Annotated in this window: 50 protein-coding genes, 1 tRNA gene and 2 pseudogenes (1 of these 53 only partly in view); 32 read left to right on the forward strand and 21 right to left on the reverse strand. The window is 69.8% G+C overall.

Annotation, left to right across the window (positions count from 1 at the left end; genetic code table 11):
* The 8 genes and pseudogenes from KDK95_RS07280 to KDK95_RS07315 form a co-directional block, all read left to right on the forward strand.
* Positions 1 to 249, forward strand: a pseudogene (locus tag KDK95_RS07280) (DNA polymerase III subunit gamma and tau); the annotation flags it as partial.
* Positions 250 to 360: 111 nt separating this feature from the next.
* Positions 361 to 714: a YbaB/EbfC family nucleoid-associated protein gene (locus KDK95_RS07285; RefSeq protein ID WP_212517331.1), complete on the forward strand. Its 354-nt coding sequence runs from the start codon at positions 361 to 363 to the stop codon at positions 712 to 714.
* A 17-nt stretch (positions 715 to 731) separates the two neighbouring features.
* Positions 732 to 1,343, forward strand: coding sequence for a recombination mediator RecR (gene recR / locus KDK95_RS07290; RefSeq protein WP_212517255.1), 612 nt, complete (start codon positions 732 to 734; stop codon positions 1,341 to 1,343).
* Complete coding sequence (locus tag KDK95_RS07295) at positions 1,336 to 1,866, forward strand: DUF5063 domain-containing protein (RefSeq protein ID WP_212517256.1); 531 nt, start codon at positions 1,336 to 1,338, stop codon at positions 1,864 to 1,866. The genes recR and KDK95_RS07295 overlap by 8 nt, the downstream gene beginning before the upstream one ends.
* Positions 1,867 to 2,034: 168 nt before the next feature.
* Complete coding sequence (locus KDK95_RS07300; protein WP_212517257.1) at positions 2,035 to 3,300, forward strand: aspartate kinase; 1,266 nt, start codon at positions 2,035 to 2,037, stop codon at positions 3,298 to 3,300.
* A 5-nt stretch (positions 3,301 to 3,305) separates the two neighbouring features.
* Entirely contained in the window at positions 3,306 to 4,376 is a 1,071-nt protein-coding gene (locus KDK95_RS07305) for an aspartate-semialdehyde dehydrogenase (RefSeq protein ID WP_212517258.1), read from the forward strand.
* 245 nt (positions 4,377 to 4,621) lie between these two features.
* On the forward strand, positions 4,622 to 5,173 hold the full coding sequence (locus KDK95_RS07310; protein WP_372463281.1) for a SigE family RNA polymerase sigma factor: 552 nt from the start codon (positions 4,622 to 4,624) through the stop codon (positions 5,171 to 5,173).
* The gene (locus KDK95_RS07315; RefSeq protein ID WP_212517260.1) at positions 5,173 to 6,351 is read left to right on the forward strand and encodes a hypothetical protein; all 1,179 of its coding nucleotides are present in this window, start codon (positions 5,173 to 5,175) and stop codon (positions 6,349 to 6,351) included. Before KDK95_RS07310 ends, KDK95_RS07315 begins: the two co-directional genes overlap by 1 nt.
* Positions 6,352 to 6,423: 72 nt before the next feature.
* On the opposite strand, the gene KDK95_RS07320 is transcribed toward KDK95_RS07315, so the two are convergent.
* Entirely contained in the window at positions 6,424 to 7,455 is a 1,032-nt protein-coding gene (locus tag KDK95_RS07320; RefSeq protein WP_212517261.1) for a cytochrome c oxidase assembly protein, read from the reverse strand.
* Positions 7,456 to 7,711: 256 nt separating this feature from the next.
* Positions 7,712 to 8,137, reverse strand: coding sequence for a D-aminoacyl-tRNA deacylase (gene dtd, locus KDK95_RS07325; protein ID WP_212517262.1), 426 nt, complete (start codon positions 8,135 to 8,137; stop codon positions 7,712 to 7,714).
* A gap of 41 nt (positions 8,138 to 8,178) precedes the next feature.
* On the opposite strand from dtd, the gene KDK95_RS07330 reads away from it, so the two are divergent.
* Both KDK95_RS07330 and KDK95_RS07335 read left to right on the forward strand, forming a co-directional pair.
* A complete protein-coding gene (locus KDK95_RS07330; RefSeq protein ID WP_212517263.1) occupies positions 8,179 to 8,700 on the forward strand; it encodes an O-acetyl-ADP-ribose deacetylase in 522 nt (173 codons plus the stop codon).
* Positions 8,697 to 9,305 (forward strand): DUF4291 domain-containing protein, encoded by a 609-nt coding sequence (locus tag KDK95_RS07335; RefSeq protein WP_212517264.1) that lies wholly within the window; start codon positions 8,697 to 8,699, stop codon positions 9,303 to 9,305. Before KDK95_RS07330 ends, KDK95_RS07335 begins: the two co-directional genes overlap by 4 nt.
* Before the next feature lie 125 nt (positions 9,306 to 9,430).
* On the opposite strand, the gene KDK95_RS07340 is transcribed toward KDK95_RS07335, so the two are convergent.
* From KDK95_RS07340 to KDK95_RS07350, 3 genes are all read right to left on the reverse strand, one after another.
* On the reverse strand, positions 9,431 to 12,829 hold the full coding sequence (locus KDK95_RS07340; RefSeq protein ID WP_212517265.1) for a choice-of-anchor D domain-containing protein: 3,399 nt from the start codon (positions 12,827 to 12,829) through the stop codon (positions 9,431 to 9,433).
* 448 nt (positions 12,830 to 13,277) lie between these two features.
* Complete coding sequence (locus tag KDK95_RS07345; RefSeq protein ID WP_212517266.1) at positions 13,278 to 13,766, reverse strand: ester cyclase; 489 nt, start codon at positions 13,764 to 13,766, stop codon at positions 13,278 to 13,280.
* 82 nt (positions 13,767 to 13,848) lie between these two features.
* On the reverse strand, positions 13,849 to 14,211 hold the full coding sequence (locus tag KDK95_RS07350; protein WP_212517267.1) for a DUF4267 domain-containing protein: 363 nt from the start codon (positions 14,209 to 14,211) through the stop codon (positions 13,849 to 13,851).
* Between the two features lies 1 nt (position 14,212).
* Between KDK95_RS07350 and KDK95_RS07355 the strand changes: the two genes are divergently transcribed.
* Entirely contained in the window at positions 14,213 to 15,031 is an 819-nt protein-coding gene (locus KDK95_RS07355; RefSeq protein ID WP_212517268.1) for a TetR/AcrR family transcriptional regulator, read from the forward strand.
* Between the two features lie 217 nt (positions 15,032 to 15,248).
* Here KDK95_RS07355 and KDK95_RS07360 read toward each other — a convergent pair whose 3' ends face one another.
* The gene (locus KDK95_RS07360; protein ID WP_212517269.1) at positions 15,249 to 15,716 is read right to left on the reverse strand and encodes a MarR family winged helix-turn-helix transcriptional regulator; all 468 of its coding nucleotides are present in this window, start codon (positions 15,714 to 15,716) and stop codon (positions 15,249 to 15,251) included.
* Between the two features lie 81 nt (positions 15,717 to 15,797).
* On the opposite strand from KDK95_RS07360, the gene KDK95_RS07365 reads away from it, so the two are divergent.
* From KDK95_RS07365 to KDK95_RS07375, 3 genes are all read left to right on the forward strand, one after another.
* On the forward strand, positions 15,798 to 16,760 hold the full coding sequence (locus KDK95_RS07365) for a quinone oxidoreductase family protein (RefSeq protein ID WP_212517270.1): 963 nt from the start codon (positions 15,798 to 15,800) through the stop codon (positions 16,758 to 16,760).
* A gap of 303 nt (positions 16,761 to 17,063) precedes the next feature.
* Positions 17,064 to 19,925, forward strand: coding sequence for a beta strand repeat-containing protein (locus tag KDK95_RS07370; RefSeq protein ID WP_212517271.1), 2,862 nt, complete (start codon positions 17,064 to 17,066; stop codon positions 19,923 to 19,925).
* Positions 19,926 to 19,995: 70 nt separating this feature from the next.
* The gene (locus tag KDK95_RS07375) at positions 19,996 to 22,872 is read left to right on the forward strand and encodes a right-handed parallel beta-helix repeat-containing protein (protein WP_212517272.1); all 2,877 of its coding nucleotides are present in this window, start codon (positions 19,996 to 19,998) and stop codon (positions 22,870 to 22,872) included.
* Between the two features lie 104 nt (positions 22,873 to 22,976).
* On the opposite strand, the gene KDK95_RS07380 is transcribed toward KDK95_RS07375, so the two are convergent.
* Positions 22,977 to 23,444, reverse strand: coding sequence for a VOC family protein (locus KDK95_RS07380; RefSeq protein WP_212517273.1), 468 nt, complete (start codon positions 23,442 to 23,444; stop codon positions 22,977 to 22,979).
* Between the two features lie 479 nt (positions 23,445 to 23,923).
* Here KDK95_RS07380 and KDK95_RS07385 point away from each other — a divergent pair, with 479 nt between their 5' ends.
* Positions 23,924 to 24,538 (forward strand): redoxin domain-containing protein, encoded by a 615-nt coding sequence (locus KDK95_RS07385; RefSeq protein ID WP_212517274.1) that lies wholly within the window; start codon positions 23,924 to 23,926, stop codon positions 24,536 to 24,538.
* Positions 24,535 to 25,494, forward strand: a complete 960-nt coding sequence (locus KDK95_RS07390) for an NAD(P)H-dependent flavin oxidoreductase (RefSeq protein ID WP_212517275.1) — start codon at positions 24,535 to 24,537, stop codon at positions 25,492 to 25,494. Before KDK95_RS07385 ends, KDK95_RS07390 begins: the two co-directional genes overlap by 4 nt.
* Positions 25,495 to 25,595: 101 nt before the next feature.
* Here the strand turns inward: KDK95_RS07390 and KDK95_RS07395 are convergent, their stop codons facing one another.
* Positions 25,596 to 27,365 (reverse strand): MOSC and FAD-binding oxidoreductase domain-containing protein, encoded by a 1,770-nt coding sequence (locus KDK95_RS07395; protein WP_212517276.1) that lies wholly within the window; start codon positions 27,363 to 27,365, stop codon positions 25,596 to 25,598.
* A gap of 203 nt (positions 27,366 to 27,568) precedes the next feature.
* On the opposite strand from KDK95_RS07395, the gene KDK95_RS07400 reads away from it, so the two are divergent.
* Positions 27,569 to 28,282, forward strand: a complete 714-nt coding sequence (locus tag KDK95_RS07400) for an SDR family NAD(P)-dependent oxidoreductase (protein WP_212517277.1) — start codon at positions 27,569 to 27,571, stop codon at positions 28,280 to 28,282.
* A gap of 424 nt (positions 28,283 to 28,706) precedes the next feature.
* Here the strand turns inward: KDK95_RS07400 and KDK95_RS07405 are convergent.
* A tRNA-Pro gene (locus KDK95_RS07405) sits at positions 28,707 to 28,780 on the reverse strand.
* Positions 28,781 to 28,864: 84 nt separating this feature from the next.
* Entirely contained in the window at positions 28,865 to 29,776 is a 912-nt protein-coding gene (locus tag KDK95_RS07410; RefSeq protein WP_212517278.1) for a metallophosphoesterase, read from the reverse strand.
* Positions 29,777 to 29,875: 99 nt separating this feature from the next.
* Between KDK95_RS07410 and KDK95_RS07415 the strand changes: the two genes are divergently transcribed.
* The gene (locus KDK95_RS07415) at positions 29,876 to 30,334 is read left to right on the forward strand and encodes a GatB/YqeY domain-containing protein (protein WP_212517279.1); all 459 of its coding nucleotides are present in this window, start codon (positions 29,876 to 29,878) and stop codon (positions 30,332 to 30,334) included.
* Positions 30,335 to 30,529: 195 nt separating this feature from the next.
* On the opposite strand, the gene KDK95_RS07420 is transcribed toward KDK95_RS07415, so the two are convergent.
* The gene (locus KDK95_RS07420; RefSeq protein WP_212517280.1) at positions 30,530 to 32,812 is read right to left on the reverse strand and encodes a transglycosylase domain-containing protein; all 2,283 of its coding nucleotides are present in this window, start codon (positions 32,810 to 32,812) and stop codon (positions 30,530 to 30,532) included.
* A 301-nt stretch (positions 32,813 to 33,113) separates the two neighbouring features.
* On the opposite strand from KDK95_RS07420, the pseudogene KDK95_RS36755 reads away from it, so the two are divergent.
* Positions 33,114 to 33,603: pseudogene (locus KDK95_RS36755) on the forward strand (WhiB family transcriptional regulator).
* A gap of 182 nt (positions 33,604 to 33,785) precedes the next feature.
* Here KDK95_RS36755 and bagB read toward each other — a convergent pair.
* Together bagB and bagA are read right to left on the reverse strand one after the other, a co-directional pair.
* Positions 33,786 to 34,931, reverse strand: a complete 1,146-nt coding sequence (gene bagB / locus KDK95_RS07430) for an ArsA family ATPase (protein ID WP_212517282.1) — start codon at positions 34,929 to 34,931, stop codon at positions 33,786 to 33,788.
* Entirely contained in the window at positions 34,928 to 35,971 is a 1,044-nt protein-coding gene (gene bagA, locus KDK95_RS07435) for an ATPase BagA (RefSeq protein WP_212517283.1), read from the reverse strand. The genes bagB and bagA overlap by 4 nt, the downstream gene beginning before the upstream one ends.
* 111 nt (positions 35,972 to 36,082) lie before the next feature.
* Between bagA and sp36 the strand changes: the two genes are divergently transcribed.
* The 3 genes from sp36 to KDK95_RS07450 are packed head-to-tail and all read left to right on the forward strand — an operon-like array spanning position 36,083 to position 37,501.
* A complete protein-coding gene (sp36, locus tag KDK95_RS07440; RefSeq protein ID WP_212517284.1) occupies positions 36,083 to 36,244 on the forward strand; it encodes a Sp36 family protein in 162 nt (53 codons plus the stop codon).
* A complete protein-coding gene (locus tag KDK95_RS07445) occupies positions 36,244 to 36,708 on the forward strand; it encodes a RidA family protein (RefSeq protein ID WP_212517285.1) in 465 nt (154 codons plus the stop codon). The genes sp36 and KDK95_RS07445 overlap by 1 nt, the downstream gene beginning before the upstream one ends.
* Positions 36,709 to 36,724: 16 nt before the next feature.
* Complete coding sequence (locus KDK95_RS07450) at positions 36,725 to 37,501, forward strand: MBL fold metallo-hydrolase (protein WP_212517286.1); 777 nt, start codon at positions 36,725 to 36,727, stop codon at positions 37,499 to 37,501.
* A 73-nt stretch (positions 37,502 to 37,574) separates the two neighbouring features.
* Here the strand turns inward: KDK95_RS07450 and KDK95_RS07455 are convergent, their stop codons facing one another.
* Positions 37,575 to 38,258, reverse strand: a complete 684-nt coding sequence (locus tag KDK95_RS07455) for a Crp/Fnr family transcriptional regulator (protein ID WP_212517287.1) — start codon at positions 38,256 to 38,258, stop codon at positions 37,575 to 37,577.
* A 400-nt stretch (positions 38,259 to 38,658) separates the two neighbouring features.
* Between KDK95_RS07455 and nth the strand changes: the two genes are divergently transcribed.
* The 4 genes from nth to KDK95_RS07475 all read left to right on the forward strand — a co-directional run bounded on the left by nth (position 38,659) and on the right by KDK95_RS07475 (position 42,203).
* Complete coding sequence (gene nth / locus KDK95_RS07460; RefSeq protein ID WP_212517288.1) at positions 38,659 to 39,477, forward strand: endonuclease III; 819 nt, start codon at positions 38,659 to 38,661, stop codon at positions 39,475 to 39,477.
* On the forward strand, positions 39,474 to 40,256 hold the full coding sequence (locus tag KDK95_RS07465) for an NUDIX hydrolase (RefSeq protein WP_212517289.1): 783 nt from the start codon (positions 39,474 to 39,476) through the stop codon (positions 40,254 to 40,256). The genes nth and KDK95_RS07465 overlap by 4 nt, the downstream gene beginning before the upstream one ends.
* Entirely contained in the window at positions 40,243 to 41,427 is a 1,185-nt protein-coding gene (locus tag KDK95_RS07470) for a MarP family serine protease (protein WP_212517290.1), read from the forward strand. The genes KDK95_RS07465 and KDK95_RS07470 overlap by 14 nt, the downstream gene beginning before the upstream one ends.
* Positions 41,428 to 41,495: 68 nt before the next feature.
* On the forward strand, positions 41,496 to 42,203 hold the full coding sequence (locus KDK95_RS07475; protein WP_212517291.1) for a metal-dependent hydrolase: 708 nt from the start codon (positions 41,496 to 41,498) through the stop codon (positions 42,201 to 42,203).
* Between the two features lie 48 nt (positions 42,204 to 42,251).
* Here KDK95_RS07475 and KDK95_RS07480 read toward each other — a convergent pair whose 3' ends face one another.
* Both KDK95_RS07480 and KDK95_RS07485 read right to left on the reverse strand, forming a co-directional pair.
* A complete protein-coding gene (locus KDK95_RS07480; RefSeq protein WP_212517292.1) occupies positions 42,252 to 43,169 on the reverse strand; it encodes an alpha/beta fold hydrolase in 918 nt (305 codons plus the stop codon).
* Positions 43,170 to 43,263: 94 nt separating this feature from the next.
* A complete protein-coding gene (locus KDK95_RS07485; RefSeq protein WP_212517293.1) occupies positions 43,264 to 43,653 on the reverse strand; it encodes a phage holin family protein in 390 nt (129 codons plus the stop codon).
* 215 nt (positions 43,654 to 43,868) lie between these two features.
* Here KDK95_RS07485 and KDK95_RS07490 point away from each other — a divergent pair, with 215 nt between their 5' ends.
* Complete coding sequence (locus tag KDK95_RS07490) at positions 43,869 to 45,101, forward strand: GNAT family N-acetyltransferase (RefSeq protein WP_212517294.1); 1,233 nt, start codon at positions 43,869 to 43,871, stop codon at positions 45,099 to 45,101.
* Between the two features lie 53 nt (positions 45,102 to 45,154).
* On the opposite strand, the gene acs is transcribed toward KDK95_RS07490, so the two are convergent.
* The 4 genes from acs to KDK95_RS37375 form a co-directional block, all read right to left on the reverse strand.
* A complete protein-coding gene (gene acs, locus KDK95_RS07495; protein WP_212517295.1) occupies positions 45,155 to 47,113 on the reverse strand; it encodes an acetate--CoA ligase in 1,959 nt (652 codons plus the stop codon).
* 208 nt (positions 47,114 to 47,321) lie between these two features.
* Positions 47,322 to 47,939: an acetate uptake transporter gene (locus KDK95_RS07500; RefSeq protein ID WP_212517296.1), complete on the reverse strand. Its 618-nt coding sequence runs from the start codon at positions 47,937 to 47,939 to the stop codon at positions 47,322 to 47,324.
* A 128-nt stretch (positions 47,940 to 48,067) separates the two neighbouring features.
* Positions 48,068 to 48,817, reverse strand: a complete 750-nt coding sequence (locus tag KDK95_RS07505) for a LytR/AlgR family response regulator transcription factor (protein WP_212517297.1) — start codon at positions 48,815 to 48,817, stop codon at positions 48,068 to 48,070.
* Positions 48,818 to 48,857: 40 nt separating this feature from the next.
* The gene (locus KDK95_RS37375) at positions 48,858 to 50,024 is read right to left on the reverse strand and encodes a histidine kinase (RefSeq protein ID WP_212517298.1); all 1,167 of its coding nucleotides are present in this window, start codon (positions 50,022 to 50,024) and stop codon (positions 48,858 to 48,860) included.
* Positions 50,025 to 50,126: 102 nt separating this feature from the next.
* On the opposite strand from KDK95_RS37375, the gene KDK95_RS07515 reads away from it, so the two are divergent.
* Positions 50,127 to 50,951, forward strand: a complete 825-nt coding sequence (locus KDK95_RS07515; protein ID WP_212517299.1) for a Fic family protein — start codon at positions 50,127 to 50,129, stop codon at positions 50,949 to 50,951.
* A gap of 573 nt (positions 50,952 to 51,524) precedes the next feature.
* Here the strand turns inward: KDK95_RS07515 and KDK95_RS07520 are convergent.
* Entirely contained in the window at positions 51,525 to 52,325 is an 801-nt protein-coding gene (locus KDK95_RS07520; RefSeq protein WP_212517300.1) for an HAD family hydrolase, read from the reverse strand.
* A 599-nt stretch (positions 52,326 to 52,924) separates the two neighbouring features.
* Between KDK95_RS07520 and KDK95_RS07525 the strand changes: the two genes are divergently transcribed.
* The 4 genes in view from KDK95_RS07525 to KDK95_RS07540 are tightly spaced (at most 8 nt apart) and all read left to right on the forward strand, a layout consistent with a single transcriptional unit that may run on beyond the window.
* Positions 52,925 to 53,638: a CpaE-like family protein gene (locus KDK95_RS07525; RefSeq protein ID WP_212517301.1), complete on the forward strand. Its 714-nt coding sequence runs from the start codon at positions 52,925 to 52,927 to the stop codon at positions 53,636 to 53,638.
* Complete coding sequence (locus tag KDK95_RS07530; protein WP_212517302.1) at positions 53,635 to 54,951, forward strand: TadA family conjugal transfer-associated ATPase; 1,317 nt, start codon at positions 53,635 to 53,637, stop codon at positions 54,949 to 54,951. Before KDK95_RS07525 ends, KDK95_RS07530 begins: the two co-directional genes overlap by 4 nt.
* Before the next feature lie 8 nt (positions 54,952 to 54,959).
* A complete protein-coding gene (locus tag KDK95_RS07535; RefSeq protein ID WP_212517303.1) occupies positions 54,960 to 55,727 on the forward strand; it encodes a type II secretion system F family protein in 768 nt (255 codons plus the stop codon).
* Positions 55,724 to 56,460 carry the 5' portion of a type II secretion system F family protein gene (locus KDK95_RS07540; RefSeq protein ID WP_212517304.1) on the forward strand. It continues 127 nt past the right edge of the window, so only the first 737 of its 864 coding nucleotides appear in the window; the start codon lies at positions 55,724 to 55,726; its stop codon lies beyond the right edge, outside the window. The genes KDK95_RS07535 and KDK95_RS07540 overlap by 4 nt, the downstream gene beginning before the upstream one ends.

The following is a 56,460-nucleotide window of genomic DNA, read 5'->3' on the forward strand; positions in this document are numbered from 1 at the left end:
CCCCCGCAGTCCGCCGCCGCGCCCCCGCCCTTCGTCGTGGCCGAGCCGCCGCCGGAGCCGCCGGGCGACTACGACCCGGGTCCGCCGCCGCCTTTCATGGACGAGGCGCCGCCGGACGAGCCCTTCGACCCGCATCTCGCCGCCCTGAGCGACGAGGCGGTGCCCAACGATCCCGGGCCCTCCGCCCGCGATCTGCTGATCAAGGAGCTCGGCGCGAGCTTGATCGACGAGATACAGAACCCGGATTGACCCGCCGGGGCCCGGCCCGCGCAAGGCCGGCGCCCCGTAGGCTCGAGGAGTAACCGGCCGACGGGCCGGCGAGGAACGAGGGAGCAGCAGGTGTTTCCAGACGGATTCGACATGGGTTCGCTGATCCAGCAGGCCCAGCAGATGCAGGAGCAGCTGGCGGCGGCCCAGCAGGAGCTCGCCGAGGTCACCGTGACCGGCACCGCCGGCGGCGGCCTGGTCGAGGCGACCGTGTCCGGGCTCGGTGAGCTGAGCGGCCTGAAGATCTCCCCGGAGGCGGCCGATCCGCAGGACACCGAGACGCTCGCCGACCTGGTGGTCGCCGCGATCCGGGACGCCAACGCGCAGGCCGAGGCGCTGCAGCAGGACAAGCTCGGCCCGCTCGCCGCGCTCGGCCAGGGCGGCGGCTTCGGCGGCGGCCTGCCCGGCGGCGGCACCGGCGGCGCGACCTTTCCGCTCGGCTTCTAGGAAGAGAACCACCGACCGTGTACGAGGGCGTGGTCCAGGACCTGATCGACGAGCTCGGGCGGCTGCCGAACATCGGCCCCAAGTCCGCCCAGCGCATCGCGTTCCACCTGCTGCAGGCCGATCCGGTGGACGTCAAGCGGCTCGCCGAGACGCTGCTGAAGGTGAAGGAGACGGTCCGCTTCTGCGAGGTGTGCGGGAACGTGGCCGCCGCCGAGCGCTGCCGGATCTGCCTGGATCCGCGCCGCGACGCCTCGGTGCTGTGCGTCGTCGAGGAGTCCAAGGACGTCGTCGCGATCGAGAAGACCCGCGAGTTCCGCGGCCGCTACCACGTGCTCGGCGGGGCGCTGTCCCCGATCGAGGGGATCGGCCCGGACGAATTGCGGGTACGCGAACTCATGGCCCGGCTCGCCGACGGCGTGGTGACCGAGCTGATCCTGGCCACCGACCCCAATATGGAGGGCGAGGCCACCGCCAGTTTCCTGGCCCGCATGGTCAAGCCGCTCACCGCGGACGGCTCGCTGCGGGTCACCAGGCTCGCCTCCGGGCTGCCGGTCGGCGGCGACCTCGAGTACGCCGATGAAGTCACCCTGGGCCGCGCGTTCGCCGGAAGAAGGAAGATCGATGGCTGATATCGCAGTGCTGGACGACGACCTGGAGTTCACCTCGGCGATCGCCGATCAGGTGGAGTCCTTCCTGGTCGCGGTGCGGGCGGTGGCCCGCGGCGAGGCGGCCGCCTCCGCGGTCTCGATGCTGCTGCTCGAGGTCTCCCAGCTGCTGCTGGCCGGCGGACGGCTCGGCGCGATCGCGGACGTGATCCCCGAGGAGCGCTTCGAGGAGGACCCGGGCCCGGACCCCGACCTGGACGACCTGCGCGACCAGCTGGCCGTGCTGCTCGACCCGTGCGACATCTACCGCGAGGTCTTCGACCCGCTGGCGGTGCCGACCGAGGTGGAGACCCGGCGGATCTCCGACGACATCGCCTCGATCGTCACCGAGCTGGCCCACGGCCTGACCCACTTCCGGGCCGGCCGGGAGACCGAGGCGCTGTGGTGGTGGCAGTTCTCCTACCTCTCCGGCTGGGGCCCGGCCGCCTCCTGCGCGCTGCGCGCCCTGCACTCGATCGTCGCCGGCTCGCGGCTGCAGGAAGCCTGAGCGGCGCGCTGCGCCCACGGAGTGGAACGAACGGGACACTTCGGCGCCGCGCCGTTACGATGACTCCGCCACCGGTTCGTCGACGCACGCCAGTAGACGTGCGCGGCCGGAGGCGGCGTCGCACGGGTCAGTAGGCCCTGGGCGCACGAAGAGAAGACGGAGCTCACTGTGAGCCTTGTCGTACAGAAGTACGGTGGCTCCTCGGTGGCCGACGCCGAGAGCATCAAGCGCGTGGCCAAGCGCATCGTCGCGGCCAAGCGCGCCGGAAACGAGGTCGTGGTCGTCGTCTCCGCCATGGGGGACACCACCGACGAGCTGATCGACCTCGCCCAGCAGGTCTCCCCGCTGCCCGAGGGCCGGGAGCTCGACATGCTGCTGACCTCCGGCGAGCGCATCTCCATGGCGCTGCTCGCGATGGCGATCGGCTCCCTCGGAGTCGAGGCGCGGTCCTTCACCGGGTCCCAGGCAGGCGTCATCACCGACCGGGTGCACAACAAGGCGCGGATCATCCGGGTCACCCCGGGCCGGATCCACAAGGCGCTCGAGGAAGGCGCGATCGCGATCGTGGCCGGCTTCCAGGGCGTCTCCGACGACACCAAGGACATCACCACGCTCGGCCGCGGCGGGTCGGACACGACCGCCGTCGCGCTGGCCGCGGCGATGGGCGCCGAGGTCTGCGAGATCTACACCGACGTGGACGGCGTCTACACCGCCGACCCGCGGCTGGTCCCCGCGGCCCGCAAGCTGCCCCACGTCCAGTACGAGGAGATGCTGGAGCTCGCCGCCTCCGGCGCGAAGATCCTGCACCTGCGCTGCGTGGAGTACGCGCGGCGGTTCGACGTCCCCATTCACGTACGGTCCTCCTTCTCCACACTGGAGGGCACCTGGATCCGCAACACCCCCGAAGGAGCCGAGATGGAGCAGGCGATCATCGCCGGTGTGGCGCACGACACCAGCGAGGCTAAGGTCACCGTGGTCGGCGTCCCGGACAAGCCGGGCGAGGCCGCGAAGATCTTCCGGGCGGTGGCCGACGCGGAGATCAACATCGACATGGTGGTGCAGAACGTCTCCGCCGCCGCGACCGGCCTGACCGACATCTCCTTCACGCTGCCGAAGACCGACGGCGCCAAGGCGATGAGCCTGCTGACGAAGCTCAAGGCGCACATCGCCTTCGACTCGCTCGCCTACGACGACCAGATCGCCAAGGTCTCGCTGATCGGCGCCGGCATGAAGTCGCACCCCGGCGTGACCGCCGTGTTCTTCGAGGCGCTGGCCAAGGCCGGGGTGAACGCCGAGATGATCTCCACCAGCGAGATCCGCATCTCCGTGGTCTGCCGCGCGGACAGTGTCCGGCCCGCGGTCGCCGCCATCCACACCGCCTTCGAGCTCGACGCCGAGGCCGAGGCCGTGGTCTACGCGGGGACGGGGCGGTAACGGGCATGGGCGAGTACTCGAAGAAGCTGCCGACCCTGGCCGTCGTCGGCGCGACCGGTGCCGTCGGCACCGTGATGCTGGACATCCTCTCCACCCGGCAGAACGTCTGGGGCGAGATCCGGCTGATCGCCTCGCCGCGCTCGGCGGGCAAGCTGCTGACCGTCCGCGGCGAGCAGGTGCCGGTCGTGGCGCTGAGCGAGGAGGCGTTCGACGGCGTCGACGTCGCGATGTTCGACGTGCCGGACGAGATCTCCGCGCAGTGGGGCCCGGTCGCCGCCGCGCGCGGCGCCGTCGTGGTGGACAACTCCGGCGCCTTCCGGATGGACCCCGACGTGCCGCTCGTGGTGCCCGAGGTCAACGCCGCGGCCGCCCGGCAGCGGCCGCGCGGGATCATCGCGAACCCGAACTGCACCACGCTCTCCATGATCGTCGCGATGGGCGCGCTGCACGCCGAGTACGGGCTGACCAAGCTGGTCGTCGCCTCGTACCAGGCGGCGTCCGGCGCCGGCCAGCCCGGCGTGGACACCCTGCGCGACCAGCTGGCGAAGGTGGCCGCGACCCCGGGCCTGGGCACCCAGCCCGGCGACCTGCGCCGCGCCGTCGGCGACCTCGGCCCCTTCCCGGCGCCGCTGGCGCTGAACGTGGTGCCGTGGGCCGGCTCGCTCAAGCAGGACGGCTGGTCCTCCGAGGAGCTCAAGGTGCGCAACGAGTCGCGCAAGATCCTCGGGCTGCCGGAGCTGAAGGTCTCGGCGACCTGCGTGCGGGTGCCGGTGCTCACCACGCACTCGCTGGTCGTGCACGCGACCTTCGAGCGCGACGTGACCGTCGAGCAGGCGCACGGCGTGCTGCGCGACGCCCCCGGGATAGTGCTCTGCGACGATCCGGCGAACGGCGAGTTCCCCACGCCGAACGACGTGGTCGGCACCGACCCGACCTGGGTCGGCCGGATCCGGCAGTCGCTGGACGAGCCGAACGAGCTCGAGCTGTTCGTGTGCGGGGACAACCTCCGCAAGGGCGCGGCGCTCAACACGGCGCAGATCGCCGAACTGATCGCCGCCGAGCTCACCGCGGGCTGATCGCGGGCCGACCACGGCGAACGACGGCCCAGGCCGATGGGCAAAACCCCCTCCGGTTCACTCCTGAGGGGGTTTTTCCTATGAATCACCCCTCCGAGACGGTCTCGGATGGCATCCTTGGGGCTCGTGAGTGCCCCCCGGCGGTTCAATCCAGGAAACACTCGAACGGGGTACAACGGTCGGTGGGTTCGCTTTGTCTAACTGTCGTGACTTCTGCCGCTCTGCCCGCGCCCGAGGGGCTGGTTCTGCCGCCGCTCGTCCATCGGCCGCGCCCGGCCTCCGCGGGAGGTGCGGTGGCGACTGACGTCGACGTGACGACGGATCTGCTGACCGAGACCTATCAGCGCCATTACTCGTCGCTGCTGCGTCTCGCGGCACTGCTGCTGGACGACGTCGCCTCGTGCGAGGACGTGGTGCAGGAGGCGTTCATCCGGGTGCACGCCGCCCGCGCGCGGGTACGGGAGGCGGACAAGCTGCTCGCCTACCTCCGGCAGACCGTGGTCAACCTCTCCCGGTCCACGCTGCGCCGCCGGCTGCTCGGCCTCAAGCTGCTGCCCAAGCCGATGCCGGACGCGGCGAGCGCGGAGGAGGGCGCGTACGCGGCGCTGGAGAAGGACGCCCTCATCCAGGCGCTGCGGGGGCTGCAGCGGCGCCAGCGCGAGGTGCTCGTGCTGCGATACTTCTCCGACATGACCGAAGCTCAGGTCGCCGCCGCGCTGGGACTCTCGATCGGATCGGTCAAGGCGTACGGCTCGCGGGGTATCGACGCTCTACGCGCTCGATTGGAGGAGCAGTGATGAGCGAGGAGCACGGGGGCCGCTCCGGCGCGCCGCACGACTCCTCGGAGCCTCGCGGGCTGGACCCGGAGGAGCTGGCCGCGGCGTTGCAGCGGTCCGTCGCGGCGATCGGCGCGGACGGGCCGCCGCGGGCCGGCCTGGCGCGGATCCGCAGGCGGGCCAAGGCGCGCCAGCGCAGGCGCACCGTCATGGCGAGCAGCGCCGGAGTCCTGATGCTCGCGGTGGTCGTGGGCTCGGTCACCGGCAGCAGGTTCGACATCGTGCCGGTGCTGACCGGCGTCGTCGGGCTCGGCGGCGATTCGACCAGTGGCGCGCCGACCGCGACCCCGCACGCGGGCAGCTCCGGCCAGGTGCGCACGGTCAGGCCCCCGGCCGCCGTGGCCGGGAAGAAGGGGCCGGCGATCGGCCCGGTCACCGCGAGCGCGACGCCCTCGGCCCTCGCGTCGGCCGGTGTCCCGCAGTGCACGGCGGCCGACCTCACGGCGAAGGCGACCGTGGACGCGGTGATCAACGGCGTCTCGTACGGTCACGTGGACGCCGTCGCGAGCGCGACGTGCGCGGTCGCCGGGCCGCCGGTGCTGCAGGTGGAGAATCTCGCGGGCACGGCCGTGCGCTCGGTGGTGATCCTTGAGCACGAGTCCACCGACGGCTCGCAGCTGCCTGACGTCGCGACCTGGGGCGCGGTACTGAAGTTGCAGGCGGGTCAGGGCTTCACCCTGCAGTACGCCTGGGCGCCCGACGAATGCTCGGCCGCTGTGGCGACAGGAAGCGCGACGGCCAGCGGCAGCGCGTCGCCCTCGCTGAGTGCCGCGGCGAGCCAGAGCCCGGAAAGCACCTACTCGCTGAGCTACCTGGTCTCGGGCACCTCGCCGACCCTCCCGGCGGACCTGCAGGCCGCGTGCGGGGCGACGGTCTACGTCACGGACATCTACCGCCCTGGCGCCTACGCGCTGCCAGTGGCCACCGCGTCGCCGACTCCGCAGGCGTCCACGTCCTCGGCTCCCGCGCCGACCCAGGCGCCGACCACGCTGTCGCCCGCGTCCAGCTCGCCGACGACGGCACCGACGTCTGCGGCGGCCACCAGCAGTGGCACCTCGACGAGCAGCAGCAGCGCGACGACGGGTTCGGCGACGCAAGGAGCGGCCAACGCGACCGCGATCCCGTCGAGCACGTCCTGACGGCCGTTACCGGGCCCGGGCTACTCGGTTCCGTACCGGGCCCCGGCTACTCCGCTCCGTACCGGGCTCCGGCTACTCGGTTCCGCCGCCGAAGCGTGCGGAGAGCTCGGGGTCGGTCTCCCACCAGGGGCGGAAACGCTCCTGGGCCGAGCCGTCCCCCGGCGCGATCTCGACCGCGACGACCTCGAGCTCGTCCTGCGCCGCGTCCTCGACGACGGCCTCGTCCTTGCGCAGCCCGCGCCAGAGCGCCGCGAGCAGCGGGATGCTGGTGATGTCGCCGACGATCCAGAACACCGCGCCGCCGAACGCCTGGTTCCAGGCCAGGCCCGACGTCGCGCCGAGGCTCAGCGGCGCGAACAGGACGTTGTGCGGCAGCGTGCTCAGGGAGGCGTAGTAACTGCCCGCGACGAGGCCGCCGCCCAGCCAGAGGATCATCGCCACGCCCGCGTCGCCGATGCCCTCCACGAAGCTGATCCACACCGAGATCATGTGCGAGAACTTCTTCGGCACCGGGTCGAGCTGGATGCGGCTCCAGAAGTACAGGAAGCCGACCGCGCACAGCACCAGGTGAGTCAGCGCGTCCACGGCGTCGTTGGTCAGGGACGTGAGGTACCAGCCGGTGAAATACAGCGCGTACGGCGTGACGAGAAGGATCATCGAGACGACGGCCGGGAACGTGAGGAACCGCAGCGGCTTCGAGGCGACAACCCTGCGCGCGAACCGCGCGTCGCGGCTTTCACCCGTGGTCAGCAGCGTGATCGGTGCGCTGCACGCGAAGAACAGCGGCGTGGTCATCAGCAGCAGCGCGTTCTGCAGCGCGCGGTCCCAGAACAGCACCTTCTCGTAGGAGCCGATGAAGGACATCGTGGCCAGCGTGAAGAGCACCGCCGACGTTCCGAAGCACACCTTGCGCGCAAGAGGGAAGGGACCGGCCACGCGCTGGTAGCGGCGTACGCCGAGGACGTAGCCCACGACGCCGACAAGCAGCACGACCAGCATCGCCGGGTCGAACTTCCACGCCGTGAACACGTCGCTCATGTGCAGCGGGGACGCCGGTCCGCAGCCCTGACTCAGGCAACGTCCGGCCGCGTCGGCCAGCACCACGATCCTCGCCCTCCTGCCGCGCTCGCCCAAAAAGCCCGGTTACTTCCGGTTCCTCGCCTCAGCACGGTACCCCGCACGGGTCTGGCGCTCGGAGGCGGGGTTCAGTAGGAGCAGAACTCGATCAGCGTGCCCTCGGGAGCGCGGACGTGCGCCACCCGCATTCCCCACGCGCGCTGATCCACCGGCTTCGCCACGGACTCCGCGCCGGCCGCCACGGCCTGGTCGTAGAGTCGACATGCCGCGATCTTACGCGGAGTCAGAGTTCGAGGAGGACGGTGAACGGCCCGTCGTTGACCAGCCGCACCTTCATCTCCGCGCCGAAGACCCCGGTCGCGACCGTGGCCCCCAGCTCGCGCAGGCCGGCCACGACCTCGTCGAACAACGGCTCCGCGACCGACCCCGGCGCCGCCGCGGTCCACGACGGCCGACGGCCCTTGCGGGCGTCGCCGTAGAGCGTGAACTGCGAGATCAGCAGCAGCGGCGCGTCCAGGTCGGCGCACGACTTCTCGTCCGGCAGGATGCGCAGCGTCCAGAGCTTCTCGGCCAGCCGCCGCGCGTTCGCCGACGTGTCCGTGTGCGTGACGCCCACCAGCACGCATAACCCGGGCGCGTCGATCTCGCCGACCGTAACGCCGTCCACCTGCACACTCGCCTCAGCTGCCCGCTGAACCACCGCTTTCACGCGGAGATAATCCCATGGACGACTTGCGTAGGCTTGGGGCCATGCCGATTCCGTGGATCACGCTGCAGGAAGGCGACATCACGCAGGTCGCCGTCGATGCGATCGTCAACGCGGCGAACTCCTCGCTGCTCGGCGGGGGCGGCGTGGACGGGGCGATCCACCGCGCCGGCGGCCCGCGGATCCTTGAGGAGTGCCGCGCCCTGCGCGCCTCGCAGTACGGCAAGGGCCTGCCCCCCGGCCAGGCCGTGGCGACGACGGCCGGCGACCTGCCCGCGCGCTGGGTGATCCACACCGTCGGCCCGGTTCACTCGACGACCGAGGACCGCTCCGACCTGCTCGCCGCCTGCCACCGCAACGTCCTGCGCATCGCCGACGAGCTCGGTGCGCGGACCGTCGCCTTCCCGGCGATCTCCACCGGCATCTACGGCTGGCCGCTCGCCGACGCCGCACGCATCGCGATCGGCACCGTCCGCGAGACCGACGCATCGGTCGTTCGCGATGTGCGCTTCGTGCTCTTCGGCGAGACCGCTTTCAATCACTTCAAGACACATTTGGACCGATGACGGACATAGCAGTACCCAACAGGCAGATCCGCGCGAGCTACGACGACTCGACGATCACGGTGTACCAGGCCTACAGCCCGGCCATCGGCCGGCCGGCGGCCGCGAACGGCCGCTTCGGCGGCGCCTTCAAGCGCGAGCGCATGACCTGGATCAAGCCGTCCTTCCGCTGGATGATGTACCGCTGCGGCTGGGCCCTCAAGCCCGGGCAGGAGCACGTGCTGGCGATCCGGATCTCCCGCGAGGGCTTCGAATGGGCCCTCGCGCACAGCGCCTTCGCCCACTACGACGCCAAGCTGCACGTTGACCGCGAGGCGTGGCGCGCCTCTCTGGACAACCCCGTGCGCATCCAGTGGGATCCCGAGCGCGACCTGCACTTCCGTCCGCTCGACCACCGCTCGATCCAGATCGGTCTCGGCGGCGAGTCCGTCGCACGCTACTGCGACGAGTGGATCGTGGGCATCGAGGACGTCACCGTCCTCGCGCGCCGCGTCCACGCGACCCTCAGCACCGAGCAGGCCCCGTCCGCCGCGATGGAACTGCTCCCCGCCGAACGCCCGTATCCGGTGCCCGACGCGATCGCCGCGCAGATAGGGATGTGCAGATAGGGATGTAGAGACGACCGGAGGCCCCCACTCGGAAAGTGGGGGCCTCCGGCCTGCTTACGGACGTGCTCTCGCGGAACCGGGCTCACGGATCCTGCTTACGGATCCGTGCTCACGGAACCGCCGAACTACCCGGCGGAGACCTCGAGGATCTGCGCCACGCCGCTCGTCAGACCGGCGATGGTCGGGCTGGTGAACTTGGTGGCCAGGGTCGTCTGGGTCGGTGCGTCCCAGTTGCCCGCCTGCCAGGATCCGTTGGCGTTGCGGATGTCGTGCTTGAGCACACCGCTCGTGGTCACGGCGATGATCTGCGAGGAGCCGTTCGGCATCGCGGTGATCGTGGCCTCGGCGATCCCGGTGGACCCGGCCGGGACACCCCAGCCGCTCGACTGCCACGAACCGTTGGCGAGGCGGATGTCGTGCTTGAGGACACCCGTCGAGGTCACCTCGACGATCTGCGACGAGCCGTCGGGCATGCCCGCGATGCTCGCGTAGGTCACCTTCACGCCGGTCTGGGTCAGCGCACGCCAGCCCTGCCAACTGCCGTTGGCGTTGCGGATGTTGTGCTCAAGCACGCCGCTCGTGGTCACGGCGACCAGCTGCGAGGAGCCGTTCGGCATCGCGGTGATGCTGGCCTCGGCGATCCCGGTGGACCCGGCCGGGACACCCCAGCTGGACGCCTGCCAGGTGCCGTTGGCGTAGCGGACGTCGTGTTCGAGGGTGCCGGTCTTCGTCACTTCGATCAGCTGAGACGAGCCGTCAGGCATACCCGCGATGCTCGCCGAGACGGCTGTCGTGTTGTTCTTGGGCACGCCCCAGTTCTGCCAGGTGCCGGCGCTGCTGGAGTAGACGGTGTGCTCGACCGTGCCGCTGGTCGTGACCGCGACGGCCTGCGAGTCACCGTCCGGCATCGCGGTCACCGCGGTCTGGGCGATGCCCGACGAGTTCGCCGGTCCCTGCGTCCACGCGCTCCACGTGCCGGTCGAGCTGCGCAGGGCGCTGAACAGCTGGCCGCTCGCCGGTACGCCGGTGCCGGTCACGTTGACGTACATCGCGCCCTGGCCGGTGTCGGTCGACACCTCGTAGGCGCCCGAGTAACTCTGCGCCGCGGTCGGGGTGAACGTCATCGTGACCGTGTAGGTCTCCCCAGGCGCAAGTTGCTGGCCTTCGGGGATCGGGTTGGTCGCGGCGAACGGAGCCGTGGGCGGAGCCGCCTTCGTCACCGTCAGGTTGACGTTTCCGGTGTTGGAGACGGTGAACGTCTGCGTAGCCGTCTTGCCCGCCACCACGTTGCCGAAGGACAGGCTCGTCGGACTGATCGTCACCTGCGGATCCGCCGCGATCGCGCTACCGGTCAGCGGGATGGTGAGCGAACCCTGATCGGACGTCAGCACGATCGACGAACTGTCGCTCGCCGCCACCGCGGTCGGCGCGTACGTGGCGCTGATTGTGGTGGTAGCGCCCGGGGCCAGCGTGCTGCCGACGGCGGGAAGCCCGCTGGCGGTGAACGGCGCGTTCGGACCGGTCACGCTGCTGAACGTCTCGGTGCTCGTGCCGGTGTTCGTCACGCCTACGGTCAGCGTCTCGCTACTGCCCACGGCTCTGGTGCCCCAGGCCAGCGAAGTAGGCGTCGCACCCAGTCCTGCTTGAGTGCCCGTTCCGTTAAGCCCGAACTCGAAGTTGCCCACGTCTGTGGTAACTGTCAGTTCGGATGTATCTGCGCCCCAGGTCGTCGGGCTGAAGGTCACCGGGACGGTCAGCGTCTGACCGGCCGTCAGGCTCGTCGGCAGGGACGGGGTGGTCGTGCCGGCCGAGAACGGCGCGTTTGCGCTGACGCCGGTGATCGTCACGTCGCGCGTGGCGGTCAGCGTCGCGGTCGTGGTGCCGGTCGAGCCGACGGCCACGTTTCCGAAGCCGGTCGACGCGCCCTGCAGTGTGGCGGTCGTCGGCGCGCCGAAGCCGAGCAGGTGGCCGTCGCGCGTGCCGACGTAGACGCGGCCGTTGTTGGTCGCCGGCACCGAGAACTTGGTGACGGTGCCGAGCGGCCAGGAGCGCAGCAGCGTCATCACGCCGCTGGAGGGCACGGCGTTGTAGACCATCAGCTGGCCGTTGGTGCCGGTCGAGCCGGAGGACTGGATGACCCAGACGAGCGCGGAGCCCGACGTGGTCCCGTTCGAGGTGACGACGGGCGAGCCTGAGCTGAAGGGGAAGGTCTGCTGGCTGGTGCCGGCCACCCGGAACGACGGCACCCCGGATCCGGTCAGGCCGTATGCGAGGGCGACGAGGTGGCTGTTGGACTCGGAGACGTACACATAGCCGCCGTCGCCGCCCCAGACCGCGGGGTGGCCCCACACGCCGGAGAGCTGCGTCTGGCCGACGACGGCGTCCGTGCCACCCGAGCCCTGCGCGCGGCCGCCGAGGGAGGCGCGGTTGAGCAGCCACAGGCGCCCGTCCTTGCCGATCTGCACCATCAGGTGCGGATAGGTCGAGGTGCCGAACTCGGCGTCGGGCAGCGCGGCCGGGCCGCCGGAGGAGACGTCCTGGTCGTTCGCGTCGAGGGTCGAGGCATTGGCCGGTGAGAAGAAGTCGGAGGCCGAGATGGTGCCGTCGGACGCCACGTTCAGGTGAACGACGGACTCGGAAAGATCCTTAGGCGGCGAGGTGCCGACGCCGACCGGAGGCGTGACGCCGTTGCCGGTGGCGATGTACATGCCGCTTGAGCCGTCCGTGACGATGCCGCCGCCGGACTGCCAGATTCCCGCGCCCGACGCGTTCGAGCCCGCCTCGTCGGTCCACATGTGCAGCGACTTCGTGCTCGCGTTCACGCCGACTACGTAGCCGCGGTAGGGGCCGTAGTCGCAGTGGCCGCCGAACGCCATGTAGACACTGCCGTTCTGGAACAGGATGCCCGGGCGCTGCAGCTCGCGCTCGGGATTGAAGCTGACCGCCGTGTCGTTCGAGGGCGATCCGGCGATCGACACCGGCCAGCCGGTGCGGATGGCCCCGGTGGTCGCGCTCATCGCGTAGAGGTAGTAGTGCGGCACCGTCGCGTTGGCGCCGTCGTTCACCTTCGCCGTCAGGTACACGTAGCCGGTGGACGCGTCGTAGACCGGGGTCGAGGTGATCCCGATGTCCGGCACGAGGTCGCCGCAGCCGATCGTGGAGGCCGGCCAGGAGGGGCCGAGGTAGTCCTGCCACTCGATGGCGCCGGTCTCGCTGTTGATGCCGTAGACGTGGTTCTCCTCCGTCCCGACGATCACCGTCGTGCCCACCACGAGCGGCTGGGCGTAGACCTGGCCGACGACCGCGGTGGAGAACAACTCGCCGAAGTCGCTCCCGGTGACGGAACCCGAGGTGAGCGACGCCTCGTTCTGATCCCAGCCCGTGCGCTGGTTGTCGTTCGAGACGGTGACGACGTCGGCATGCGCGCTCGCGACCGACAGAGTGGCCGCCGTCATCCCGACGAGCAGCGAAAGTATGAGCACCCGTATTCGGGTGGATCCGGTGCGCGGCAGCGCGGATCGCATGGACCAGTCCCTCCCTCAGCCCGGATTCGCCGGGCACCCGCCGATCGGTGAACCAGCCCGCCGGCAGCGCGGCGGGCACTGGTTTTACCACGTCTTGGGCAGACCATAAGGGTGCTCTCATGATCATGGGAAGTGAGCGGCGGAAGTGTTACAGGGCTGGTTCATCCGCCCCTTGCCGCGATCCGTCGGGATGTCAGGTTTCGGACAAATCGCCCGGATGCCGCGCGTCGCCCGGATGCCGCGCGTCGCCCGGATGCCGCGCCTCGCCCGGACGCCGCGGCGCGCCCGGACGCCGCGGCGCGTCATCCGCGGCGGGGCCTGCGGGGCCCTGGGCCCTTGCGATCGTCCAGGCCCATCGCTGGACAGGGCAGCGGTGCGGGGCCGGTAACGGTGGATGAGGGCCGGGCCGCCCGGCCGGATTCCCGGCCGGGTGTGGCCTTATGCGGTTCTAGTTCCAGGCGGCCGGGACGGGAGCGTCGACGGGGGCGGCGAGTTGCGCCATCAGGCCGGCGAAGTCCTCGAGGTGCCAGGTGACGACGATTCGGTTGTCGCGGACCTGGTGGATGTCGATGGTGCGTATCTCGATGCGCCGACCGGTGGGCTCGTACCCCATGAAGGCGCCCTGATGGGTTCCGCTGACGGTGTTTCGGACGGCGACGCGGTCGCCTGCGACGAGGATGTCTTCGTGCGCGACGTGGTAGTCGGGCATCGCCTGGCGGAATGCCGCGATCTGGACCGGCATGCCTGCGGGTCCCTGCTGCTGGCCGGGAGCGAGCGGGATGTCGATCCAGTCGTCGGCGAGGATCTCGCCGTAGACGGTGGTGTCGCCGGTGCGGAACGGCTCGTAGAAGGCGCGTACGACGTCGATGATGCCCGGGTCGGAGCGCGTGTCGGAGCCGGTGGCCGCGGACGTGTCGGGGCGGTTCGCAGTGGTCATGGCAGTGCCTTTCTGGTGACTACGGGTCGGGACGGGTTGAGCGGGTGGCGGCGGTGGCCGGGGCGTGGTGGCCGGAGCGGCGCTAAACGAGCGCGAGGATGAGGCCGACGGCGACGAGGAGCGCGGCCGTGACCGCGTGGACAGTCAGCGCTTGGCGGAGGGTTCCTCCGTTGGTTCGCACGATGACGGCGTCTCCGATCGGGGTGATCGCCGCGGCGAGCATGGCCCAGCCGAAAACGTGGATGCCGCCGGCCGCGAGGGCTACGAGTGGCACTACTCCGGAGGTGATGTCGCGGACGCCTTTGATGCTGGTCAAGGCGCGCAGGCTGTCTGCGGGCACGCCGAATCCGGCCATGGCGATCTCGGGGGCGAGCAGGAACCGGCCGCCGATGAACAGGATGAAGGCGCAGCCGAGGAGCGCGACGGCGAGGGCGACGATCGTCATTATGATTCCTTTCAACGTTATCTATCAGCGTTCTATAACGACGTTAGCACAAGATTGGCGCAAGCGTCTGCCTGGCGCCGAGCACCAGTCCTTCCAGGTCACTGCGCATGGCGGCGTCGGGCCGGGCGAGGATCGCCGTTCGCTAACGCTGATAGGTAACCGTGCTATGGTCAGTGCCATGTCCCCCAAGCCCGCACCCGACCTCGAACTGCGGCGAGGTCAGATCATCCGCGCGGCACAAGAGCTCGCCGAGTCAGACGGCTGGGCCGCGGTGACGACGCGCGCGGTCGCCTCCCGGCTCGGCGTCACCCAGCCCGTGCTCTATTCGGTCTTCACCGGCCGGCAGGCAATCATCGACGCCGTGACCCTGACCGGATTCGCCGAACTCGCCGAAGCCCTTGAAGCAGTCGAAGCCGAGCCCATGGCGCGCATGCGCGCCTACCTCGAGTTCGCCGTGGCTCGGCCTCACCTGTACGAAGCCATGTTCTCGATGCCCTCGGACCTGCGATTCGGAACCGAGAGCGCCCCTGAGCCGCTTCAGCGCGCCTTCGCGGCGATCCACGAGACCTTCCCGGGCCCCGACCACAGCAGAGCGGAAGTCGCCTGGGCGACCCTGCACGGCCTGGCCACCCTCCAGATGGGGGGACGCCAGCCCGCGTCGCGCATGCAGAGCCGCCTGGAATACGCCCACTGCATACTGACGCAGTGTGACCTGGCTCCAGCGGATGCGAGCCGATCGGCACCTAACCCCACCCGGCCGCGCCGGGCAGGGTCCCGCGGTGATTCCGGCGGGCGGGAAACCGGCCCGGAGCGGCACTGATACCCGCGTGAACCCCGCCCGGCCGGGCATCTCACGACACCGGATGCCCGAGGCGCCGGGGGCCGCCCGGCGCGGTGCGTCCGGTGATCGACCACGTGCACTGCACATGCTCGCCGAGATCGCTGCGGCGCGTGGCCTGCTCGATTGCGGCGTCCGTTTACTGCGCAAGCACGTCGCCGACATGGTTCGGGTGACGCCTGCGAACCGCTCGTCGGTCTCAGTCGCTGACGGCTTCCGTGCCCGGCTCGAACCCGTTGCGGCGCATGTCGGCACCTACGATCCGGCTCGCCAGCCTGGCCAGGTCCTGCCGCTCGTCGTCCGCGAGGTCGGCGAGCAGGTTCCCGATCCGCACGGCGAAAAGCTCGGCCACCTGCTCGACCAGGTTCCGCCCGTCGTCCGTGATCGAGACGCGGGCCACCCGGCGGTCGATGTCGCTAACGGTCCGGACAACCAGGCCGCGCCGTTGCGCGCGGGAGATCAGTCCGGTGATCGAGGACTTGTCCAGGTCCAGGTGTCTGCCGAGCTCGTTCATCGTCGGCTCGCGGTCCCGGAGCACCCCGAGTAGTCGGGTCTGGATCAGCGAGAGGTCATAGTCCGCGGCGATCTCGGCCAGTGCGTTCTGCACGAGGAACGACAGCTGGGCCAGGGCGTCCACCAGGCCGAGGGTTTCGTCGCGCGAGCTCATGCTCCGATCCTACTTGGAAAGGTACGTGCCACCAACTATATTAGTACGTGGCACAAACCAATCCGTTCGGAGGGGAACCCCATGGACATCCACGCCGCCGTAGTCCGCTCGTTCGACGCCCCGCCCCGCTACGAGGCCTTCGACCTGCCCGCCCCGTCCGACGAGGACCACGCGGTGGTCGAGGTCCTGGCCGTCGGCCTGCACCCGCGGGTGCGTTCCGGCGCCGCGGGCAGCCATTACACCAGCACCGGCAGCCTGCCGATGGTCCCCGGGATCGACGGCGTCGGACGGCTGGCGGACGGCCGCGCGGTCTACTTCGTCGCCGACGACGTGCTCGGCCCGATGGCCAACCGGACCGTGATCGACACCCGCCGCAGCGTCGCGCTCCCGGTCGGCGCCGACGTGCTCAAGATCGCCGCCGCGATGAACCCGGCGATGTCCGCCTGGGTCGCGCTGCGCCGCCGGGTGCCGATCGAGCCCGGGCAGTCGGTGCTGATCCTCGGCGCGACCGGCAGCGCCGGGCAGATGGCCGTCCAGGTGGCCAAACGCCTCGGCGCGGGCCGTGTCGTCGGCGCCGGGCGCGACAAGGCCCGCCTCGACGCGCTGCCCGAAGTCGGCGCGGACGCGACCGTCGCGCTGAGCGAGGACGCCGACGCGACCGCCGCCGCGCTGGCCGACGCGGCATGCGAGGTCGACCTGGTCATCGACTACCTCTGGGGCAAGCCCGCGAGCGAGGCGATGATGGCGCTGCTGCTCGCCCGCTCCGACCGCAGCAGGGCGCTGAACTGGATCCAGATCGGTTCGATGGCCGGTCCGACGATCGAACTGCCGTCGGTGGCTCTGCGCTCGGCGAACTTCCGCCTGCAGGGCAACGGGCAGGGCGCGGTCTCCACGAGAGCGTACCTGGCCGAACTGCCGTCCCTGATCGAAGAGATCGACAACGGCGGCCTCCGAGTGAACGCGCAGGCGGAGCCACTCACCGAAGTGGAAAGAGCCTGGACCACGCCCGAGGTCCCCGGAGTGCGCACCGTCCTGATCCCCTGACACGGAAGCAGAATCGACGAAGGAGCTGTGATGCCCGGCCTTGAACATCATCGCCGGGTACGTCGGCTGAATCCGGCGGCGACCGATCGATCGGGGACTCGAACAGCCCCCTGATGACGTCGGCATGTCGGCCGGGAGCCTGTACGCCCCAGTGGCTCCAGCCGCCCGCACCCGACTGCGCTGAGAGCGATCAGGGCTACCAGTTGGGCCGCGGCTGTTACGGGATTGTCGAACGCGCACGCAGACCGAGTCCCGCAACCCACGTATACCCTTGTTGTCTTATAAGAAAATGGGGGAGGGTCAATGCGCCGAACTGGCGGCGTCGCGGCAGTCGCGCTGCTCATTTCCGTCGGCTCGCTTGTGGTGCCGGCGGCTGCCCACGCTGCCTCGGACACGACGTTCTACGTGGACGACCACAACGCCGCCGTCACGTGTTCAGACTCCACGTCGGACAGCGCAGTCACGCCGTACTGCACCATCCAGGCCGCGGTCGATGTGGCGACGAGCCCGGGCGACACGGTCATCGTCGCTGGGGGAAACTACCGGTGGTTCAGCGTCACGGCATCGGGCACCGCCGCCGCGCCGATCACCATCGAGGGCGCTGGCGGCAGCATGGCGGCATTTGTCGGCGCAGGTGGGGCGACGAACACCGTGCCCGCCATCGCCGTGAGCGGCGCCTCCTATGTGGTGGTGAAGAACCTGAGCGTCGAGGCGGAAGACAACGCGTCCGCTGTGGCGATTTCGAACTCCTCCCACATCACGCTCGACAGCAGCACAATCTGGCAGACCAATTTCAGTGTGGGGACCGCAGACCCCTCCATCTCGGTCAATTCGGGGTCCACGGCTATCACCATCAGCAGGAACCGCATCACGGCCGATTATTCGACTGGCGCGATCGGCGTGCAGGGCGGTTCGGGCGACGTAATCACCACTAACGCCGTGTTCGATTCGCGGCAGGGTCCGGCCATCACGCTCAATCAGGCGCCCGACTCGGACGTCACCAGCAACGGAGTCGCCAACAGTTGCGGACAGGCCGTCGCGGTGACGAACGGGTCGACATCCGCGAGCATCGAAAACAACCTGCTCCAGGCCATGACCGGCACCAGCACCAGCGCAGGCTCATGCGACATCAGCGGTAGCGCGGCCAGCACCGTTCTCGTCGACGGCACTTCGACGGTGGGCAGCGTGGCGGACTACAACGACGTGTCCAGCCCGCAGGGAGCGTCGACTCTCTACTCGTGGGCAGGGGTGGCCTACCCCTCACTGAGCGCGCTTTCTACCGCGACCGGGCAGGGGGCCCACGACCTCGACAACACGAGCCGGAACCTTATTGACGACGCGAACTCCGACGCTCCCGGGGAGCTCACGACCGACATCAACGGCAACCCGCGGGTGGACGACCCGAACATCGCGAACACTGGAGCGGGTACGTACTCGTACTACGACCGCGGTGCCACCGAGACCGAAGACCCGATCAGCGTCGCGACCGCGGCCAACTGGCCCACTCTGATGCCGAGCGGGTCGGCTGGAACCTTCACTGCCGCGGTGTCCGATGGCTGGTCGGACACCGCGATCACTGGTTGCGTTTACGACTTCGGTGATGGCACCGGCACCACCTCGGTCTCGCCGGCCGGCGGGAACTGCACCGCGCAGCACACCTATGGTGAGGGCGCCAGTTCCCGCACTATCAAGCTCACGGTGGTGGCGAGCGACGGCTACTCGACCACGAAGACATCGAGTGTCGCATTGGGCGTCGGCGGCGATCTTGTCGCGTCGCTCGACGTCGGGAGGGCTGGCGCCCGGACCGTGGACGTGACCAACGTGGGCTCGCACGGCTGGAACCTGGTGACGTGCACGTTCAACTTCGGTGACGGCACCGAGCAGACCGTGCAGGGCGGTGGGTGCGGCATCGGTACGGACTACTCGCACTTTTACCAGAACGTCGGAACGTACACGGTGACGGTCACCGTCACGGACTCCGACGGACAGGTTGCCACCTCCTCCGGCAACTTCACGGCGACAGGCGACTTCTACACGCCGCTGACCAGCCCCGTACGGGTCCTCGACACGCGGCACGCCACCGGCGTTCCGACAGCTGCGAAGGTCCCTTCGGGCGGCACCATTCGGCTCAAGCTGGCCGGCGCCGACTCGGTGCCCACCGACGCGGCCGCCGTGGTACTCAACGTCACGGAGACCAACAGCACCGGCGGCGGATTCATCACGGTGTATCCGGGACTCACCACGGTGCCGACCTCCTCGAGCCTGAACTTCGGCGCCGGTCAGACCGTCGCCAACACGGTGATCGTCAAACTCGGCACCGACGGCACGATCAACCTGCGCAACAGCAGCACCGGCTCCATCGACCTGATCGCCGACCTCGAGGGCTACTACGCCGTCGACGGCAGCTCGTTCATCTCGAGCAGCCCGGTCCGCGAACTCGACACCCGCGCGACGCACACGACGCTCAAAGCTGGCGCGACGGTGAAGGTCAACCTCGGTATCGGGATTCCCGCCACCACGGCCGCCACGCTCAATATCACGGCGACCAACGCCACGCGGGGCGGCAACATTACCGCGTTCGCGGACGACGTCTCTGAGCCCTCCTCGTCGAACCTGAACTTTGGTCCGGGCCAGACCGTGGCGAACGAGGCCGTCGTGCACGTCGGTGCGGACGGCGGCGTCGAGCTCGAGAACAACAGCCCTGGCACGGTAGACCTCATCGTAGACTTCACCGGATCGTTCAGCTCCGGCCCGACCGTCGGGTTCGCCTACGTGCCGATCGACCCGGTCCGGGTGCTCGACACGCGGCAGCCCGCCGCGCAGCTGTCCGTGGGCGGCAAAATGGTCTCGGGCGCCCTGCCCGCCGACACGACCGGCATGCTTGAGTTCCCCGGCGCTCCGCCCTTCGGCGGACCGGCCACTCCACGCGCGATAGCGGCGAACGTCACCGTCACACGGCCCACCGCGGGCGGGTACATCGTGACATATCCGGACGATATCAGCGGCGTGCCGAACTCCTCTACCCTCAACTTCGGCAAGGGCTCGACCGTCGCGAACGCAACAAACGTGGCCATAGCCCAGGCCGCGGTCAACGGTATCGACCTCTACAACGGCAGCCCGGGATCGGTGCAGCTGGTGGTCGACGTCGACGGGTACTACGCCTGAGGCGGCGGGCAGTCGCTACCCGCATGGGCGCATGAATGTTCGCGTTTGAATAAAGATCAAGGGGGATGCGATGTCTAAGCGCCAAGTCGCGGTCGCCGTCGCGGTGTTGACAGCCGCGGGTTCCATGTCTTCGCCTATCGTCGCGCATGCGGCCTCAGCGACGCCGTTCTATGTCAACAATGCCAGCACCGCACACTGCTCGGACTCGACGGTGGATAGCGCGGCCACGCCCTTCTGCACGATCCAGGCGGCGGTTGATGCGGCGACGACTCCAGGTGACACCGTCAATGTCGCCGGCGGCCTCTATGCGCCGTTCACCGTGACCGCTTCGGGGACCGCCCAGAGTCCGATCACCATCGAGAATCCCCAAGGCGATGGAGGCGTAGCCACCACCGTCTACGCAGCGCCCGGGTCGAGCGCGACGCCCATCACCGTGGACGGGGCGTCCTTTGTGTCCTTCAAAGGGATCGAGGCGGAAGGCACCGAGGGTCAGACCATTCTGGATGTCACTGGCTCTGCATCACACATCAGCGTAGACAGTTCGATCATCTTCCAGCTGCGGCAGGGAGCAGTACAGCTCTCAGACCCCGATGTCGCGATCAATGACGGTTCGTCTGACGTCACCCTGAGCAGGGACGTAGTCAACGCGGGCGAAGGCAACACCGGCATCCTCATCCAGGGCAGTTCAGGTGACGTCGTCACAACCAACCGCGGCATTGCACAGGGCGGCCCATTCCTCACACTTGATCAGGCCACGGATACTGCCGTCACCAGCAACACGATCGCGCGCGCTTGCGGCGATGTGCTCTCCGTAGCTGACGGCTCTACGGCGACCTCGATCCAGAACAACATCGTCACCGGTGAGCCGGATGAGTCAATCGGCGGCTGTTCCTCCGGCAACACGACGGCGACCGCGGCGCTTCAGGTCGACGACTCCTCGACCGCCGGGACGGTTGAGGACTACAACGACGTCGTGGCCTCGGTACCCAGCGGCGAGGCCACACCACCCTACGTGTATTACTCGTGGGCGGGCACCGGATACGACTCGGCGGCCGCCTTCAATGCTGCCACCGGCCAGGGTGCTCACGACTCGAACTCCACCGATGCAAGCGCGGCCATCGACTCGGCCAACTCCGACGCACCCGGTGAGCTCTCGACAGACATCAATGGAAGCCCGCGCGTAGACGACCTCGATGTGCCCAATACCGGCGCGGGTACGCGTGACTACTACGACCGCGGTGCCGCCGAGACCGAGGACCCGATCCATTTCGGGGGCCCGGGCAGCTGGTACTCGACGTTTCCGGTCGGCGTCGCACAAGACTTCTCGATACCAGTGTCCGACGGCTGGACCGGTGCCACGATCAGCAGTTGCTCGTACTCGTTCGGCGACGGCATTTCCTCGGTACCGAGCGCGCCAGTGAACGGGGACTGCACCGCCCAGCACACATACTCGACCGCCGGCGTCTACCCGATCACGCTCTATGTCACCGCAAACGACGGATACCAGACTGGCATCAGCGGCCGTATGACCGTTGTCTCCAACGAGCTCCAGCCGAACCTCGAGCTCACTTCCATCAACGCGCGCACCGTTCAGGCCGCTGCGGCGCCGGCCAACCCCTACGGCTGGACGACCGCGGAGTGCGACTTCTCCTTCGGAGACGGCACGCCCGACGTCCAGACGAGCGTCAACGGCTCGACGTGCAAGGCGACCCACGATTACTCGACCGTCGGCGTCCACCCGGTTTCGGTGACCGTCAAGGACTCCGGCGGCGAGATCGCGACGCAGACCACAGACTTCACCTCGTCCGGCTACTACTTCAATCCTATGACGCCGGTGCGCGTCCTCGACACGCGCAAGCCGATCGGCGTGGCGAGGGCCGCGAAGATCGCCCCTGGCGGGACGGTGAAGCTTAAGCTCACCGGGACCAACGGCGTGCCGGACGGGGCTGCCGCCGTCGCGCTGACGGTGACCGCCACGAATATCGCGGGCGGCGGATTCGTCGTCGCGTATCCGGATGGCACGACCGAGCCGAATGCCTCGAACCTCAACTTCGGCAAGGGGCAAACGGTCGCGAACACTGTAATCGTCAAGCTCGGTACGGACGGTGCGGTGGTGCTGAAGAACAACGGGACCGGCACGCTCGATCTGATCGCCGATCTCCAGGGCTTTTACGCGGTGACCGGCTCCGGGTTGGTGCCCGTCAACGACGTCCGGGTACTCGACACGCGGTCATCGAAGACAACGATCCCGGCCGGTGGCACCGTGAAGGTGAATCTCGGCTCGTACACCGGGATCACGACGGCCGCGCTCAACCTCACGGTGACGAACCCGAAAGCCGGCGGATTCATCGTCGCTTACCCGGATGGCGCGCCGCGGCCGGACTCCTCGGATGTGAACTTCGGCACCGGCCAGACGGTGGCCGACGAGGCGGTGGTCAAGGTCGGGTCCGACGGCTCCGTGGACTTCACCAACGGTGGTACGGGCAGCGTCGACCTGGTCGTCGACCTGACCGGGTACTTCAGCGCGACCGGCATGGAGTCCTTCGTTCCGATCGACCCGACCCGCTACCTCGACACGCGTACGAGACTCGGGACGTATAAGGGCGGACTCACCTCGACGGGCGCGGTCGCGGCCTATGGGACCACGCAGCTAATGATCGCGCTGAATGACCAGATCAGCGCCGTACCGCCGTGGGCCGCCGTCGTTGCCGCGAACGTGACCGTCACCGAACCGACCAAGACCGGGTACATAGAGGCCTATCCCATCCAGGACCAGGCGGCACCCGGAACCTCAACGCTGAACTTCCCCGCGGGCGCGACGGTGGCGAACGCCGCCACGATCGTGGAAACCTTTCCCGGCACGAGCGGTGGCGGCGGCATCAACCTCTACAACGCCAGCCCCGGCACGGCACAGATCATCGTGGACGTGTCCGGCTACTACTCCTGACGGACACTCCGGACGGTCGGTCACGCCCTTACCGGCCCCGCGCGGCAGCCCGCACCGGCCCGCTCTGGGGCCAGTTTCGGGCGCGCAATCCGGGAGCCTGCAAGTTACGAGACGCCGGTACGCGTACTTGGCGGCCAATGTGCCGGCGTCCAGTCTCCCTCCGGGTCGGTGGTTTGCCCTACTTCGATCAGATGGCCGTCGGGATCGCGAATGTAGCAGCGGATCTCGTACTCGTGCTGCTTCGGCGGCGTCAGGAACTGGGCACCTCGGGCGCTCCACTCGGCGTACAGGGCGTGGATATCCCTGACCCGGATATTGAGGAAGCTGCTGACCCGGTCGGGATCGCGTGGCGTCTCCAGGGTGACCGAGGGTTTGTCGTCGGTCGGGCCGCCGCCGACGTTGATGATGATCCAGCTGTTGGCCAGGGCGACGTAGGTCAGCCCACCGGGGCCGGAGAAGGCCAACCGGCCGCCGAGCACTTCGGTGTAGAAGCGCCGAGAGCGTTCGACATCGTCCGAGACGATGAAGTGGGCCAGCACGATTCCTTCCGGCGGCGACGGGAGCTCGGCCATCAGGTACCTCCACGTGTTGGTCTCGTAGTCCGGTTACGCCCAGGGCCGGCAGACGGCAGCGCCGTGATCGGGATTCAGCGTCGGTGGAAGCGTGCCCTGCGAAGCATCCGAGAATTCGCGGCATCACCCGTCCGGCAGAGTCGCGGGCCTCCGCCGCAGGGGTACCGAGCGCCTGTGGCAGACGGCCGCACTGTCGCAGACGCGGTCCTGACCGTTCCCGTCGCGGGCTCCGGGATACACCGTCCGGGTGAGGCGCTGTCCCGGTCCGAAGTCTCGCGGCCGCGGGCGGCCCGGCTTGCGGGCTGCCCGCAGATGGCACGGGGCCTTCAGGCGTGGCGGGCTGCAGGCGAAAGTGCCGACGGGCACCCCCGTCGGCCGACGTCCAGATGCCTCCGGAGACGAGCGGGTATTGACTTACGGAGTGCAGGCGCGCGCCGTGCAGGCCGCATCGGCGGCGCCGGAGGAGAGGCGGTCATCCTGTGCGTTCCGACATCGTCCCCGGTGGAAGCTTCCCTGACTACTCGCTGCCCGACCACACGGGCGCGGTTCGCACGCTGAGCGAGATCCAGGGACGCGACCCGCTGATCCTGACGCTCGCTCGCGGCCACTACTGCCCGAAAGAGCACCAGCAGCATCTTGAGCTGGCCGAGAACTACCCGAAGATCGCCGTCGCGTACACACAGATCGTCACGATCGCGACCGACGACCACCACACCTTGCAGGAGTTCCGCGCCTCGGTGGGCGCCCAGTGGCCCTTTCTGTCCGATCCCGAGCGGACCGTCCAGCAGGATCTGGACATCCAGGAGTACACCGACCGCGAGCACAACCCGATGATCCCGCACACGCTCGTGCTCAAGCCGGGACTGGTGATCCACAGCATCTACAACGGCTACTGGTTCTGGGGGCGCCCCTCGTTCTCCGAGCTGTGGCAGGACCTGCGAGCCGCGACCGCCGAGATCCGGCCGGACTGGGATCTGAGCGTCCCGGGGCTGCGCGAGTCCTGGGACGCCGGAGACTATGCGACGTTTCACGGATGGGACCGGCGGTCCCCCGAGTCGAAGCCGACCTCGTACATCGAGCCGGGCAAGAGGTGAGTGCGCTGCCCACGCCGGTGTGCGCGTTGCTCGGGATCGAACAGCCGATCGTGCTGGCGCCCATGGTCGCGGTTCCGTCGCTGGCCGCAGCGGTTTCGAACGCCGGCGCGCTCGGCATGCTGACGCTGACGTGGTCAGGAGACGTCAAAGCCGTCGTTCGCGAGACGGCGGCGCTGACCGAGCGTCCGTTCTGCGGCAACCTCGTGCTCACCGAAGACCGTCACCGCCGCCTCGACCAGGCCCTTGAGGCCGGTTTACGGATCGTGTCGTTCTTCATGGGCGATCCCGGCGGCTATGTTGAGCAGGTGCATGACGCCGACGGGATCGTCATGCACACGGTCGGCACTGCCGAGGAGGCGCGCCGTGCAGTCGCGTCCGGCGTGGACGTGGTCGTCGCGCAGGGCTGGGAGGCGGGCGGGCACGTGTGGGGCGACATCGCGACACTGCCGCTGGTGCCGACCGTGGTGGACGCGGTCGCGCCGGTGCCGGTGATCGCGGCCGGCGGGATCGGCGACGCCCGGGGAGTCGCAGCGGTGCTCGCGCTCGGCGCCCAGGCTGCGTGGCTGGGCACGCGGTTCCTGCTGGCCGAAGAGATGCCCATCCACGAGGAGTACCGGCGCCGGCTCATCGCCGCAGCGGAGACCGACCCGCAGCGGTACGCGAACCTTTACTCGGTCGGGTGGCCCGACTCGCCGCACCGGGCGCTGCGCAACTCGACCGCCGATACGTGGCAGGCCGCGGGCCGACCCCCGCTCGCGCAGCGCCCCGGAGCAGGCGACGTGATCGCGCACTTCGCCTCCGGCGAGCCGATCCTGCGCTACGAACCGGCACCGCCGATGGCCGGGACGACCGGCGATATCGAGGCGCTGTCGATGTGGGCCGGACAGAGCGTCGCACTCGCCAGCAAGTCACAGCCGGCAGCGGAGATCGTGGCCGAGCTCACCTCTCGTCTGTGATCCAGGCCTCCTGGTTTGTGGCTCCTCGCTGGTCACTCGGCTCCGGCTAAGGCCTCGCTCGGATGGCCCCCGCACGTGCGCCGCAGGGTCCGGTATCGCACTCACATCTCCAGGACGATGTCGGCGGTGGGAGTCGAGCAGCAGATCAGGACACTTCCCTCGGCTGGGGATTCCACGGGCTCGGGCGAGTATGCGACGCCGCCGGTGACGCACGCGGTCTCGCAGGTGTGGCAGACGCCGGTGCGGCAGGACCAGCGGACGGGCACGTCGCACGCTTCTGCCAGGTCGAGCAGGGTTCCGTACCTGGGGCTCCAGGGTACTGTCAGGCCGCTGCGGGCGAAGGACACGGACGGACCCGATCGGCCGGCGGGAACCGTGGCCGGCTGGTGGGGTGCCGGACTGGGACCGGTCTTGACCCCGGGTGTGATGGCGGCCGTGGCCCCGAAGGTCTCGGTGTGGATCCGCGAGGCGGGAAGACCGCAGGCCCGTAGCGCCTCGGTCATGTCATGCATGAACGAAGCCGGCCCGCAGATGTACGCGTCGGCGTCCAGGGGCGGCTTCAGGCCACGTATTTTCTGGAGGTCGAATCGCCCGGCGAACGCGTAGTCGATGCCGGGGCGATCGCTATCACGCGGAACGCTGTAGGAGACGACCGAGCGGCCCGCGGGCAGTGCGGCGAGCAGCGTGCGCGCTTCCTCGGCGAACGGGTGGTTCGCGCCGTCTCGGGCCGCATGCAGCCACCAGACCGTGCGCGGCGAGCGTTGTGCGGACAACGCCTGGAGCATGGCCAGGACCGGGGTGGCACCGACACCGGCGGAGAGCAGCAGAACCGGAGTATCGGCGTCCTTCAGGATGAAGGTGCCACGCGGAGCGGCCACATCGAGCACGTCGCCGACCTTCACCTGTTCGCGCAGGTAGTTGCTGGCCAGGCCGTGCGCCTCCTGCTTGACGCTGATGCGATAAGTGGCGGCTCCCGGTCGGCCGGACAGAGAGTAGTTGCGGATGACCGGCGGGCCCTGCGCGTCCGGTCGCAGGCGGATCGCGAGGTACTGTCCCGGCAGCGCGGCCGGCAGAGGCTCGTGGTCGATCGACGCCAGTGTGAGTGAGAAGATGCTCGCGCTCTCCGGTTCGATACCGGCGATGCGCTGCGGGCGGAACCCCGGCCAGGCAGGCGGCGGCGCGGTCGCCACCAGGCCGCTGTTGCCGCCCGCGGCGCCGGAGCCGTCCGCCGCCTCGGCGAGCAGGTCCCGGAAGGAGGCCTGCCATCCCGGGCTCAGCGCCGGGATGCGCAGGGCTCGCTCGAGCAGCGGCGCGGCGTGGCCGGGCAGATAGAGCAGCGCGTCGATCTCCGCAACAGTCATCTCCTCAGGCCCCGAGCAGACCTTCACGATCTCGTCGCCGGCCCGCACCCGCCCTTCCGTCAGCACACGCATATAGAAGCCCGGCCGATGGTGGGAGACCAGCAACGCGGCCATCCGCGGCTCCCCGAGCCGCAGCCCCACCCGGTAACACGTCACACGAGGCTGGGTGACCTCGAACAGCGCCTCGCCGATCGCGTACCGGTCGCCGATGCAGACCTCGTCATCGGCCAGCCCCTCCACGGTGAAGTTCTCACCGAACTGGCCGTAGGTGAAATCGTCCCGCTTCAGATACCGCTGCCAGTGCCGATACGAATCGAGCTGGTAGACCAGGATGGCGCGCTGCTCGCCGCCGTGCCCGGCGAGGTCGCCCTGGCCGTCGCCGTCGAGATTGAGCCGCCGTGCCGTTATCGCACCGGTGACGGGCCGCTTCCAAATACCCGTGTGCACGGTCGTGCCGTGCCACGCGACATCCTCGGGCATACCGACGTTCACCGCGACCAACGTGGCCATACGACATCCTCCGCAGGAATCCAGCCGCCATCCGGGTGAAGCAGGAACACGCCGCCGCACTCGAGAAAACCTTCCCCCCAGCCTCGTACCAGCGAGGGCCGGGCGCACCCGGAACCACTCGCGCCGCGACCCGACCGCGCGCGTCATAGAGTGAAACGCGGTGGCCTTTTCCGTAGCTGCGATCTCAAATTGAGGACCCGTCCATGAGCTCGGCGAAGAAGGTAGCGATCATCACCGGCGCGTCGCAGGGCATCGGCGCGGGACTCGCCGAGGCCTACCGCAAGCGCGGCTACGCCGTCGCCGCCGCCGCGCGGTCGATGCCCGGCTCGGACGATCCCGACGTGCTCGCCGTCTCCGGCGACCTGGCCGTGCCCGGCACCGGCGCGGACATCGTCGAACGAGCCGTGCGGCGCTTCGGCCGTCTCGACACGGTGGTGAACAACGCCGGGATCTACCTGGAGAAGCCGTTCACCGAGTACACCGACGCCGACTACGACCTGATCACCGGAGTCAACCTGCGCGGCTTCTTCGACGTCACCCGCGCCGCCATCCCCGCGATGCTCGCGGGCGGCAACGGCGGACACATCCTGTGCATCTCCACCTCGCTCGTCGAACGCGCCAACGCGCGCATCCCCGCTGCGCTCACGGCCCTCACCAAGGGCGGCCTGGTCGCGGCAATCAAGGAGCTGGCCATCGAGTACGCGGCGCGGCGCATCCGGGCCAACGCCGTCTCGCTCGGCGTGGTGCGCACTCCCATGCACCCGGAAGACCCGGGAGGCGCACTCGCCGCGCAGCACCCGCTCGGACGCATGGCCGAGATCGACGACGTCGTCGAGGCGATCCTCTATCTCGAGCAGGCCACGTTCGTCACCGGCGACGTCCTGCACGTCGACGGCGGGCAAAGCGCAGGCTTCTGATACACCGAGGCAGGTCAGAACACGAACCGCGGACCGCCGACGGCCGTCGATGGCGGCCCTGCTGAGCGCGGTGTCGACCATATGGTGGACCGTAAGCGAGGCAAGCTCGGCGACACTCTTGGTGGTGCGCAGGACAAGCCTGACGCCGGAGGCGGCGCGGGCGAGAGAGCCGCTGGTCCCGCAACGGGCATCCGGGGCGAATTCCAGCGACAGCATGTGCGACGGCTTTGAACCCGCGACATCTGCCGCCGACGTCACCGGGTCCCGGTTCAACTCGCCGGCGATGCTCTCCGTGCCGAGATCTCGCCCCTGACCTGGAGTGAAGCGGTGGAGGAAGAAGCCCTGAATCGACGACCTCTTCGACCGTCCGACACAAATCAGGGGCCGCTTTTCGTTTGGAAAGCGGCCCCTGCCTGCATAACCGTCGGGGTGGCGGGATTCGAACCCACGACCTCTTCGTCCCGAACGAAGCGCGCTACCAAGCTGCGCTACACCCCGGCTGTGCCCCGCTAGCTTAGCGGAGAGCCGGGCCGAACCGGAAATCGTTTCGACCATGCTCGGCCGCGGAGGGGAACACGCAGGTCAGCGGCGTGGGACGAGGGTGAGCAGGGAGGCCTCCGGGGGGCAGGCGAAGCGGACGGGGGCGAAGCGGGAGGTGCCGCAGCCCGCGGAGACGTGCAGGTAGCTGGTGCGGCTGTTGGGGGCGGTGTGCGTGCTCAGCCCCTTCACCCGGCCCGTGTCGAGGTCGCAGTTGGTCACCAAAGCGCCGTAGCCGGGGATGCAGAGCTGGCCGCCGTGGGTGTGGCCGGCCAGGATCACGGGGAGGCCGTCGGAGGCCATCGCGTCGAGGGCGCGCAGGTACGGCGCGTGGGTGACGCCGATGGTGAGCTCGGCGTCGACGTCGGGGCCGCCGGAGACGAGCTCATAGCGGTCGCGCTTGACGTGCGGGTCGTCCAGGCCGACGAAGGAGATGCGGCGGCCGCCCAGCTCCAGCGAGCCGCGGGCGTTGTTCAGCGGCAGCCAGCCGTGCTTCTCCAGGCCCGCCTGCAGCTCGTGCCAGTCGTTCTGCGCCCGCTCGCGCTTCGGCGCGTGCGAGCGGTCGCCCCTGCGCAGGTACTTCGTCGGGTTCAGCTTCTTGGCCTGGTAGTAGTCGTTCGAGCCGAAGACGAACACGCCGGGGACGCGCAGCAGCGGCTCGAGCGCGTCGAGCACGGGGCCGATGCCGTCGGGGTGGGAGAGGTTGTCGCCCGTGTTCACGACGAGGTCCGGCTCGAGCTCGGCCAGGGACCGGAGCCAGGCGTGCTTGCGCCGCTGGCCCGGGACCATGTGGATGTCCGAGACCTGGAGGATCTTCACCGGCGTGCTGCCCGGGTCGAGCACCGGCAGCTCGAACCGGCGCACCCGGTACAGGTTGACCTCGACTCCGGCGGCGTAGCCGAGCCCGGCCACGCCCACCGCCGCCACTGCCAGTGGAACCGCGATGGTCTTGCGCATCCGACCATGCTAACCACCCGGCGGCGCGGGCAGCGCCGCCTCGCGCCGTCGAGCGATAACGCGTACCCGACCGGAGCGGTTTCATGACACCCTTGGGGCATGACCACGACTCTCAAGGCCCAGCTGCGCAGCGATCTGACGTCCGCGATGAAGGCGCGGGACGAACTGCGCTCGGCCACGATCCGGATGGCGCTGACCGCGATCACCAACGAGGAGGTCGCAGGCAAGGCCGCCCGCGAGCTCTCCGAGGACGAGGTGCTGAAGGTCCTCACCCGCGAGGTGAAGAAGCGCAAGGAGGCCGCGGAGGCCTTCGCAGGTGCCGGCCGGGCCGAGCAGGCCGCGCGCGAGGAGGCCGAGGGCGAGGTGCTGACCGCCTACCTGCCGGCCCAGCTCTCCGACGAGGAGCTGCAGGCGCTGGTGGACGAGGCGGTGGCGGAGTCCGGCGCCGAGGGGCCGCGGGCGATGGGCGCCGTCATGAAGGTGCTGACGCCGAAGGTGGCCGGTCGGGCGGACGGCTCCCGGGTCGCCGCGGCGGTGAAGGCGAAGTTGAGCCAGTAGACGCTGAGCCAGTAGACGCTGAGCCAGTAGACGCTGAACCAGTAGACGCTGAGCCGGTTTTTGGGCGGCGTCGCCGGTTGAGGACGAGGAACGGAGTGGGGCCCGGACGGTGATCCGTCCGGCCCCACGCCTCTTCGGCCGCTTCAGCCGCGCCCCGCCCCGCTTCGGCCGCCTCGCTCCGCCTCCGCCGTCCGGCTAGAAGATCCCGCCGAACAGCCCGGTGCTGCCGCCGTTGCCGTTCTGGTTCCCGTTGCCGTTCGTGGTCCCGCCGGTGGTCCCGCCCGTCGTCGCGCCGGTGGCTCCGCCGGTCGTGCTGGTGCCGGTGCCCTGGTTCTGCGAGCTGCCGCTGTTGTCGAAGCCGGTCGGCGCGGTGAAGCTCTCCGCCGCCACGCCGGAGAGGGCTCCGGTCATCGCGTCGTTGAAGATCGGCGCGGAGATCGAGGCGCCGAAGACCTGTCCGCTGAAGTACTTCGGACCGATCTTGATGTTCTCCATCTTCGTCGTCGTGTTCCAGTTGATGTAGCCGGTCCACACGGCGGTGGCGAGCTGCGGGGTGTAACCGTCGAACCAGGTCGCGACGCCGCCGTCGGTGGTGCCGGTCTTGCCCGCCACGTCACGGCCGTCCAGCGTCACGGCGCCCGCCGCGGTGCCCCACTTCACGACGCCCTGGAGCATGTAGGTCAGCTCGTTCACCGTGTTGGTGTCGAGCACCTTCGTGCACTGCTTGCTCTGCGCCGCGTACTGCTTGCCGGAGGAGTCGGTCACGCCGGTTATCGCGTACGGCTTGCAGTACGTGCCACCGGAGGCCAGCGTCGCGTAGGCCTCAGCCATCTCCACCGGCGTGATGTTGTTGGTGCCCAGGGTGAACGACGGTATCTGCAGGAGCGCCTTGCCGTTGCCTGAGTCGTTGTCCTGGGTCACGCCCATCGACGCCGCGATCGTGGCCGGCTGGCACAGACCCGTCTTCTCCTCCAACCGCAGGAAGTAGGTGTTCACCGACATCGCGAAGCCGTAGATCATGTCGACCGGGCCGTTGGTGCTGTCGTCGTTCGACGGCGTGTACGGCGTCGAACCCTCTTGCCAGGGCACGGTGGAGTTCACGCCGTTCTGGCAGGAGGCGAAGTTCACACTCGTATCGTCGATCTGATGCAGCGCGTCGATCTGCGAGCTCGGACTGATCCCCTGTTCCAGCGCGGCCAGGCCGACGAAGATCTTGAACGAGGATCCGGCCTGGAAGCCGGTGGTCCCGTTGTGCGACGTGTCCGTGGTCAGGTTGAGGTACGTCTCGCCGCTGCCCGAGCCCATCCGCTTGGACTGGGCCATGGCGACGATCGCGCCCGTCCCCGGTGTGACCTCGACGAGTGCCGAGCCGACCTTGTCGGTGGCGTAGACCCGCGAGCCGATCGCCGAGTCGGCCGACGTCTCGTTCTTCGGGTCCAGCGTGGTCGTGATGGTCAGGCCGCCCTCGTTCCACATGGCCTTGCGCGCGGCCGTCGTGGCTCCGTACGCGGAGCTCTGCATGAACGTCTCGTAGACGTAGTTGCAGAAGAACGCCGCGGAGGCCTTGGCGGTGATGCAGCCGTCCTGGGGGGTCGTCGGCTTCAGGCCCAGCGGCATCTTCTCGTACGCGGCGGCCTGGGCGGCGGTGATGTAGTGCAGGGACGGCGAGGCCATGTCGGCGATCACGATGTTGCGCCGCGCCAGGGCTTCCTTCGGGTGCAGGAAGGGGTCGTACATGGTCGGGCTGTTGACGATCGCGGCCAGCAGGGCGGCCTGCGTCACGGTCAGCTTCGCGGAGGTGGTCGAGAAGTAGCGCTCGGCCGCCGTCTCCACCCCGTAGGCGTCGTTGCCGAAGTAGACGATGTTCAGGTAGCGGTCGAGCAGTTCCTGCTTGGACATCTGCTGCTCGACGGCGATCGCGTACTTGAGCTCGGTGATCTTGCGCGAGAGGGTGTCGGCGATGGCGGACTGCTGGGCCGCGGTGTTGGCGCCGGCCTCGACCTCGAGCACGTTCTTCACGTACTGCTGGGCGATCGACGAGCCGCCCTGCAGCGAGCCGCCGGAGGAGTCGTTGACCAGGGCGCGCAAGGTGCCCTTCAGGTCGATGCCGCCGTGCTGGTAGAAGCGCTGGTCCTCGATCGAGACGATGGCCTCGGGCATCGCGGAGGATATCTGGCTCCACGGGACCACGACGCGGTTGCCGTGCAGGTCCTCGCTCCAGGTCGTCGCGATGACCGACCCGTCCGCCGCCAGGATCGTGCTGCGCTGCGGCAGGGTGGGCGTCTGGAAGTCGTCCGGCAGGCTCTCGAAGTTGTCGGAGGCCGATTTCGCCGCGAGCCCCACCGTCGCCGACACCGGCAGCACCAGGCCCGCGATCAGCAGCCCGGCGAGCGAGCTGATCACCACGAAGGTGCCGAGATGTGCGGCAAGACGGCCTATACCGCCCAAACCGGAATAATCGCCTTCTGACTTGGCCATGGACCACAGGGTACTTTTCCATACCGGACCCGGAGCGGCCGCGGGGTGGAGCAGGCCTCACTGTGACCCACTTGCGACAGGGGAAGTAGTCCGGACGGGCCATCAGAGATTGACCAGTCTGGGGACTGTCGCCCATTGAAGGCTTTCCGTACTGTCGTGCTTACTGAGGGAAACCGGATGACCCCGGTTACCCGGTACCGGGCAGCGACAACGCGACGCACAGTCGCGGATGGCGCACTGTACGTGATCATCCGTCAGGGCGGGTGATCGGCAGGGAGAACGGCGTGTGCGGCTAGTGCGGATGCCGTGTCTTCACCTCGCGGGGGCGGTCACGCGGGTGAGGGTCGCGGTGGGGAGCCTCGAGTGCGGAGAGGACTGCACCGGAAATGGCTTGGGTTGAGGATTGGACCATAGCTGCGGGGTGTCGGGGGATGGACCCGGACGAACTGTTCGTGCAGGGAGCGGCGCAGAATCGGGCCAAGGTCGTGTGCGCGACCTGTCCGGTGCGCACCGAATGCCTGGCCGACGCCCTGGACAATCGGGTCGAGTACGGCGTCTGGGGCGGGATGACCGAGCGCGAGCGCCGTGCGCTGCTGCGCAGGCGTCCGGAGGTGCGCTCCTGGCGCCAGGTGCTCGAGGAGGCCCGCGATGCCTACCTCGAGCGGACCGGAGGCGTGCTGCTGGTGCCGGAGGCGCCGCGGGAGCACGTCGCGGTGGAGGTCGCCGCCGAGGTGGATCTGGTGGACGGCTTCGAGCCGCAGAACCAGGTCGCGGTCGGGTTGAGCGCGTAGGCCCGCAACGGCCGTGAGCGCCGGCGGGTACCGCGAGCCCGCCGCGCCCCACGTCAGCAGGAACTACGGATCACCACGACCGCCGAATCGATAGCCCCTGCCCACTCACACCTCTCCCGCAGGTCCGCCGCCTTTGCGCAGACCCGCGGGCTTCATCCGGGCCATCTCGCCCGAGGGAGCGCTCAGGCCGCCGACTGAGCCGCCCCCGTGACCGCGCGAAGGCCGTCGAGGTCGTGCACGTCCTCGGCCTGCGCGGGCAGCCGCAGCATTCCGATTCCGGGATGGCTCGCCGCGAAGCGCTCGGCGTACCGCGCCTCGCGCCGGTTCAGCTCCACGCGCTCGGCGTGCAACCGCAGCAGCCCCCCGGCCAGCGACTGGGCCGAGGTCGGGTTCGGCACATCCAACTGCTCAGCCGCGGCCAGCGAGCGCTCCACCGTCAGATCCGTCAGACGCGGATGCACCCGATTGAGCACCAGCCCGGCCAGCGGCATCTTCTCCTCGGCCAGCCGTCGGGCGAAGAACGAGGCCTCCCGCAGCGCGTCCTGCTCGGGAACGGCGACCACGACGAAGGAGGTGCCCTTCGCCTGGAGCAGCCGGTAGGTGGCCTCGGCCCGTTCCCGGAAGCCGCCGAACATCGTGTCCAGGGCGTTCACGAAGGACTGCACGTCCGCGAGCAGCCCCGAGCCGAGCAGCTTGCCCAGGGCGCCGGTCACCATGCTGAATCCACTGGTCAGCAGCTTGAAGGCGCCGAAGCCGCCGACCTTCGCCGGAGCCGTGAGGATCTTGATGAAGCGGCCGTCCAGGAAGGAGCCGAGCCGGTTGGGCGCGTCCAGGAAGTCCAGCGCGGAGCGGCTCGGCGGGGTGTCGACCACGATCAGGTCCCACTCGCCGCGCGCGTGCAGCTGGCCCAGCTTCTCCATGGCCATGTACTCCTGCGTGCCGGCGAAGCTCGCGGAGAGGGACTGGTAGAAGGGGTTCGACAGGATCTGCTCGGCGCGGCCCTTGTCGGCGTGTTCGACCACGATGTCGTCGAACGTGCGCTTCATGTCGAGCATCATCGCGTGCAGCCGGCCGCCAGCCGACGTGTCGATGTCCTCGACCGGGCGCGGGGTGTTGTCCAGCTCGGTCAGTCCGAGCGACTGCGCGAGCCGGCGTGCCGGGTCGATGGTGAGCACGACGACGTCCCGGCCGCGCTCCGCGGCGCGCAGCGCGAAGGCGGCGGCCGTGGTCGTCTTGCCGACGCCGCCGGAGCCGCAGCACACGATGATCCGGGTCTCCCGGTCGTCCAGCAGCGCGTCGAGATCCAAATCGGGGGACACTGCGTTCACGCCGCCCCCTGGTCACGCAGCGACGTGGCCAACCGGTCCAGGCCCACGCGATCCACTCCCTCGTTCAGCAGCGGCAGCTCGTAGATCGGCGCGTCGCAGTCGCTCAGCGACTCGCGCTGGTCCAGCTCCAGCAGCACCCGCTGGGCGTGCTCGGTGGCCAGCGCCGAGAGAGCGTCCACGATCGGCGGACGGTCGAGGTTCACCTCGGCCAGCCCGGCGGAGAGCTCCACGCGGTCCACGCCCTCGGTCGCCGCCCGCTTGAGCTGAGCGTCCGTCAGCACGACGTCGCGCGCCTGGTTGACCATGATGCCGCCGACCGGCAGGCCGGCCGCACGCAGGTCCTTGATCCCGTCCAGCGTCTCCTGCACCGGCATCTCCTCCAGCAGCGTCGCGAAGTGCACGGCGGTCTGCGCGCTGGTGAGCACCCGCATCACCGCCTCCGCCTGGTTGTGGATCGGCCCCACCCTGGCCAGCCCGGAGACCTCCGAGTTGACGTTCAGGAAGCGGGTGATCCGGCCGGTCGGCGGCGCGTCCATGACGACGGCGTCGTAGTGGAAGGTGCGCCCCTCCTCGCGCGCGCGGCGGCGCACCGCCTCGCAGGTCTTCCCGGTCAGCAGCACGTCCCGGATGCCGGGGGCGACCGTGGTGGCGAAGTCGATCGCGCCGAAGCGTTTGAGCGCCTTGGCCGCCGCGCCCAGCTTGTAGAACATGTCCAGGTACTCGAGCAGCGCCTGCTCCGGGTCTATCGCCAGCGCCCACACCTCGCCGCCGCCCGGCACGGTCGCGACCCGCCGCTCCTCGTACGGCAGCGGCGGCGAGTCGAACAGCTGTGCCAGGCCCTGCCGCCCCTCGACCTCGACCAGCAGCACCCGCGGCGTGCGCGCGGGGCCGGAGGCCCGGCGCCTGCTCGCGCCGCGGCCGGCCAGGGCCAGCGCGAGCGCGCCGGCCACCGTCGTCTTGCCGGTGCCGCCCTTGCCCGTCACCACGTGCAGGCGGACCCCCGGCCAGTCCTTGGCGGCTGCTGAGTCTGCGGTAGTCACCGAACGAGCGTAACCCGTGCCTCGGGGTCAGTGCCGCTACCCCCGGGGCCACGGCCGCGCCCCGGACCCGCCGAAGGCGACGCGGCCGTGCGAGGCGTTACGGTAGGCGGCATGGCGAAGAAGTTCGAATACGCGACGGTCCCGCTGCTGGTGCACGCCACCAAGCAGATCCTGGACAACTGGGGCCAGGACGGCTGGGAGCTGGTGCAGGTCGTGCCGGGCCCGAACCCGGAGAACCTGGTGGCCTACATGAAGCGCGAGGTGGCGTCCTGATGGCAGCCGACCCCGAGGAGAAGCTGGCCGAGCTGGGCCACAAGCTTCCCGACGTGGCCAAGCCGGCCGGGGCCTACGTCCCCGCGCTGCGCAACGGCTCGCTGGTGTACACGTCCGGCCAGCTGCCCTTCGTGGACGGCACGCTGCCGGCGACGGGCAAGGTCGGCGCCGAGGTGTCGGCCGAACGGGCCAAGGAGCTGGCCGGCCTGTGCGCGCTGAACGCGCTCGCCGCGGTCAAGGCCGAGATCGGCGACCTGGCCAAGGTCAGGCGCGTGGTCAAGGTGCTGGCGTTCGTCGCCTCCGACCCGTCCTTCACCGCTCAGCCGGGCGTGGCCAACGGCGCGAGCGAACTGCTCGGCGCGGTGTTCGGCGACGCGGGCGTGCACGTGCGCTCCGCGGTCGGCGTGGCGGTGCTGCCGCTCGACTCGCCGGTCGAGGTCGAGATCACGGTCGAAGTCGAGTAGTGGCGGGGAAGCGGTCTTGACGACGCAGCGCTCGACGTTGGTCTTGGCGCCCAATCCGTCGCCCTTCACGCTGGAGGGCACGAACACCTGGGTGCTGCGTGAGCCCGGATCCACCGCCGCGGTGGTGGTGGACCCGGGGCCGCTCCACGAGGGGCACCTCGCGGCGATCCTCAGGGCGGTGCAGGAGCAGGGGGCGCACGTGGCGCAGATCCTGCTGACGCACGGCCACGCGGACCACTCCGAATCAGCGGTCCGCTTCGCCGAGCTCACCGGCGCCCCGGTCCGCGCACTCGACCCCAGGCACCGCCTCGGCGACGAGGGTCTCGCGGCCGGGCAGGTCGTCGACGTCGATGGTCTGGAGATCCGGGTCGTCGGCACGCCCGGCCACACCGGCGACAGCCTTTCGTTCCTGCTGTCCGCAGACCGCGCGATCCTCACCGGCGACACCGTGCTCGGCCGCGGAACGACGCTGGTCGCGTACCCGGACGGCACGCTCGAGGACTATCTGGACTCGCTCAACCTGCTGCGCGAGGGCGCGGCCCGGCACGATTTCGACACGGTGCTGCCGGGCCACGGACCAGTGGTCGCGGACGCGCTCGGCGTGCTGGAGTTCTACATCGCGCATCGCAAGGAGCGGCTCGCCCAGGTGGAGGCGGCCCTGGCCGCGGGCGACAGCTCGGCGCAGGAGGTCGTCCGCCGGGTGTACGCGGAGGTGGACCCCGCGGTCTGGCCGGCCGCCGAGCTCTCGGTGCGGGCGCAACTGCACTACCTCGACCCGAAGCGCTTCAGCTGAGGTTCGCATGATGTTCCACGTGTTCCACGTGGAACATCATGCGGAGCGCTGCATGAAAATGCGGGGGCCGCGGTTAGCGGGCCCGCCGGGCGAGGCGGACGGTGTCCAGCAGGACGACGGCCCGCGCCTCCAGCTTGATCCAGCCGCGCTGGGCGAAGTCGGCGAGGGCCTTGTTCACCGTCTCGCGCGAGGCGCCGACCAGCTGGGCCAGCTCCTCCTGGGTCAGGTCGTGCGAGACCTTGATGCCCTCCTGGTCCTCGCCGGCCGGCTGGCCGAAGCGGGTGGACAGGTCGAGCAGGGCCTTGGCGACACGCCCGGGGACATCGGAGAAGACCAGGTCGGCAAGGGTCTCATTGGTCCGGCGCAGCCGCCGTGCCATCGCCTTGAGCAGCGCGCGGGCCACCTCGGGGCGGGCCGAGAGCCAGGGCTGCAGCTCGGCGTGGCCGAGGGCGAGCAGCTTGGTGCCGGTCAGCGCGGTGGCGGTGGAGGTGCGCGGTCCCGGGTCGAACAGGGAGAGCTCGCCGAACATCTCGCCCGGGCCCATCACCGCGGTGAGGTTCTCCCGGCCGTCGCCGGAGGTGCGGCCCAGCTTGATCTTGCCCTCGACGACCACATACAGCTGGTCGCCCGGGTCGCCCTCGTGGAACAGCGTGTCCCCACGGGTCAACACGATCTCCGTCATCGACTTGAGTAGCGAGGCCGAGGCCTCCTCGTCGAGCGCGGCGAACAGCGGGCTCCGGCGAAGCACGTCGTCCACGGGCGAACCCTCCAACAGTCCTTTCGGACACTTAAGGTCGCCGATCGCCGGTGTTGGAACCACTCGACGTCGGCTTCCAATGTGTTATGTCGTTGCTCATACCAGTGTGGCCTACGACACCGTCTAACACCTAGTCGGTTGATCTGCTAGACCGAAACGATGCGAAACCTAGGCGTGAACAGCGCCCGAAAACGGCTCGCGCACCGTTATTCGGACAGTGGCGGGCGGGTAGCCCGATCCGGACGCGTCTGCCGGGAACGCCCGCGCGGGCGTGACGCGTTTCCTAGACTGACCGTTGTTCGCTCGGCCGGGCCGGGCGACCGTAGGCTTGCCCGAAGTGTTCGGGCGCGTCGGGGCTCCACACGCGCGGGTTGGTCGGGAAGGGTCGGCGAGGCGAGACGTGGCGGTGCGTAATCGGGACGGACGTTCGGAGTCCCGCGTGGCCCTGGTGCGTCGCGCCCGGAAGATCAACCGACTGCTCGCCGAGCTCTATCCGGACGCGCACTGCGAGCTGGACTTCGCCGACCCGCTCGAGCTGATCGTGGCCGTCATCCTGTCCGCGCAGTGCACCGACGTGCGGGTCAACCAGGTCACCCCGGCCTTGTTCGCCCGCTATAAGAGCGCCGAGGACTACGCGTCGGCCGAGCGGATCGAGCTCGAGGAGCTGATTCGGCCCACCGGGTTCTACCGCAACAAGGCGACCTCGATCCTCGGCCTGGGCCGCGAGCTGTGCGACCGCTTCGGCGGCGAGGTGCCCGGCAGGCTCGAGGACCTTGTCACGCTGCCGGGCGTCGGGCGCAAGACCGCGAACGTCGTCCTCGGGAATGCCTTCGGCGTGCCCGGGCTGACCGTCGATACGCATTTCGGACGCCTGGTGCGCCGCTTCGGCTGGACCGAGCTGGAGGACCCGGTGAAGGTCGAGCACGCGATCGGCGAGCTGTTCCCGAAGTCCGACTGGACGATGCTCTCGCACCGGCTGATCTTCCACGGCCGCCGCGTCTGCCACTCCCGCCGCCCCGCCTGCGGCGCCTGCCCGCTCGCCGCCCTGTGCCCCTCGCACGGCATCGGCGAGCTCGACCCGGTGAAGGCCGAGGCGCTGCTCCGGCCCGCATCGGCCCGCGAGGCGGCCGCGCTCGCCGAGGTGCGCAAGCGGCAGGCCGAGGAGAAGGTGCAGGTCGCGGCGGAGCGCCGGGCGAGGGCCGAGGTGGGGCATTCGTGACCGACGAGAGGCCTGACCCGTTCAGCGGGGACTTCGACGGCGCGTTCGACGGCAGCCCGGTCATCGACACCGACTTCTCCGATCTGCCCGGCTGGCTGCTCCCGCTGGCCGAGGCGGTCGCCGGGATCAGCCCCGGCGACCACTATCTCGGCCGGCCGCCGCTGCGCCGCCCCGCCTCGCTCGGCGGGGCGGCTAACCCCTCGGCCGTGCTCATCCTGTTCGCCGACTCGTTGCCGTACGGGCCGGACGTGCTGATCACCGAGCGCTCGGCGACGCTGCGCTCGCACGCGGGCCAGGCGGCCTTCCCCGGCGGCCGGATCGATCCGCTCGCCGAGGGCTGCTCGGAGGACGAGGGCCCGATCCGCGCCGCGCTGCGCGAGGCGCGCGAGGAGGCCGGCGTGGACCCGAAGAGTGTGCGCGTCTTCGGCGAGCTGCCCGAGCTCTACCTGCCGCCGAGCGACTTCCTGGTCACGCCGGTGCTCGCCTGGTGGCACACCCCCGGCGACGCCGCGGTGACCAGTCCGGACGAGGTGGCGGCGGTGCACCGCGTGCCGGTGTCCGCACTGGTCGACCCGGCCAACCGCTATCGGCTCAGGCACCCCTCCGGCTACCGCGGCCCGGCGTTCGTCGTGGACGAGCTGCTGGTCTGGGGCTTCACCGCGGGCGTGCTCGACGCGGTACTGCGGCTCGGCGGCTGGGAACGGCCGTGGGAGCCCGCCGAGGTGATCGACTATCCGCTCGACGTGCGCGAGTTCCGGAGGACCCGTGGACCTGCTTGATCTGATCATCATCCTGATCTGCATCGGCTTCGCCGTCTCCGGCTACCGGCAGGGCTTCGTCGTGGGCGTGATGTCCTTCGTCGGCTTCGTCGGCGGCCTGCTGGTCGGCGTCTGGCTGGTCCCGCAGGTGATGAGCCACTTCCAGTCCTCGCTGGTGGTCTCCACCATCTCGCTCTGCGCCGTGCTCGCCCTCGCGGTGATCGGGCAGGTCCTGGCGACCACGGCCGGCGGCCGGCTGCGCCGCGAGTTGACCTGGCGGCCGGTCCAGGCCGTCGACCAGGGCGCCGGGGCGGTGGTCTCGATCATCTCGGTGCTGCTGGTCGTGTGGTTCCTCGGCCTCGCGCTCTCCAGCTCCTCGATGCCGCTGGTCGTCGAGCAGGTGCACGAGTCGCGGATACTGGCCGGGATCCAGAAGGTGCTGCCGAAGGACTCCTCCTCCTGGTTCCGCAGCTTCTCCGCGACCCTCGGCCGAAGCGGCTTCCCGCAGGTCTTCGGGCCGTTCACGCAGGAGACGATCGCGAACGTGCCGGCGCCGGACGCCGCGGTGCTCAACGAGTCGGGCGTGCGGACCGCGGAGTCCTCGATCGTGAAGATCGTCGGTGACGCGCCGAGCTGCGGCAAGCAGATCGAGGGCTCCGGCTTCGTCTTCAGCCCGCAGCACGTCATGACGAACGCGCACGTGGTCGGCGGCGTCTCCGATCCGACCGTGCAGATCGGCGGAGTCGGGCAGTACTACCACGCGAAGGTCGTGCTCTACGACGCCGAGACGGACATCGCCGTTCTCTACGTGCCAGGCCTGGAGGCGACCCCGCTGAAGTTCGACACCAGCGCCAAGGCGGACGACGACGCGGTCGTGGCGGGTTTCCCGGAGGACGGTCCGTTCAGCGCCGTGGCGGCGCGCGTCCGGCAGGAGATGGACGCCCAGGGCCAGGACATCTACGACCAGAACACCGTCACCCGCGACATCTTCTCGCTGTATTCGACCGTGCTGCAGGGCAATTCCGGCGGCCCGCTGCTGAGCCCGAGCGGCGATGTGTACGGGGTCGTGTTCGCGAAGTCGCTACAGGACTCGACGACCGGGTATGCACTGACTGCGAGTCAGGTCTCGCAGGACGCCCAGCAGGGCGCTGACCTCACGTCGTCGGTCGACACCGATGGCTGTGCAGTGTAGCGTCCTTCGAACCATAAGAACTGCTGCTGCTCACGAGTCACATTTCCATAGATGGAGGGGGACGCGAGGTGCTCGGCCACTCGCATTCGACCAGCGGAGCCCTGGCGTGGGGAGCGGCGGCGGCCGCCGCTCCGATCACCTGGTGGACCGATCTGCTGAGCCATCAGCAGCTGACCGTCGCGGACATAGTGCTCGGCACGTTCACCACGGCCGGCGCCGCCCTGCTGCCTGACCTCGACCATCCCGACGGGACCATCGCGCACTTCCTCGGCCCGGTCTCGCACCAGTTCTGCCGCCTCGTCGAGAAGGTGTCCGGCGGCCACCGGCACGCGACGCACTCGTTCTTCTTCGTCGCCCTCGTCACGGCCGGAACCTGGGCCGGAGCGCATTACTGGGGGCGCTGGTTCGTCCTCGCGATGATGTACATCCTCTTCTCGCTGGCTGTGCGCGCACTGCACCTGTGCCCGTCCGGCAAGGGGATCGAGTCCTGGGGTGTCGTGGTCATGGTCTCGGCCGCGGGCACCGCCGCGTCCTACGAGTTCCTGCCCGCGAACCCCGTGTGGCTGCCCGTTTCCGTGGGCCTCGGGACGCTCATCCACCTGGCCGGCGACTGCCTGACCAAGGAGGGCTGCCCGCTGTTCTGGCCGGTCCCGCAGCGCTTCGAGATCCCGATCATCCGGCGCACCGGCAACAAGTTCGAGACCGCGTTCCTCACCCCGGTGATGGCGGTCGGCGCGTTCGTGCTGGTCTTCATGGCCATCAAGCACCCGCACTGACCCGGCCGCCCGGGCGCGGAGCGGGCGCGGCGAGAGAGCGAGGACCGGCTAGCGGTCCGGCTCCTCGTCATGCAGCCAGCCGAGCACCTCGTTCGTGAACAGCTTCGGCGCCTCCTCGTGCGGGAAGTGCCCGAGACCTTCGAGCAGGCGCCAGCGGTACGGCGCGTTCACATAGCCGCCCGAGCCGCGCGCCGTCGAGGTCAGGACGGCCTTGTCGAGCGCACCGTGCAAGTGCAGCGTCGGCACCTCCGTCAGGGTCCGCATCCGCTGGTGGTAGCGCAGCCCGTCCGGGCGCATCAGCGAGCGGACCTGCCAGCGGAAGTACTCCATCGAACTGTGCGCGACGCCCGGGATCTGCACGGCGTCCCGGTAGCGGCGCGCCGCCTCGGCGTCCGGCCAGTCGGGGCCGCTCCAGGACTCCAGCAGCCGAACCGCGGCCGCGCCGTCGTCCTTGGTCAGGCCGTGCTCGGCCTGGATCGGCCGCTGCGCCGCGAAGATGTGCTTGCTCGCCGCGATCTGCGAGGGACTGGTCAGCAGCGCGGTGCGGAACTGCCGCGGATGCGCGGCGCCGACGATGACCAGCCGGCGCACCAGCTTGGGCCGCATCGTGGCGGCGGTCCAGGCCAGGCCCGCGCCCAGGCCGTGCCCGACCAGCACCGCGTTGGACTCGCCCAGGGCCCGGATCACGCCGGTGACGTCCATGGTCGCGGTGAGCGGGTCGTAGCCGCGCGGCGGCTTGTCGCTGCCCCCGATGCCGCGCAGGTCCATGGCGACGGCGCGGTACCCGGCGTCCGCGAAGGCGGTCAGCTGCTCCCGCCAGGTCCACCAGAACTGCGGGAAGCCGTGCAGGAACAGCGCCAGGGGCCCGTCCCCGAGCTCGGCCACGTGGAAACGCGCGCCGTTCGCCGGGACGTCCCGGTGTGTCCACGGCCCGTCCGCGTACACCGGGGTCAGATCTGATGCCATGCTCGTCAGCATCGCACATTCCGGTGTCCGGGCCGTGCCCTCGACACTAAGAGCGACCGAGGAACAGGGGCCCGGTGCGCGGGCCTGCGCCGCCTCAGAGGTCCACGCGGCGCAGCACGGTGATCGTGTCGGTCGTCGAGCGCTTCGTCGCCTCCACGCCCTTGATCCGCTTGAACCTGGCCACGCCGATCAGGCTGCAGAGCCCGGCCGTGAGCAGGAAGGCCCCGGCCACGATCAGCCAGCACCAGGCGAGGCCGAGGCCGGTCGCGTGCAGCCCGTAGGCGGCCGCGAAACACAGCATGATCAGGCCGAACACGCCGAGCACGGCTGCCGCGCCGAACAGCCCGCCGCCGGCCGCCGCCTGCTTGACGTCCTGCCGCACCTCGGCCTTGGCCAGCGCGATCTCCCCGCGCACCAGGGCGGAGACGTCCTGGGCCGCGCTGGTCACAAGCCCGCTGAGCGTCTGCTCGGTCTCGACCGACATGGGAACCTCCTGGCGGGTGCTCGACGAGAGGGTGGCGCGTGCGACCGTACCCGGCTGACCGGCACGGCAGTCCGGAATTAGGCCGGGCGGGTGGCCAGCCGCCCGGGGCGATATCGCTAAGTCGTCTTGTCGACAAATCGATGAAGCGACACCGGTACGGAGCGTGCCGGAGAAATGCGGTCGCGAACGGACCGGCGGCGTGCTAGGCAATACGCATGCCAGCCAGTGAACTCTCCGTGCGCCCGCTCACCGTCGCCGACATGACCCGCTTCATCGAGGTGGACAACATCGCGTTCATCGAGGGGCCCTACAGCCCCGACCTCGTCGCGTGGCAGCGCCGCTTCCTCGAGGTCGAGCGCAGCATCGGGTTGTTCGACGACGAGGAGCAGGTCGGCGGCGCCACAATCTTCACGATGCGGCTGAGCGTCCCCGACGGCCGGCTGGTTCCGCTCGCCGGAGTCTCGTGGGTCAGTGTGCTGCCGACGCACCGCCGCCGCGGCGGCCTCACGAAGCTGATGCGCCATCAGCTGCACGACCTGCACGACCGTCAGGCCGAGCCGCTCGCCGGGCTGACGGCCAGTCACCCCGGCATTTACGGCCGCTTCGGCTACGGCCGTCCCACGCAGTCCGTCACCCTCACAGTGCCCCGCGAGCACAACACGCTCAGGCTTCCCCAGGGTGTGGACGACGTGACGCTCCGGCTGGTCAGCCCGAAGGCGGGCCTCGAGGCCTGCCGGGAGACCTACGCCCGCCGCCTCACGTCGCGCCCGGGCATGATCGACCGCCCCGACTTCTGGTTCGACTTCGAGACCGACGACCTCGACCAGCTTCGCGGCGGCCAGTCCAAGCTGCGTCTCGTGCTGGCGGAGCGCGAGGGCGTGACGGTCGGCTATGCGATGTACCGGACGAACGAGCTGGGCCCGGCGAAGGGGGAGGTTCGGGTCAACGACGTATACGCCGTCGACCCCGCCGCGTACGCCGCGCTCTGGCGCATGCTGCTCAACATCGACCTGACGATCGCCACCGTCGTCCCTGGCCTTGCCGTCGACGACCCGCTGCTCGCGATGCTCGAAGCCTCGCGCTACGGCGAACCGGCCCTACGCGATGGCCTCTATGTCCGCCTCGTCGACGTCGACCGAGCCCTCGCCGCCCGCACGTATGCCACGCCAATCGACGTTGTATTCGAGGTCACCGACGAGTTCTGCCCGTGGAACGCGGGACGCTGGCGGCTGGTCGGCGACGAGAAGGGCGCGACATGCACGCGCACGGACTCGACCGCCGACATCTCCATCGACGTGCGCGAACTCGCCTCGATCTACCTCGGCGGCGTCACGCTGCGCTCCCTCGCCGCCGCCAACCAGGTGACCGAACACACGATCGGATCAGTGCGCGCCGCCTCCACGGCCTTCGCCTCCGACGTCCAGCCCTGGCTCTCGACCGGCTTCTGACGCAGAATGCCCCGCCGCGCAGAACGCGGCGGGGCACCCCGGTCGGCGCGGGATCAGTCCTCGCCGGCCTGCGGCAGCTTGGACGCGATCAGGTCCATGACCGTCGAGTCGGCGAGCGTCGTGGTGTCGCCGACCGCGCGGTCCTCGGCGACGTCCTTGAGCAGGCGCCGCATGATCTTGCCGGAGCGCGTCTTCGGCAGTTCGGGCACGAACTGGATCTGCTTCGGCTTGGCGATCGGGCCGAGCGCCTTGGACACGTGCGCCTTGAGCTCGTCGTCCAGGCCCTCGCCCTCGGCGTGGCCGCCGCGCAGGATCACGAACGCCACGATCCGCTGGCCGGTGACCTCGTCCTTCGCGCCGACGACCGCCGCCTCAGCCACCTTCGGGTGCGAGACCAGCGCGGACTCGACCTCGGTGGTGGAGATGTTGTGACCGGAGACCAGCATGATGTCGTCCACCCGGCCGAGCAGCCAGAGGTCGCCGTCCTCGTCCTTCTTCGCGCCGTCGCCCGCGAAGTAGAAGCCCTGCTCGGCGAAGCGGGACCAGTAGGTGTCGCGGTAGCGCTGCGGGTCGCCCCAGATGCCGCGCAGCATCGAAGGCCACGGCTTGTCCAGCACCAGGAAGCCGCCGCCGCCGTTCGGCACGACGGTCCCGTCGTTCTCCACGACGTTCGCGGAGATGCCGGGCAGCGGGTTCATCGCGGAGCCGGGCTTGGTCGAGGTCACGCCGGGCAGCGGGGAGATCATGATCGCGCCGGTCTCGGTCTGCCACCAGGTGTCCACGATCGGGCAGCGGCCGCCGCCGATGTTCTCCCGGTACCACATCCAGGCCTCCGGGTTGATCGGCTCGCCGACCGAGCCGAGCACCCGCAGCGAGCTCAGGTCGAACTTCGCCGGGATCGAGTCGCCCCACTTCATGAACGTGCGGATGGCGGTCGGCGCGGTGTAGAGGATGGAGATCTTGTACTTCTGCACGTTCTCCCAGAACCGGCCCTGGTGCGGGGTGTCCGGGGTGCCTTCGTACAGGACCTGGGTGACGCGGTTCGAGAGCGGCCCGTAGACGATGTACGAGTGGCCGGTGACCCAGCCGACGTCCGCGGTGCACCAGTACACGTCGGTGTCCGGCTTCAGGTCGAACACCGCGTTGTGCGTGTAGGAGACCTGCGTCAGGTACCCGCCGGTGGTGTGCAGGATGCCCTTGGGCTTACCGGTCGTGCCCGAGGTGTAGAGGATGAACAGCGGGTGCTCGGAGTCGAAGGCCTCCGGCGTGTGCTGGTCGGACTGCGCGTCCACCAGGTCGTGCCACCAGATGTCGCGGTCCGCGGTCCACGGCACCTCCTGCCCGGTGCGCCGGACCACGAGCACGTGCTGGATGGAGGCCGCTCCCTCGACGCCCGCGTCGGCGTTCGGCTTGAGGTTCGCGATCCCGCCGCGCCGGTTGTAGCCGTCGACGGTGATCAGCAGCTTCGCCTCGGCGTCGTCGATCCGGGCGCGCAGCGCGTCCGGGGCGAAGGCGGCGAAGACCACCGAGTGCGGCGCGCCGATCCGGGCGCAGGCCAGCATCGCGAAGACGGTCTCCGGGATCATCGGCATGTAGATCGCGACCCGGTCACCGGCCGTGATGCCCAGGGAGGTCAGTGCGTTCGCGGCCTTGGAGACCTCGCGCTGCAGCTCGGCGTACGTGATCGAGCGCGAGTCGCCCGGCTCGCCCTCGAAGTGGATCGCGACCTGCTCGCCGTGCCCGGCCTCCACGTGCCGGTCCACGCAGTTGTAGCTGACGTTCAGCTTCCCGCCGACGAACCACTTCGCGAAGGGTGCGTCGGACCAGTCGAGGGTCTGCGTCCACGGCTCGGCCCAGTCCAGGCGGTTGGCCTGTGCGTCCCAGAAGGCCAGCCGGTCGGCCTCGGCCGCGGCATAGGCTTCGGCGGTCACGTTGGCCGCGGCGGCGAGCTCCGCCGGCGGTGCGAACCGTCGCTCCTCGTGCAAAAGGTTTGACAGCGCTTCGTTGGACACGCTCGAACTCTCCTTCAGGACCTCGGTGCGCCACCTACACGGTGTGAGGGGGCGGAAACCCTCTCAGGGCCCAAGCACAGCAGTCCGAAGGGGCTAATGCAAGGGTCTGCGCCGGAAATTTGGTCTAGACCATATCAGCCGGCCGCGGCCCCGGGTTCGGGGCCGCGGCGCGGTTGGATCACGATCATCGATCACGGTGCCCGGCGGGTCACCGCTTCACGTTCATCGGCAGCACTTCCCGCTTGTGTGTGAAGTTCACGACGTGCGCCGCCGCCGTGTACCAGGCGAGCAGCCCGGTCACCACGCCCAGCCAGCCGCCGACCTTCGTCAGGCCGGGGTCGTTGAGCGGGTTGTACAGGCCCTTGGCCTGCCACTGGCCGAACGCGAGGAACAGGAAGGTGAGCGTCAGGAAGAACAGCACGGCGAGCAGAGCGTGGGTGGTCCGCAGTGCGGCCAGGGTGAAGATCGCGGTAACGATCGCCCAGCCGAGGAAGAACCAGCCCACCGCGTTGCTCGTGCCTCCTGCACCGGCCCCGACGTAGTGTGTGAACCAGTACCAGATGATCAGCCAGAACGCGCCGTACGTGGTGAACGCCGTCGAGCCAAGCGTGTTGCCGCGACGGAACTCCCACATGCCGGCGAGCAACTGCGCGCCGCCGCCGTAGAAGAGCGCCAGCGACAGCACGAGGGACGCGCCCTCCGCCACCTTGAACACGCCGGCGTTCACGAAGGAGAGCATGAGCGTGGTGAAGCCGAAGCCGAGCAGCCCCAGCGGCGCCGGGTCGGCGACGGTGGTGCCGGGCGTATCGGGGGTGTTGAGTGTCATGATGCGGCCGAGATCCCTTCTCCATCGTAGGGTTCTGACCGAGCTGTGCCCACTCGTCGTATTCGTGCAGATGATCCTTGGTACCTGTGCGCCTAGCGGTCATCGGAGCGCGCCGAACGGCAGTTGCGTCAACCGCGCTGACCAGGCAGGTTTACCAGGCGTTCACGCAGTTCACGGGCGTGTCGGCGGCTGACCGCGAGCACTTTCCCGCCGACGGTGACGGTGGTGTGCCCGGCGTCCCAGCGCACCTCGGAGATGTGGCCGAGGGCGACCAGGTAGGAGCGGTGGATCCGGGCGAAACCGTGCTCGGTCCAACGCTCCTCGAGCGTGGCCAACGAGATGCGCACCAGGTGGGAGCCGTTGGCCGTGTGCAGCCTGGCGTAGTCGCCGTGCGCCTCCACATAGCGGATCTGGGAGCGCAGCAGGAAGCGCGTGACGCCGGCGAGCTCCACCGGCACGACCTCGTCCTCCGGCGCGCTGCCGCCCTTGGCCCGCGCGGTGCGCCGCTCCTCGACCCGGCGCACGGCCTCGGCGAGCCGGTCCTGGCGCACCGGCTTGAGCACGTAGTCCACGGCGTGCAGGTCGAAGGCGTTGACCGCGAAATCCTCGTGCGCGGTGACGAACACGACATGCGGGCTGTCCTTGCGCCGGGCCAGCGTTCCGGCCAGGTCGAGACCGGTGACCCCGGGCATCCGGATGTCAAGGAAGACGGCGTCGATGCGGCCCGGCTCGGAGAGCGCGCGCAGCGCCTCGGCCGCGCCGTTCGCCGTGCGGATGTTTGAGATCCGGGAGTCGGCTCCGAGCAGGTAAGCCAGCTCCTCCAGGGCCGGCTTCTCGTCGTCCACCGCCAGCACGGACAATCCGTCCTGCTCAGCCACCGTGCCGCTCCTCGATCACTCGGTCCCGTCTGCGCCTTCGCTACCGCGGAATGCGGACCGTGACGCTGGTCCCGGTCTCCGGGGACGAGGCGAGCTCCAGGCCGTACCCGGCGCCGAAGGCCGCGCGCAGCCGCTCGTTGATGTTGGACAGCGCGTGCGCCTCGTTGGATCCGGTCCCGTCCAGGGAGCTGTGGATCGTCTCCTCGTCCATGCCCACGCCGTCGTCGCGGATGACGATGGCGTAGTGCTCGTCGATCCCGCCGGCGCCGCGGCACTCCGCGGTGATCGTCACGGTACCCTGCCCGCCACGCCCGCGCAGCCCGTGCCTGACCGCATTCTCCACGAGCGGCTGCAGGCACAGGAAGGGGATTTCCACGGCGAGGATCTCCGGAGCGACCCGGACGGCGAGTTCGAGCTGGTCGCCGAACCGGGCCTGCTCGAGCTCGAAGTAGCAGTCGATGCAGCGCAGCTCCTCGGCGACGGTCGTCATCGAGCCGCCGCGGCGGAACGAGTAGCGGGTGAAGTCCGCGAACTCCAGCAGCAGATCGCGCGCGCGGCCGGGATCGGTGCGCACGAACGAGGCGATGGCCGTGAGCGAGTTGTAGATGAAGTGCGGGGAGATCTGCGCCCGCAGGGCCTTGATCTCGGCCTCCATCGCCCGGGCCCTCGACAGATCGAGCTGCGCGAGTTCGAGCTGCGAGGAGACCCAGCGCGCGACCTCGCAGACGGCCCTGGTCAGCGCGACGGAGGCGGCGGTGTTGTACGCGGCGAGTGTGCCGACGGTCTCGCCCTCGACGACGAGCGGCGCGATCACCGCGTCGCGCACGGTGCAGTCCTCGCTGCCGCACTCGATCCAGTCGAGGAGTTTGACCCTGCCGGTCGCGATGACCTCCTTCGCATGCGTGAAGGCGTCGATCTCGTGCCGGTGCCCGCTGCCCTCCCAGGCGAGCAACTCGTTCGTATCGGTGATCGCGACGGCGGTGGTGTCGAGGAGGCGGCGCAGATGGCGGGCCGCCTTGCGGGCCGAATCGGCGGACAGGCCCTCGCGCAGGGCCGGGGCGGCGAGCGAGACGGTGTGCATCGCCTCGTAGGCCGCGCGCTCGGTCGCCGTGCCGTAGACGTGGTGGCGCCGCGCCGCGCGCATGGCGGCGCCCACCGGAATGGCCAGGACTCCGGCTACGGCGATGGACGTGGTCACTGAGTCCACATCTGTGACGGTACGGCAGTCCGTTCTCCGGCGGAAGACGGGGTCCCTCGAATCGCCGACCCGTCCGCCAGGCCGGCGCCCAGCCGCCGTTACGATCGCCCCATGAGCCAACAGCTGCAAGCCGACCCCCTCGCCGCCGTCGCCGAGCTTCCCGGCGTCGCCCAGGCTGTGGACAGCGCCAGGACCGCCGTGGACCGGCTGCGCGGTCACAAGGTGCTGCGAAGCCGCAGCGCGCAGGTGACGGCCGAGTCGGCGCTGCGCGGCGCCCGGGCGTCGGCAGCGCTGGCCGGCGCGGACTGGCCGCTGGAGGAGCTGCGCCGGCGCACCGACCTGGGCGACGAGGAGGGCTCGGCCGTCGTCCGCGGCGCGCTGCGCATCTCCGGCGAGCTGTCCGAGCTGCTGCCGATCCTCCGTCAGGCGCCGGCCCAGGCGCTGACCCGGATGCACCTGCTGGCCGCCGCGGGCGCCGCCGACGCCGACCGGATCGGCCGTCCCCGGCTGCCCGGCGAGTCGGTCGAGGTCGAGCCCGGAAGGCTTGCCGAGAAGGTGGACGCCGAGCAGGCGGCCGCCCGGCTGAGCGCGCTCACCGGCGTGCTGGCCGCACCGAGCAAGGCGCCCGCGTTGGTCGTCGCGGCGATCGCACACGCCGAGCTGCTGGCCACCACGCCCTTCGGCTGGGGCGACGGGCTCGTCGCGCGCGCCGTCTTCCGCCTGCTGCTGGTCGACCGCGGTCTCGACCCGAACTCGCTGGCCGCCCCAGAGGTCGGATTAGTCGAGCTCGGCAACGACGCGTACCGCACCGCTCTGGCCTCGTACGCGCAGGGCACGGCGGCCGGAATCGCGGCCTGGATCGCGCACTGCAGCGAGGCCCTCGTCCTCGGCGCGCAGGACTCGCTCGCGGTGTGCGAAGCGCTGGTACGCGGCTGACCTGCGGGTTTGATAGGGTTTGTCCGCCATTCGGGTGAAGATCTCGGTGCAAGGGCGGCGCCCGGCTTTCCAAGATGGCGGTTCGGGCCTAGAAAGGAAGTACGGCCCGCGAGACCGATTCCAGTGGATACCAGGGATATCCAGAGACTAAGGAGTAGGAGTCGACCGGCCCCACGGACCGAAAGACGGAAATTCGGGAACCCACGCGCGACCGACCCTCGTCAGGGCCCGCCGCCGGACCACCGAGACCCGGGCGGAGCGAGACCGGGTGGTGGCCTGGAACAGGCGAAAGAAACGGTGCACGCTGCTAACCCGGATTCCCGCTCCCGACGGCACTTCGGGCGCAGCCCGAGGTGCCGTCACCTTTGCGCTGCGGAACCGTTCCGAGCTCCGAGCTGCCGTCAGCTGCTAGGCCGTGTCTTCAAACTTGCGTCGGATCAGGCCGCGGCGTCTGACGCGTGCGCTCGCAAGGCGCAGGGGCGGGCGCATACTCGGTCGTCTGCAACCGCCCCTGCAACGCCGCGAGCGTGCGTGGCAGGCGTCGCGGACCCGGCGATAGTTTGAAGACACGGCCTAGGCGTCGCCCGACTTCTTCCGGCGCGCGTACCAGACGATGCCCGCTGCGGCGGCCGTTCCGACGCCGACCGCGGTGGCCGCGAGGACCGGCTTCGGCGGCAGTTGGATGTTGGCCATCTTCGCTCGCAGCGACACCGGGTTGGTGAACACCAGCACCGGCCACTCGCGGGTGCCGGCCTCCTTGCGCAGCGCCCGGTCCGGGTTCACCGCGTAGGCGTGGCCGACGGCCTCGAGCATCGGCAGGTCCGTCGCCGAGTCGCTGTACGCGTAGCTCTCGCCCAGGTCGTAGCCTTCGGCCTCGGCGAGCTCCTTGATCGCCGCGGCCTTGTTCTCGGCGTACGCGTAGAAGGCGATCTCACCCGTGTAGCGGCCTTCCTCCTCGACCATCCGAGTGGCGATCACCCGATCGGCGCCGACCATCTCGCCGATCGGCTCGACCACCTCGGCGCCGGAGGAGGACACGATGATCACGTCCCGGCCCGCCTGCTTGTGCTGGGCGATCAGATCGGCCGCCTCCTGGTAGATCAGCGGGTCGATCAGGTCGTGCAGGGTCTCGGCGACGATCTCGCGCACCTGCCCGACGTCCCAGCCGGTGCACATGTCGGACAGATACTGCCGCATGCGCTCCATCTGGTCGTGGTCCGCGCCGCCGGCCAGGTAGACGAACTGGGCGTAGGCGGTCTTGAGCACCGCCCGCCGGTTGATCAGGCCGCCCTGGTAGAAGGAGCGGCCGAAGGCCAGGGTCGAGGACTTCGCGATGATGGTCTTGTCGAGGTCGAAGAACGCCGCCGTGCGCATGAGGGAAGCATACGTGCTCGGCCGCTCGGCCGGATCGGCGCACACCCCCCGCGACGCCGTCGCCGCGCCCCGGGAGTGGTTCGGTCGCCACGCCGCTACGCTGGGCGTTTGCGCAGGTCATTGACGCATACTCAGCCGTTCAGAGTAGCCGGGGGCGCGCCAGTTTGCCTTTAGCGCGCTTCGGGTACACCATGGAAGTCACGGATCGTTCGCGACCGTGCAGCCTTGGCCCGGCTCCTCCCCCCCGAGCCGCGCCAGGGTGACGACCCCCGCTCTCCCCCCCGGCGGGGGTCGTCCTTTTCCCCGGCCGACCCAGCACCCCGAGTACTCCTCCGGTGCAGGCGGCCGTTCTGTTTTTCACCCTTCGGCTTCGGCTGTTTTCACCCCTCAGCTTCGGCTGTTTTCACCCCTCAGCTTCGGCTGGTTTCACCCTCAGCTTCGGCGTTCGATGACGGGAAGATTTGGCCCATCGGCGGGCTCAGGGGCGCCTTCATCCCGCGTGTTCTTGCGGCTATCCACAGGCTGAGGACGGCCTTGTCCACAGATTCCGCAGGTGGGCTGGCCCTCCTTGATCCCGGTGACCGATGGTGATCCCACGGATGCACGACGCGTCCGTCCCGCCGTCGAACAAGGGAATAGACACCATGCCGCCCAGCCCGCTCCGCCCGACCTCAGCACCCTGCGTCGCCGTGTTCGGCGGCTGCGGCGGTGCCGGCGCGTCCACCCTCGCCGCCGGGCTCGCCCGCAGCGCCCTGCACAGCGGCCGCGAGGTCGTCCTCGTCGACGGCGATCCGCTCGGCGGCGGTCTCGAGACCATCCTGGCCGACGACCTGACCGGCGGCCGACATCGCTCCGAGGCGGCCGCGGAGGGCACCGGCCTCTCCCTGCTCAGCTGCGCGCGGCCGGACGGCAGACCCATCCCGGCCGAGTCGATGGCGCGCGCGCTGGGCACGATGGCCGCGGAGGCCGAACTGCTGGTGGTCGACCTGCCGCGGTATCTCGCCGAATCGACCAGGCTCGCCGCCGCGTACGCCACGCACTCGCTGCTCATCACGCCGGTCGCCGAGCGCGCCCTCGTCTCGGCGCGCCGCTTGCTGGAGCAGCTCGGGTCGGACGGGCCGCGGCCTGGCCTCGTCGCCCGGCTGCCCTGCCGCGACCTGCTCAACCCGTCCCGCCTCGCCGAATACCTCCGGCTGCCGCTCAGTGGGGTGCTCAAGGCGGGCCGCGATCGGTCTCGGCTCCAGCGCGCGTCGCTCGACCGCTTCTGCGGCCGTTTCGTGGACTCACTCTTCGGGGTGGTGGCCGCCGCATGAGTGCGAACCAGTCCGATCCGCACGGCGGCCTGATCCGGGAGATGAAGGACCGCCTCGCCGCCGGCAGCCTCAGCCCGGACCCCGTGCTCGTCGCCGCGGCGCTGACCGAGGAGCGCTGCCTGCTCGGCCCGAAGGGCATCGAGGCGCTTTCCCAGGTGATCTGCGAGGAGTTCCTCGGCAACGACCCGGTCGCCGCATACCTGCACGACCCGGCTGTGACCGACGTACTGATCAATGGTTCGTCGGCGATGTGGGTGGAACGCGCCGGGAGGCTGGAGCAGGTCGAGAACACCTTCCCGGACGAGGAGTCGGCGCGCGCCTACGCGCAGCGGCTGGCGATCCGCGCCGGCCGCCGCATCGACGACGCCAGCCCCTACGTCGACGCCCGCCTTCCGGACGGCACGCGCCTGCACGCGATCCTGCCCCCGCTGGCCGTCGAGGGCACGCTGATCAGCCTCCGTGTCCCGCGCCGCCAGGCGTACACCCTCGTAGAGCTCAATGCCCTCGGCACCCTGGCGAAGGACGCGGTGGGCCTGCTGAACGAGATCGTCCAGCGCCGGGTGGCGTTCCTCGTCACGGGCGGAGCCGGCACCGGAAAGACGACGCTGCTGTCCGCGATGCTCTCCCTCGCCGATCCCGGCGAGCGCCTGGTACTGGTCGAGGACTGCGCCGAACTCGTCCCGGACCACCCGCACGTCGTCCGCCTCGAGTCCCGGCCGCCGAATCAGGAGGGCCGCGGCCGCGTCACGATCCGCGAACTCGTCCGGCAGGCGCTGCGCATGCGCCCGAGCCGGATCATCCTCGGCGAGGCGCGCGGTGGCGAGATCATCGACCTCTTCACGGCGCTGAACTCGGGCCATGAAGGCGGCTGCGGGACGATGCACGCCAACCGCCCGCAGGACGTACCCGCGCGGATCGAGGCGCTCGGCCTGCTCGCCGGCGTCTCCCGGGAGGCCGTGCACAGCCAAGCCGCCTCCGCGGTCCGGGTGGTGCTGCACCTCGTGCGCGACCAGGACGGCCGCCGCAGGCTCGACTCCGTCGCCGTACTGCGACGCCGCAATGCCAACGGCCCCATCCAGGCGGCGCTGGCACTCAGCTTCGACCAGACCGGCCGCACCCGCGAGTGGCCGGGCCTCGACCTGCTGGAGGCGGAATTCGGCCGCGGACGTTATTCGAACCTCGAAGCGGACCGCGCCTCCACCGCTCGTGCAGAGCGCCCCGACTACGCGCGCATGGTCGCGGACGAGTACCGCGGCCGCGTGCCGTGGATCCCCAGGCCGCGTGATGGCGGCGATGGAGGTCCGCGCACATGACACTGCCGATGCCGGCCGCCGCGCTCTCGCCCGCCCGCCGGCGCATGCCGCTCCATGCAGGTGAATTTCGCAGACCAAGCCGGAACTTCCTCGTCACCACCGTGACCCTGACCACGGTGTTCTTCACCGTAGGCCTTCATTCGCCGATGCCCCTCCTCGTCTTCCCTCCGGTCGTCGCAGTCCTCGCCTTTCGGCGCTCCCGACAGCGCCGTTGGGCGGAGTTCGACGCGCAACGCGAAGCGATCACCGCGCTCTGCACCGCCCTACGCGCAGAGCTCGAGGCAGGCCTCCTGCCCCGTACGGCGTTCACATCGGCCGTCTGGTCACGCCCCGAACTAGCCGACCTGGCCGAAGCGGCATGCAGTCCCGGGGGCGAAGTCGACCTGCCGAAGCTCTTGGCTTCACACGCCGCGCACCCCGGCCGCCGTGCGCTCCGCGCCCTGGCCGCCTGCTGGTACGCGTCCGACCGTCACGGCATCGCCTTAGCCGACGCCGTCAGCGGTATCGAGGAGGGCTTGCGCGCTGAGAGCGCCCGACTCCGCGCAACAGAAGTCGAACTCGCAGGCATCCGCGCCACGATCCTGCTCCTCTCCGCCCTGCCGATCTTCGGCTTCGCACTAGGCCTGGCGCTGGGCGCGAATCCCCTGGACACTCTGCTGCACAACACGATCGGCGAGCTCAGCCTCGTCATCGGCGTAGGCCTCGACCTGATCGGCCTCCTGTGGACCGACCACCTCGTCGCCAGCCTGCGTCCCGAAGGCCAGGCGATCGTATGAGCACCCATACGCAGGCCGATGTCCTCCGCTGGGCGCCGGATCCCAGCCTGCGGAGCCTCGAAATCGCGCTGGCGATACTTCTGGCCTTCTGTGCGCTCGTCCTGCACGGCAGCCGATGGCCCGCGTTCCCGAGCCTGCCGCGTCCGACCCGAGCCGACCCGGCTTCCCCGGCGTGGACAGCGGTCCGCCTGCGTCGGCCGAATGTCCCGGAGGCCGTGTGGGTGCTGCTCGCCGGCATCGCAACCGCGGTGTTCATCGGCGGCGCGGCCGCGTTCCCCGCAGGCGTGATCGGCGCCGTGGGCACGTACTTCTGGCTATCTCGCCAACGATCAAAAGCCGAGCTGCGCGAGAGGACCAGGCTGACCGCCCAGGTCCCGCCGCTCGCCGACCTCTTCGCCGCCGGTCTGTCCGCAGGCCTGCAACCGGCGCAGGCCGCCGTGACCGTCGCCCAGGCATTCGGCGGCATCCCGAGACGGTCGCATAGCAGCACGAGTGACCGGCTCGACCGCAGCAAGCTGACCGGAATCAACCTACTGGCCTACCGATTCCACGACGCGGCCACGGCCGTCCTCGCCGGAGCCGATCCGCAGGCGGCGTGGAGCGCCCTCGCGATGGACGAGGCGACGGCCCCGCTCGCCACGGCTGTCATCCGCGCCGAACGCACCGGCGCCCCTGCCGCGACAATCGTCGGCCGCGCCGCCCGACAGCTTCGCGATGCCGCCGCCGACGCGCT

Source organism: Actinospica acidithermotolerans (assembly GCF_018139625.1).
Lineage (GTDB): Bacteria > Actinomycetota > Actinomycetes > Streptomycetales > Catenulisporaceae > Actinospica > Actinospica acidithermotolerans.

Bases quoted from the DNA above. Each gene is read 5' to 3' on its own strand.
- KDK95_RS07285 (WP_212517331.1), top strand. From the start codon at position 361: ATGGGTTCGCTGATCCAGCAGGCCCAGCAGATGCAGGAGCAGCTGGCG.
- KDK95_RS07295 (WP_212517256.1), top strand. From the start codon at position 1,336: ATGGCTGATATCGCAGTGCTGGACGACGACCTGGAGTTCACCTCGGCG.
- KDK95_RS07305 (WP_212517258.1), top strand. From the start codon at position 3,306: ATGGGCGAGTACTCGAAGAAGCTGCCGACCCTGGCCGTCGTCGGCGCG.
- KDK95_RS07315 (WP_212517260.1), top strand. From the start codon at position 5,173: ATGAGCGAGGAGCACGGGGGCCGCTCCGGCGCGCCGCACGACTCCTCG.
- KDK95_RS07330 (WP_212517263.1), top strand. From the start codon at position 8,179: ATGCCGATTCCGTGGATCACGCTGCAGGAAGGCGACATCACGCAGGTC.
- KDK95_RS07335 (WP_212517264.1), top strand. From the start codon at position 8,697: ATGACGGACATAGCAGTACCCAACAGGCAGATCCGCGCGAGCTACGAC.
- KDK95_RS07340 (WP_212517265.1), bottom strand. From the start codon at position 12,829: ATGCGATCCGCGCTGCCGCGCACCGGATCCACCCGAATACGGGTGCTC.
- KDK95_RS07345 (WP_212517266.1), bottom strand. From the start codon at position 13,766: ATGACCACTGCGAACCGCCCCGACACGTCCGCGGCCACCGGCTCCGAC.
- KDK95_RS07350 (WP_212517267.1), bottom strand. From the start codon at position 14,211: ATGACGATCGTCGCCCTCGCCGTCGCGCTCCTCGGCTGCGCCTTCATC.
- KDK95_RS07355 (WP_212517268.1), top strand. From the start codon at position 14,213: ATGATTCCTTTCAACGTTATCTATCAGCGTTCTATAACGACGTTAGCA.
- KDK95_RS07360 (WP_212517269.1), bottom strand. From the start codon at position 15,716: ATGAGCTCGCGCGACGAAACCCTCGGCCTGGTGGACGCCCTGGCCCAG.
- KDK95_RS07365 (WP_212517270.1), top strand. From the start codon at position 15,798: ATGGACATCCACGCCGCCGTAGTCCGCTCGTTCGACGCCCCGCCCCGC.
- KDK95_RS07370 (WP_212517271.1), top strand. From the start codon at position 17,064: ATGCGCCGAACTGGCGGCGTCGCGGCAGTCGCGCTGCTCATTTCCGTC.
- KDK95_RS07375 (WP_212517272.1), top strand. From the start codon at position 19,996: ATGTCTAAGCGCCAAGTCGCGGTCGCCGTCGCGGTGTTGACAGCCGCG.
- KDK95_RS07380 (WP_212517273.1), bottom strand. From the start codon at position 23,444: ATGGCCGAGCTCCCGTCGCCGCCGGAAGGAATCGTGCTGGCCCACTTC.
- KDK95_RS07395 (WP_212517276.1), bottom strand. From the start codon at position 27,365: ATGGCCACGTTGGTCGCGGTGAACGTCGGTATGCCCGAGGATGTCGCG.
- KDK95_RS07400 (WP_212517277.1), top strand. From the start codon at position 27,569: ATGAGCTCGGCGAAGAAGGTAGCGATCATCACCGGCGCGTCGCAGGGC.
- KDK95_RS07410 (WP_212517278.1), bottom strand. From the start codon at position 29,776: ATGCGCAAGACCATCGCGGTTCCACTGGCAGTGGCGGCGGTGGGCGTG.
- KDK95_RS07415 (WP_212517279.1), top strand. From the start codon at position 29,876: ATGACCACGACTCTCAAGGCCCAGCTGCGCAGCGATCTGACGTCCGCG.
- KDK95_RS07420 (WP_212517280.1), bottom strand. From the start codon at position 32,812: ATGGCCAAGTCAGAAGGCGATTATTCCGGTTTGGGCGGTATAGGCCGT.
- sp36 (WP_212517284.1), top strand. From the start codon at position 36,083: ATGGCGAAGAAGTTCGAATACGCGACGGTCCCGCTGCTGGTGCACGCC.
- KDK95_RS07445 (WP_212517285.1), top strand. From the start codon at position 36,244: ATGGCAGCCGACCCCGAGGAGAAGCTGGCCGAGCTGGGCCACAAGCTT.
- KDK95_RS07480 (WP_212517292.1), bottom strand. From the start codon at position 43,169: ATGGCATCAGATCTGACCCCGGTGTACGCGGACGGGCCGTGGACACAC.
- KDK95_RS07485 (WP_212517293.1), bottom strand. From the start codon at position 43,653: ATGTCGGTCGAGACCGAGCAGACGCTCAGCGGGCTTGTGACCAGCGCG.
- KDK95_RS07490 (WP_212517294.1), top strand. From the start codon at position 43,869: ATGCCAGCCAGTGAACTCTCCGTGCGCCCGCTCACCGTCGCCGACATG.
- KDK95_RS07500 (WP_212517296.1), bottom strand. From the start codon at position 47,939: ATGACACTCAACACCCCCGATACGCCCGGCACCACCGTCGCCGACCCG.
- KDK95_RS07515 (WP_212517299.1), top strand. From the start codon at position 50,127: ATGAGCCAACAGCTGCAAGCCGACCCCCTCGCCGCCGTCGCCGAGCTT.
- KDK95_RS07520 (WP_212517300.1), bottom strand. From the start codon at position 52,325: ATGCGCACGGCGGCGTTCTTCGACCTCGACAAGACCATCATCGCGAAG.
- KDK95_RS07525 (WP_212517301.1), top strand. From the start codon at position 52,925: ATGCACGACGCGTCCGTCCCGCCGTCGAACAAGGGAATAGACACCATG.
- KDK95_RS07530 (WP_212517302.1), top strand. From the start codon at position 53,635: ATGAGTGCGAACCAGTCCGATCCGCACGGCGGCCTGATCCGGGAGATG.
- KDK95_RS07535 (WP_212517303.1), top strand. From the start codon at position 54,960: ATGCCGGCCGCCGCGCTCTCGCCCGCCCGCCGGCGCATGCCGCTCCAT.